The 57,671-nt window shown below is 47.8% G+C and carries 60 protein-coding genes and 3 pseudogenes (1 of these 63 running past the window's edge); 2 read left to right on the forward strand and 61 right to left on the reverse strand.

The window, feature by feature from the left end; translation table 11 throughout:
* Positions 1-109: 109 nt before the first annotated feature.
* The 13 genes and pseudogenes from B5G33_RS15840 to B5G33_RS15905 form a co-directional block, all read right to left on the reverse strand.
* A pseudogene (locus B5G33_RS15840) lies at positions 110-406 on the reverse strand (VirD4-like conjugal transfer protein, CD1115 family); the annotation flags it as partial.
* Positions 403-872: pseudogene (locus B5G33_RS15845) on the reverse strand (PcfB family protein). The pseudogenes B5G33_RS15845 and B5G33_RS15840, both read right to left, overlap by 4 nt.
* Positions 873-963: 91 nt before the next feature.
* Positions 964-2,013 carry a hypothetical protein gene (locus B5G33_RS15850; RefSeq protein ID WP_087418358.1) on the reverse strand — a complete coding sequence of 350 codons (1,050 nt, stop codon included), beginning with the start codon at positions 2,011-2,013 and terminating at the stop codon, positions 964-966.
* Between the two features lie 14 nt (positions 2,014-2,027).
* Entirely contained in the window at positions 2,028-2,741 is a 714-nt protein-coding gene (locus tag B5G33_RS15855; RefSeq protein WP_087418315.1) for an antirestriction protein ArdA, read from the reverse strand.
* A 4-nt stretch (positions 2,742-2,745) separates the two neighbouring features.
* Complete coding sequence (locus B5G33_RS15860; protein WP_087418316.1) at positions 2,746-3,831, reverse strand: DNA cytosine methyltransferase; 1,086 nt, start codon at positions 3,829-3,831, stop codon at positions 2,746-2,748.
* A complete protein-coding gene (locus B5G33_RS15865; protein ID WP_204247416.1) occupies positions 3,818-4,174 on the reverse strand; it encodes a DUF7768 domain-containing protein in 357 nt (118 codons plus the stop codon). Before B5G33_RS15865 ends, B5G33_RS15860 begins: the two co-directional genes overlap by 14 nt.
* A 307-nt stretch (positions 4,175-4,481) precedes the next feature.
* Positions 4,482-5,855, reverse strand: a complete 1,374-nt coding sequence (locus B5G33_RS15870; protein WP_330396715.1) for a ParB/RepB/Spo0J family partition protein — start codon at positions 5,853-5,855, stop codon at positions 4,482-4,484.
* Between the two features lie 164 nt (positions 5,856-6,019).
* Positions 6,020-7,012 (reverse strand): hypothetical protein, encoded by a 993-nt coding sequence (locus B5G33_RS15880; protein ID WP_087418318.1) that lies wholly within the window; start codon positions 7,010-7,012, stop codon positions 6,020-6,022.
* A gap of 153 nt (positions 7,013-7,165) precedes the next feature.
* Complete coding sequence (locus B5G33_RS15885) at positions 7,166-7,363, reverse strand: helix-turn-helix transcriptional regulator (RefSeq protein WP_087418319.1); 198 nt, start codon at positions 7,361-7,363, stop codon at positions 7,166-7,168.
* Entirely contained in the window at positions 7,350-7,721 is a 372-nt protein-coding gene (locus B5G33_RS15890; protein ID WP_087418320.1) for a DUF3796 domain-containing protein, read from the reverse strand. The genes B5G33_RS15885 and B5G33_RS15890 overlap by 14 nt, the downstream gene beginning before the upstream one ends.
* A gap of 143 nt (positions 7,722-7,864) precedes the next feature.
* Positions 7,865-9,073, reverse strand: a complete 1,209-nt coding sequence (locus B5G33_RS15895) for a sensor histidine kinase (protein ID WP_242974725.1) — start codon at positions 9,071-9,073, stop codon at positions 7,865-7,867.
* A 136-nt stretch (positions 9,074-9,209) separates the two neighbouring features.
* Positions 9,210-9,887, reverse strand: coding sequence for a response regulator transcription factor (locus B5G33_RS15900; RefSeq protein WP_087418322.1), 678 nt, complete (start codon positions 9,885-9,887; stop codon positions 9,210-9,212).
* Positions 9,888-10,411: 524 nt separating this feature from the next.
* Entirely contained in the window at positions 10,412-11,392 is a 981-nt protein-coding gene (locus B5G33_RS15905) for a serine hydrolase domain-containing protein (RefSeq protein ID WP_087418323.1), read from the reverse strand.
* Between the two features lie 512 nt (positions 11,393-11,904).
* Here B5G33_RS15905 and B5G33_RS15910 point away from each other — a divergent pair.
* Positions 11,905-12,117, forward strand: a pseudogene (locus tag B5G33_RS15910) (hypothetical protein); the annotation flags it as partial.
* 127 nt (positions 12,118-12,244) lie between these two features.
* On the opposite strand, the gene B5G33_RS15915 reads toward B5G33_RS15910, so the two are convergent.
* The 47 genes from B5G33_RS15915 to B5G33_RS22430 form a co-directional block, all read right to left on the reverse strand.
* The gene (locus tag B5G33_RS15915; protein WP_087418324.1) at positions 12,245-13,177 is read right to left on the reverse strand and encodes an AAA family ATPase; all 933 of its coding nucleotides are present in this window, start codon (positions 13,175-13,177) and stop codon (positions 12,245-12,247) included.
* A gap of 60 nt (positions 13,178-13,237) precedes the next feature.
* Positions 13,238-14,062 carry a class B sortase gene (locus tag B5G33_RS15920; protein WP_087418325.1) on the reverse strand — a complete coding sequence of 275 codons (825 nt, stop codon included), beginning with the start codon at positions 14,060-14,062 and terminating at the stop codon, positions 13,238-13,240.
* A gap of 67 nt (positions 14,063-14,129) precedes the next feature.
* Positions 14,130-20,744 carry a SpaA isopeptide-forming pilin-related protein gene (locus B5G33_RS15925; protein ID WP_330396716.1) on the reverse strand — a complete coding sequence of 2,205 codons (6,615 nt, stop codon included), beginning with the start codon at positions 20,742-20,744 and terminating at the stop codon, positions 14,130-14,132.
* A 44-nt stretch (positions 20,745-20,788) separates the two neighbouring features.
* Complete coding sequence (locus tag B5G33_RS21745; protein WP_204247411.1) at positions 20,789-20,962, reverse strand: hypothetical protein; 174 nt, start codon at positions 20,960-20,962, stop codon at positions 20,789-20,791.
* 269 nt (positions 20,963-21,231) lie between these two features.
* Positions 21,232-22,503 (reverse strand): hypothetical protein, encoded by a 1,272-nt coding sequence (locus B5G33_RS15930; RefSeq protein WP_087418326.1) that lies wholly within the window; start codon positions 22,501-22,503, stop codon positions 21,232-21,234.
* A 57-nt stretch (positions 22,504-22,560) separates the two neighbouring features.
* Positions 22,561-23,829: an ERF family protein gene (locus B5G33_RS15935; RefSeq protein ID WP_087418327.1), complete on the reverse strand. Its 1,269-nt coding sequence runs from the start codon at positions 23,827-23,829 to the stop codon at positions 22,561-22,563.
* Positions 23,830-23,884: 55 nt separating this feature from the next.
* Complete coding sequence (locus B5G33_RS15940; RefSeq protein ID WP_087418328.1) at positions 23,885-24,592, reverse strand: hypothetical protein; 708 nt, start codon at positions 24,590-24,592, stop codon at positions 23,885-23,887.
* Between the two features lie 12 nt (positions 24,593-24,604).
* Positions 24,605-25,141, reverse strand: coding sequence for a hypothetical protein (locus tag B5G33_RS15945; protein ID WP_242974726.1), 537 nt, complete (start codon positions 25,139-25,141; stop codon positions 24,605-24,607).
* Between the two features lie 33 nt (positions 25,142-25,174).
* Positions 25,175-26,293 carry a hypothetical protein gene (locus B5G33_RS15950; RefSeq protein ID WP_087418329.1) on the reverse strand — a complete coding sequence of 373 codons (1,119 nt, stop codon included), beginning with the start codon at positions 26,291-26,293 and terminating at the stop codon, positions 25,175-25,177.
* 12 nt (positions 26,294-26,305) lie between these two features.
* Complete coding sequence (locus B5G33_RS22235; protein ID WP_275532829.1) at positions 26,306-26,431, reverse strand: hypothetical protein; 126 nt, start codon at positions 26,429-26,431, stop codon at positions 26,306-26,308.
* 372 nt (positions 26,432-26,803) lie between these two features.
* On the reverse strand, positions 26,804-27,052 hold the full coding sequence (locus B5G33_RS15955) for a cold shock domain-containing protein (RefSeq protein WP_087418330.1): 249 nt from the start codon (positions 27,050-27,052) through the stop codon (positions 26,804-26,806).
* 74 nt (positions 27,053-27,126) lie between these two features.
* Complete coding sequence (locus B5G33_RS15960) at positions 27,127-27,633, reverse strand: hypothetical protein (protein ID WP_143276542.1); 507 nt, start codon at positions 27,631-27,633, stop codon at positions 27,127-27,129.
* Complete coding sequence (locus B5G33_RS15965; protein WP_087418332.1) at positions 27,590-28,297, reverse strand: hypothetical protein; 708 nt, start codon at positions 28,295-28,297, stop codon at positions 27,590-27,592. Before B5G33_RS15965 ends, B5G33_RS15960 begins: the two co-directional genes overlap by 44 nt.
* A gap of 12 nt (positions 28,298-28,309) precedes the next feature.
* Positions 28,310-28,981, reverse strand: a complete 672-nt coding sequence (locus tag B5G33_RS15970) for a hypothetical protein (protein WP_242974727.1) — start codon at positions 28,979-28,981, stop codon at positions 28,310-28,312.
* Between the two features lie 10 nt (positions 28,982-28,991).
* On the reverse strand, positions 28,992-29,453 hold the full coding sequence (locus B5G33_RS15975; RefSeq protein WP_087418333.1) for a zinc-finger-containing protein: 462 nt from the start codon (positions 29,451-29,453) through the stop codon (positions 28,992-28,994).
* 96 nt (positions 29,454-29,549) lie between these two features.
* The gene (locus B5G33_RS15980) at positions 29,550-30,512 is read right to left on the reverse strand and encodes an RNA-binding protein (RefSeq protein ID WP_204247412.1); all 963 of its coding nucleotides are present in this window, start codon (positions 30,510-30,512) and stop codon (positions 29,550-29,552) included.
* A gap of 120 nt (positions 30,513-30,632) precedes the next feature.
* The gene (locus tag B5G33_RS15985; RefSeq protein WP_087418334.1) at positions 30,633-30,992 is read right to left on the reverse strand and encodes a hypothetical protein; all 360 of its coding nucleotides are present in this window, start codon (positions 30,990-30,992) and stop codon (positions 30,633-30,635) included.
* Positions 30,985-32,823 (reverse strand): VirD4-like conjugal transfer protein, CD1115 family, encoded by a 1,839-nt coding sequence (locus B5G33_RS15990; RefSeq protein WP_334293394.1) that lies wholly within the window; start codon positions 32,821-32,823, stop codon positions 30,985-30,987. The genes B5G33_RS15985 and B5G33_RS15990 overlap by 8 nt, the downstream gene beginning before the upstream one ends.
* 43 nt (positions 32,824-32,866) lie before the next feature.
* Positions 32,867-33,904 (reverse strand): DUF6017 domain-containing protein, encoded by a 1,038-nt coding sequence (locus B5G33_RS15995; protein ID WP_242974728.1) that lies wholly within the window; start codon positions 33,902-33,904, stop codon positions 32,867-32,869.
* Positions 33,905-33,938: 34 nt separating this feature from the next.
* Positions 33,939-34,997: a hypothetical protein gene (locus B5G33_RS16000; protein WP_087418336.1), complete on the reverse strand. Its 1,059-nt coding sequence runs from the start codon at positions 34,995-34,997 to the stop codon at positions 33,939-33,941.
* 148 nt (positions 34,998-35,145) lie between these two features.
* A complete protein-coding gene (locus tag B5G33_RS16005) occupies positions 35,146-35,886 on the reverse strand; it encodes a DUF6100 family protein (protein WP_204247413.1) in 741 nt (246 codons plus the stop codon).
* Positions 35,852-36,394, reverse strand: coding sequence for a DUF5697 family protein (locus B5G33_RS16010; RefSeq protein ID WP_242974729.1), 543 nt, complete (start codon positions 36,392-36,394; stop codon positions 35,852-35,854). Before B5G33_RS16010 ends, B5G33_RS16005 begins: the two co-directional genes overlap by 35 nt.
* 162 nt (positions 36,395-36,556) lie before the next feature.
* Entirely contained in the window at positions 36,557-38,866 is a 2,310-nt protein-coding gene (locus B5G33_RS16015; RefSeq protein WP_242974733.1) for a TraG/VirB4 family ATPase, read from the reverse strand.
* 385 nt (positions 38,867-39,251) lie between these two features.
* Complete coding sequence (locus tag B5G33_RS21750) at positions 39,252-39,743, reverse strand: hypothetical protein (RefSeq protein WP_204247414.1); 492 nt, start codon at positions 39,741-39,743, stop codon at positions 39,252-39,254.
* 17 nt (positions 39,744-39,760) lie between these two features.
* Entirely contained in the window at positions 39,761-40,546 is a 786-nt protein-coding gene (locus tag B5G33_RS16020; protein ID WP_087418337.1) for a hypothetical protein, read from the reverse strand.
* Between the two features lie 9 nt (positions 40,547-40,555).
* A complete protein-coding gene (locus B5G33_RS16025; RefSeq protein ID WP_087418338.1) occupies positions 40,556-42,628 on the reverse strand; it encodes a transglycosylase SLT domain-containing protein in 2,073 nt (690 codons plus the stop codon).
* Positions 42,629-42,640: 12 nt separating this feature from the next.
* Positions 42,641-44,944 (reverse strand): hypothetical protein, encoded by a 2,304-nt coding sequence (locus tag B5G33_RS16030; protein ID WP_087418339.1) that lies wholly within the window; start codon positions 44,942-44,944, stop codon positions 42,641-42,643.
* Between the two features lie 69 nt (positions 44,945-45,013).
* Positions 45,014-45,415 (reverse strand): hypothetical protein, encoded by a 402-nt coding sequence (locus B5G33_RS16035; RefSeq protein ID WP_242974730.1) that lies wholly within the window; start codon positions 45,413-45,415, stop codon positions 45,014-45,016.
* A gap of 181 nt (positions 45,416-45,596) precedes the next feature.
* Positions 45,597-46,094 carry a YaiI/YqxD family protein gene (locus B5G33_RS16040; protein WP_087418340.1) on the reverse strand — a complete coding sequence of 166 codons (498 nt, stop codon included), beginning with the start codon at positions 46,092-46,094 and terminating at the stop codon, positions 45,597-45,599.
* On the reverse strand, positions 46,078-46,605 hold the full coding sequence (locus B5G33_RS16045) for an O-acetyl-ADP-ribose deacetylase (protein WP_087418341.1): 528 nt from the start codon (positions 46,603-46,605) through the stop codon (positions 46,078-46,080). The genes B5G33_RS16040 and B5G33_RS16045 overlap by 17 nt, the downstream gene beginning before the upstream one ends.
* Positions 46,606-46,649: 44 nt before the next feature.
* Complete coding sequence (locus B5G33_RS16050; protein WP_087418342.1) at positions 46,650-46,991, reverse strand: hypothetical protein; 342 nt, start codon at positions 46,989-46,991, stop codon at positions 46,650-46,652.
* 91 nt (positions 46,992-47,082) lie between these two features.
* On the reverse strand, positions 47,083-47,421 hold the full coding sequence (locus B5G33_RS16055; protein ID WP_087418343.1) for a hypothetical protein: 339 nt from the start codon (positions 47,419-47,421) through the stop codon (positions 47,083-47,085).
* An 11-nt stretch (positions 47,422-47,432) separates the two neighbouring features.
* Complete coding sequence (locus tag B5G33_RS16060; RefSeq protein ID WP_087418344.1) at positions 47,433-47,843, reverse strand: peptide deformylase; 411 nt, start codon at positions 47,841-47,843, stop codon at positions 47,433-47,435.
* Between the two features lie 123 nt (positions 47,844-47,966).
* Positions 47,967-48,101 carry a sigma-70 family RNA polymerase sigma factor gene (locus B5G33_RS21510; protein ID WP_143276543.1) on the reverse strand — a complete coding sequence of 45 codons (135 nt, stop codon included), beginning with the start codon at positions 48,099-48,101 and terminating at the stop codon, positions 47,967-47,969.
* 148 nt (positions 48,102-48,249) lie between these two features.
* A complete protein-coding gene (locus B5G33_RS16070; protein WP_204247415.1) occupies positions 48,250-48,429 on the reverse strand; it encodes a hypothetical protein in 180 nt (59 codons plus the stop codon).
* A gap of 73 nt (positions 48,430-48,502) precedes the next feature.
* Positions 48,503-49,477 (reverse strand): Rpn family recombination-promoting nuclease/putative transposase, encoded by a 975-nt coding sequence (locus tag B5G33_RS16075; protein WP_143276544.1) that lies wholly within the window; start codon positions 49,475-49,477, stop codon positions 48,503-48,505.
* A gap of 94 nt (positions 49,478-49,571) precedes the next feature.
* Complete coding sequence (locus tag B5G33_RS16080; protein ID WP_087418369.1) at positions 49,572-49,793, reverse strand: hypothetical protein; 222 nt, start codon at positions 49,791-49,793, stop codon at positions 49,572-49,574.
* A 273-nt stretch (positions 49,794-50,066) separates the two neighbouring features.
* Positions 50,067-50,261 carry a helix-turn-helix domain-containing protein gene (locus B5G33_RS16085; protein ID WP_087418347.1) on the reverse strand — a complete coding sequence of 65 codons (195 nt, stop codon included), beginning with the start codon at positions 50,259-50,261 and terminating at the stop codon, positions 50,067-50,069.
* Complete coding sequence (locus B5G33_RS16090) at positions 50,251-50,694, reverse strand: sigma-70 family RNA polymerase sigma factor (RefSeq protein ID WP_087418348.1); 444 nt, start codon at positions 50,692-50,694, stop codon at positions 50,251-50,253. The genes B5G33_RS16085 and B5G33_RS16090 overlap by 11 nt, the downstream gene beginning before the upstream one ends.
* Before the next feature lie 424 nt (positions 50,695-51,118).
* Positions 51,119-51,541, reverse strand: a complete 423-nt coding sequence (locus tag B5G33_RS16095; RefSeq protein ID WP_087418349.1) for a zinc-ribbon domain-containing protein — start codon at positions 51,539-51,541, stop codon at positions 51,119-51,121.
* Positions 51,538-51,858 (reverse strand): hypothetical protein, encoded by a 321-nt coding sequence (locus B5G33_RS16100; RefSeq protein ID WP_087418350.1) that lies wholly within the window; start codon positions 51,856-51,858, stop codon positions 51,538-51,540. Before B5G33_RS16100 ends, B5G33_RS16095 begins: the two co-directional genes overlap by 4 nt.
* The gene (locus B5G33_RS16105; RefSeq protein WP_087418351.1) at positions 51,855-52,805 is read right to left on the reverse strand and encodes a ParM/StbA family protein; all 951 of its coding nucleotides are present in this window, start codon (positions 52,803-52,805) and stop codon (positions 51,855-51,857) included. The genes B5G33_RS16100 and B5G33_RS16105 overlap by 4 nt, the downstream gene beginning before the upstream one ends.
* A 107-nt stretch (positions 52,806-52,912) precedes the next feature.
* The gene (locus B5G33_RS16110; RefSeq protein WP_087418352.1) at positions 52,913-53,470 is read right to left on the reverse strand and encodes a hypothetical protein; all 558 of its coding nucleotides are present in this window, start codon (positions 53,468-53,470) and stop codon (positions 52,913-52,915) included.
* Positions 53,449-53,625, reverse strand: a complete 177-nt coding sequence (locus B5G33_RS21420; RefSeq protein ID WP_158229637.1) for a hypothetical protein — start codon at positions 53,623-53,625, stop codon at positions 53,449-53,451. The genes B5G33_RS16110 and B5G33_RS21420 overlap by 22 nt, the downstream gene beginning before the upstream one ends.
* A gap of 140 nt (positions 53,626-53,765) precedes the next feature.
* Positions 53,766-54,653 (reverse strand): ATP-dependent DNA ligase, encoded by an 888-nt coding sequence (locus tag B5G33_RS16115; RefSeq protein WP_242974731.1) that lies wholly within the window; start codon positions 54,651-54,653, stop codon positions 53,766-53,768.
* Between the two features lie 32 nt (positions 54,654-54,685).
* Complete coding sequence (gene ku / locus B5G33_RS16120) at positions 54,686-55,387, reverse strand: non-homologous end joining protein Ku (protein ID WP_330396720.1); 702 nt, start codon at positions 55,385-55,387, stop codon at positions 54,686-54,688.
* Positions 55,388-55,519: a hypothetical protein gene (locus B5G33_RS22430; RefSeq protein WP_330396719.1), complete on the reverse strand. Its 132-nt coding sequence runs from the start codon at positions 55,517-55,519 to the stop codon at positions 55,388-55,390.
* A 172-nt stretch (positions 55,520-55,691) separates the two neighbouring features.
* Between B5G33_RS22430 and B5G33_RS16125 the strand changes: the two genes are divergently transcribed.
* Entirely contained in the window at positions 55,692-57,377 is a 1,686-nt protein-coding gene (locus tag B5G33_RS16125) for a hypothetical protein (protein ID WP_087418354.1), read from the forward strand.
* On the opposite strand, the gene B5G33_RS16130 is transcribed toward B5G33_RS16125, so the two are convergent.
* On the reverse strand, positions 57,356-57,671 hold the 3' end of the coding sequence (locus B5G33_RS16130; protein WP_087418355.1) for a hypothetical protein. The gene runs 698 nt beyond the window's last position; only the last 316 of its 1,014 coding nucleotides appear in the window; its start codon lies off the right edge, out of view; its stop codon occupies positions 57,356-57,358. The two genes, B5G33_RS16125 and B5G33_RS16130, sit on opposite strands and share 22 nt — an antisense overlap.

Genomic DNA, 57,671 nt, shown 5'->3' on the forward strand with positions numbered 1-57,671 from the left:
GTCGCCTACGGAAAGGCGGGAGTAAAGGGCTGTGATTTTGTTGTAATCATTCATGTGCATATCCTCCTGTGCGTCCATGTAGAGTTCTTTACACTTAAGATTATGCACTCCAGCGGGCGGTGCCGTACTCCGCATCCCGCCGGAATTTCTTTGCCTGCTTGATTTTGGACTGTATCAGCAGATACACCCCAGCCGCACCGGCGAGGCCCACCAGCAGGTCAATGCCGCCCAGTCCCGGCCAGTAGGTTTCAAAGGCTTTGGGGAAGGTGTCGAGCATCCCCATGAGCTTTGTCCCGAATTCTGCGCCGGGCGCGATACGGTAGGCCGTCCCGATTTTGGAGAAAAACCAGAACACAAAGAGGTACGGCAGGTTGGGGAGCACATATTTTCTGATCTTGTCACTCAACGTCCGTCCTTCACCGCCTCTCTGGTCCGCTGCTTCTCCTTCGGCTTCGTCCTGATCTGCTCCGTGAGCTTGCGGAGCTGGCCGAGGATAGAAGTCTTGTCCTGGTCTTTGTTCAGCACCTTTGTACTGTATTTCTGGAAGGCCGCCGTGATGGCGTCCGCCTGATTGGCTTTGAAGAACAGCAGGTAATGGCCGGGGCTCACTTTATGGAAAGCGTAGTCCACATGGAACTCCTTCGCTATCCGGTCAAAATCCTTCGGCGCACCCACATACTGCATGGCGTTTTTGCCGCCGTAGTGGTTCATCAGCTTCTTCACGCTCTGGCGGCCCTGCGGGGTCAGCGCCTTCCGGTGGTGCTTTTGCAGCGCCCGAACCACCTTATCAAGAGCGGCGGCCAGCACTTTTCCTGTCAGCTTTGCCGTCTTGATCGAAAGGGCAACTGTTTTTGGTTTACTTCTTCCTGCATAAAACCTCCTTTCCGTCAGGGCTCCCGGTAGACGGGAGGCCCCCGTACACTCCGGGGCAACAGAAAACCTCGGGCCAATGTGGCCCGAGGCTTACCGCTCGGCATCCCTGCCGGACGGAGCTTTCTTTTCCGGCTCCGTCTGGACTTTTTCGCCCTGTTCCCGCATGGTCTGCAAGATAGAGGGCTTCTTTTGAAGCTGGGAGGGCTTTTCGCCGGACAGCGGCTTGATACATTCCAGACGGTCAGCCGCCCGGATGGCGTTGTCCGTGAGCTGCCGCTGCCATGCGCCCACGCTGGGAGCCCAGCGAAAGCCGTTGCTTTTCAGCTCGGCCCGGGTGTCCGCGTCAGGCTTTCCATCAAAGAACACCTGCAAGCGGTTGTCCTCCCGGTTCATTTCCACACGGCCCCCGTCAAACTCCCAGCCGGAAAACTCCCGCTGCGCCTGTTTGGAAAGCTGTTCGATACGGGCCTTTACCCGGCGGATCTCCGCGTTGTTGTTGGTAAGCTGGTAGCTTTCAAAGGGCCTCGGGTGGCTCCGCCAGCTTGACGCCATGCTGGCTTTCAGCTTTTCGATCTGGTCAGGCGACAGCAGCGCACAGCCGTCCAGCTTGCCATGCTTGCGGTAATAAGCGTTGACCTCCTTCATAATGAGCTGGGAGCGTTCCAGTCCGTCCAGCTTTTTCTGGAGCTTTTCAATGGCCGCAGGGTCATCGGCGCTGATACCGCCCATGCCGGTACTGCGTATCTTATCCAGCAGCCCTTGAATATGCCGCCATTCCTCCATGTTGCTGTCCCGCGCCCGGTTCTGTTTTTCCTTTTTTCCAACCGGGAAATTGGAAGGCCCGGCGATCAGCACAGAGGGAACCCTCGCGTCAATGGCAAAGCCCTGGTTCATGTTTTCGGCCAACTTGCGGGCGTAGGTGTCTAACAGATGGTCGATCTTCTCATGGTACATGGGGTCCACCCGGGATTTTTGCTGTTCGGCTATGGCTGCGGCCTTGTCCACCATTGCCCGGTATTCCGCCGTTGCGCTCCCTTCCTTATAGTCGGAAAAGCTGTTCATTTCCTTTGCCCGGCGGGCGGCCCCTTCATTGATGGGGTAATAGTTGATGGTATGCACCTCCTTCATGCTTCGGGCCAACATGGCCCGAAGTCTTACCGTTCCTCATGGGAAGGCCCCGCCTTGTCCTTTTGCGGAGCGGGCGGAGCCTCTTGAAACCGTTTGAGCGCGCCGAGAATGGAGTAGACGGGCTCGGCCTTTTCGGGATAGGCAAATACCCGGTGTTCCGGCGGTATGTCCTGCGTCCCGTGGTAATGCTCCTTGAAGCCCACCGGGTCCGCCGCCACATAGCCACCGGGAGCGAATACGCCGCCCTCGTTGATACGCATATCCCGTCCGTATGCCTCATAATCGAAGTAGCCTTGAATGTGCTCCGGTATGTCGATGGTCCCCAGCTCGTCGGCGTACAGATGGCCCAGCCCTTCATCATCGGAAATATCCGGGTAAAAGCGGTAGAGGTCAAGGTTCTGCGTCAGGTTGATTAGGTCCTTCACGCTGCCCGTGTGTTTTCCCAAGACAAGAGCGGCCTCAAAGGTTTCCAATCCGCCCCTGTCCCGTACTTCCAGCAGGGCATGGCCCAGCTCGTTCAGCTCGTCGATGTTCTCGTACTCGTCCAGATAGTCGTACAGTCCCAGCACATCGCTGTCAAAGCTGGTAATAAACACTTCGCTGTACCGCTTTCCGTCTATCCCGATTTTGGCAAGGGCAGCCTGTACCTCCTGTGTGGTCGTGGGAAAATGTACCGTTGTTCCCACTTCAATCCCCATCATGGGGTACAGGGCCGTGTTGGTTATATAGGCTTCAAACATGGGCTCAATCCTCCTTTCCGGCCCTGTCTGCCAGCACTTCATAAATCCCGGCCATGATGTAATCGGCGCAAGGGAGAGCAATCGCATTTCCCAGCGCCTTGTAGCGTTGCAGAGGCCGGATTTCCTCGCCGTCCGCCCCGTACTTTGTCCAGCCCTCCGGCAGCCCCATCAGCCGCTCACTTTCCGTTTCCGTCAAGAAGCGGATACAGCCGCCGTCCGGGTCGCCCTCGTACCAAAAGGCGAAAGGCGTCACGTCGCTGGCTAAAAGAGTGGGAAAAGGGTCAGTTGGTAATCCGAAGCTGTTTCGGAAGGCGGTTTCTTCCTGCCTTTTTGCCGCTCCCCGCATACGGAAGCATTGAAAGGGGTGGATGACTGGTATTTGCCGCCCTGTTTCAAAAGAAGATGTTCGATCTCCTTCGGCGGCGGTCCGCCCGCCCTCTCGGCAAGGCGGAGGAAGTGGGAGCATTGGACGGGGCTTAAATAGTATGTCGGCGGCACGTTTGCCTCTAAAATCCGCCACGATGAAAATTCGCTGCCTTCGCGCCAGCCTTCGGGAGCCTGCCCAATACTGGGCGTCCATGAGCCGCCAGCACACATCAGGCGTTCCCCCTCGCACCATTCCGGCGTTTCCCCATCTTCCAGAAGGAGGCATTGGAACTTCGGTGTCCGAGAAGGCGGATAGGACGGCTCTAAAATCCATCCGGTCATTTGTAGAAAACGCTCCCATGACGTTTTCCCAAACAGCGATAGCTGGATATAGGTTATCAGTGGCATCCCTCATTTCCTGTATGATACGAAACGCCTGATAAAACAGGCTGGATTTTGCCCCGGCAAGGCCGGAGCGGTTGCCGATCAGAGAAAGGTTCTGACAGGGAGAGCCGAAGGTTATCACATGAACAGGCGGGATTTTCCCGCCGTCCACCTTCGTAATGTCCCCCAGGTGCGCCATATCGGGAAAGTGCCTTTTGGTTATGGAGATCGGCGCTTTTTCAATCTCGCTGGCCCACACCGGACGGATACCGCAGCGGGAGGCCGCCAGAGGGAAAACGCCTATCCCGTCAAAAAGGCTCCCCAGCTTAATGTCCGGCATGGCCCGGGCCGCCGTGTCCCTTCACGGCAAGAACCCCGTCCAGCGTAGTAGCCGCGATACCCAGCCGCCCGGCAACCGCAATATCGTTTTTCACATCCTCGTCCACCGCACCGCCGCAGACGATCAGGGTGTGGGAGCGCCGCAGCATATCCCGGCGCATATCAATCCCGGCCTTATGTTCCTCGGGAACGCAGTCATTCAAGAACAGCGGAAGATACAAAAGCGGGCAGATAGGGGAAAAGCCCGCCTCATAGGCAAGACGGCAGTAGTGGGCCGCCAGCTCCATATCAATATCCGGCTCACCGCTCCATGCGGCGGTCAGATAGGCCAAAGGTCGTTTCATTGGTTCAACCTCCATTTCTTTCTGATTTGCGGAAAGCAAGGTTTCGCCCAACCCCTCCGCCCCTTCCCCCGGGAAGGGGGACGGCTCTGGAGAATTTATATCCCCGTCGCTTGTCCGGGAAAAAGCATAACCGGGAGAAATCCGTCAAGGGTGCCTCTGGCACCGCCTGCGGCGGCGTTGCCCTTGACTGATTTTCCCGGCTATGCTACGGAATAACTGGCGACGGGGAATAATTTATATCTCCAGAGCTTCGGGGCGCGGGGCAGCGCCCCGCAATCCTCGGGCCATCTTGACCCGAAGTTTCGGCTTACTTTTCCGGCTCGGTTTTCTTCTCCGGCTTTTCGTGTTCCTTCTGCTGGCCCTTCCAGTCGTCCAGCAGCTTGATGATCTGGTCCTTCATTTCCCTCGGCGTGGTTTCCTTGCCGAAGTATTTGCTCAGTTCCGCACCCGTCAGAATCACTTTGTCTACCTCCTTTTTGTCCTCCATCATAATGCCGTCGATCACATCCCCGTTGAGCAGCTTTTTTTCGTCCAGCTCCCGCATACGCTTTGCCTGCGCCTGCGAAGGCGAGGACTGCTGGCTGTCGATGGCGACGGCGATATAGTTCTGGTTCTTCTTGCCGATGTAGGAAAGCTCCACCGCCGTAGTGAAGCCCAGCTTTTTCTCGTCCATCAGCTTCATCAGGTCAGGAACCAGCTCATTCAGCCGGATATACCGCTGTACCTGCTTGACGGCCATCTTGTTCCGCTCGGCCACAATCTCGTTGGAGCGTTTGCCTGCGTCCTTCGGGTCAATCTGGCCCGAAGTGCGGGAGCCCTGGTGCTTGATGGCCTCAAGCTGCATTTTCAGAGCTTTGGCCCGCTCGCTGGGGAGGATTTCTTCGCGCTGGTTCAGATTGTCCTCCACCATCTGCGTGATGGCTTCATCGTCCGTCAGGTTGCGGACGATACAGGGCATATCCGCATATCCGGCAAGCTCGCTGGCCTTCTGGCGGCGGTGGCCGGACACGATCTCATAGCCGCCATCCTCACGGGGACGGACGATAGCGGGCTGGGTAACGCCCTTGTCCTTGACGCTGGACACCATAGCCCGCATTTCTTCATCGTCCCGGACCTCAAAGGGATGGTTTTTGAAGGCGTGGAGCTCGTTCAGCTTGATATATACGATCTGTTCCTCGCCACGGCGGGGAGCCTCCTTCGGCCCCTCGGGTTCCTTCGGAGCGGGAGCGGCCTGCACCGTGGGAGCCGCTTTTTTCTCCGGTTTCTCTTTGGGGGCCTTTTCCTGCTTTTTCTGTGCGGGGGCTTTGGGCTTCGGAGCGGCGGCCTTGTCCTTATCCTCTTTCGGAGGACGGCCCCGGCGCTTCGGCTGCTCGGGCTCTTTGGGCTTTTCCTGTTTTCCTTCGGCCTTTTTCGGAGCCTCCGGCTGCTTTTCCGGTTTCTCCGTTTTTGCCGGGGCAGGCTTTTCCCCGCCGGAAGCTGCCGCCCGTTCCTCGGCTTTCTTTCCTTTCATAATTTCAGCGAAGTCATAGACGGACACCTGCGGGCTCTTTGCCTGCTGTTCCGTCTTTTTTTCGGCCTCCGGGGAAGTAGGCGTTTTCTCCGGCTCGGGCGGAGTTTCCTTGCCCGGCCCGGTATCCGTTACCGACTGCTCCGGCATTTTCGTGGTTTTATCATCTGCCATAAGCATTTACCTCCTGTTTTTGGGCGTAAAAAAAGGGGCTCAACTTTTCAGTCAAGCCCCCGTGGGAAGTTCCTCCTTTCTCCGCCAAGATACAAAAATACCGCCCGTAGTCTCGTTTGGGCGGTACTTTGTGTAAGATTGGCAGTCCATTATTAAGTTTTTTATTATGTTCCCTTTGTACACCGTTGCATTAGAATAACAATGCTCAAAGCAGAGGCAATGGCAATCAGCGCCACAGCCAGGTTTTGAAGATTTTGAAGCTGTCCGGCGATCTGCTCGTACTGAAAATCGTTCTCCCGGAGGATGTGGTTGTCCCAATCTATGGAGTCGATGGCCTCCACACGCTCCAGCAGTGTATCCAGCTCCAGAGGGTCGGCAATGTAAAAGGCGATCTCGCCCTCAAAAATACCCTCCTGCTGTTCCTGTAAATTTACCAGCAGATGGCTATCGGAATAAATATGATTTGCCGCTTTCCCGGCGGTGGGGGAATCCGCACTGTCGGCAGCTCCGTCACACTGGAAAATGCCCACAATCTCCACCTCGGCAAAGACCGTCTTTTCCGGGATGGTGTCAATATATTCTCCATCTTGCTGGTCTAAACCGGCGTGGGTAAGGGTGAGTACATCGCCAACTTCCAGGCTGTTTTCCGCTGCCAGTTCTGCGCTAATGAGGATTTTATTCTCATCCTCCGGCTGGATATGGCGGCCAGCAAGTAGCGTATATTCCTCATTCAGAAACACATCCGTAAGCCCAGAATCCCGCACAGCAGTTACCTGACCCATGTTGCTGGCTTCATTGTCCCCGGCACCCGGCAGGAAGTGAAGCTGTTCGCTCTTGGCATAGCCATAATGCTCTGTATTATAGGCTTTCACTTGCCCCTGGGCAGCGTCGATCACCTCGTCAATACTCTGCTGGGAGATCACGGGTGTTGTCCCCTCACTGAGGGCACCATCCTCCAAAGTCATCTGCGCATAGGGCCGGATATAAAAGGCAGCACCGATATTGGAACGCAGATCTCTGGCTGCCTGTCCTGTTCCATCCAAAACGGAAAAGCAGATCAGCAAAAGGGCAGATACCAAAAAGAAGATCAGGAAAAGAAGAAAAGCCTTTCCTTTTTTGCGGGCCAGGTAAAGGGCAGCCCGCCTGAAAACACCCATAAAAAGCACCGTCCTTTCGTTTGATGTGATTCCATCATACAAAAGGACGGTTTATTTTTCGCTTAGACTTGATTTAATTTTGATTTAGTTTTTGGAGAACTGGCAGTCAGAAATAAAAGTGAAACATCACGATTTACTCATTTCTATTATAACTTAATCCTCAACAGTAAAAATATCCTCGATTGAAACATTGAATACTTTTGCTATGTTCCACGCTAATACCAGTGATGGATTATATCTGCCTTTTTCTAAATTCCCTATGGTTTCTCTACGAACGCCCACTAACTTTGCCAAATCTTCTTGCTTCATGTCATACTTGGCCCGATACTCCTTAATTCTATTCTTTATCATTTTCCAGCCCCCACTTTTCTTTGAAACCGTAGTAAGCAGTAGATAAAGCATAGATTATAACGGATACCGCCCAGCCAAATGCAAGACCTGTTATCAGTGCTTCCTTTTCTTCTTTTATCCCAGCAAAGAAACAGACAAAAGAAACAAGTGCCACGGAAATCATTCCGCAATAAAATGCGCGTGAAGCAGACTTGTTCATGTATTCCTCCAGCATTTCATCTGATTTGATGAAGAAATATTCAAAATCAACTGCAAAGGCAAAAAAGGCAAGAAAAGACTTTGCTTCTGTGAAAATGCCAATAAAACCTAATAGAGAAAGCAAGCCCATAAGCCCATATAAATAGCGTTTTGATTTCATAAACCTATCCTCCTGTTATGCGGTATATTTCGCTCTTTATGATATAAATATACCGCATAAATGAGAGAAAGTCAACCGCTGGCAGTCAGCCACCGGCGGTTGATAGAATGATTTTCAATTTCAAATATACTATGAGGAATTCTTCACTGTAGGAATGCTGTAAACTTAACAGCATTTTCTGTATTGGCTATGTTACAGTTAATTTTATGGTAATCCAAAATAGTTTTAGTAATATACAGCCCCAGGCCGCTGCCGCCAGTGGCTTTATTCCGGGACTTTTCCACTCGGTAAAAAGGTGTGAACAGCACGGGCAAATCTTCCTCCGGGATAGAAGTGCCAGTATTGGTTACAGTCAGAACAGAGGGCGTAAGGTGGATAAAGACTTCCGCCCCTTCCGGCGAGTGACGGATGGCGTTGCTCAGGATATTATGGACGGCTTTTTCCAGAAGAGAGGCGTTACCAGATACCGTGACAGTCTCGGCAAGTTGAGAATGAACGGTGATCTGTCGCTCTTGGGCCAGCGGGAGCAGCGTTTCAGTGACTTTGGTAAGCATGTCAGACAGCGACACCGGCTCTGCTTTTCCGGCAAGGCCATCCATCTCGATTTTAGAAATCGTAAGGATTTCCTTTACCAGCCGCTCCATATTTTCTACTTCTTTGAGGGTTTCCGGCAGCACTTTTCCTGTGTCCTTATATTTTCCAATGCCCAGGATCATGCTTTCAATCTGGCCTTTTAAGATGGTGACGGGCGTTTTCAGCTCATGGGAGGCAGCCGCAAAGAAATCCCGGCGCTGGTGGGAAAGCTCGGTGATATGCTCCATATCCTTCCGCAGTTGTTCATTGGCGCTTTCCAGCTCTTTCATGGTAGTATCCAGCCGCTTCGCCATCGTGTTCAGGCTGTTTGCCAAAACACCCAGCTCATCGGTACGGTTTACCTTGCAGTCCCAGGTCATGTCTAAATCGGCCATCCGTTTTGAAATCCTACTGATCTCCAATACGGGTTTGACCATAATTTTGCTGCATAGAATCGCGCCGACAAAAGAAATCAAGAAAATCAGCAATAATATGATCGGAAAAATCTTTAGGAAAAGTGATGTTAGTTCCTGACCGGTGGGAGAAAATGAAGTAACCGTAAGAGGGTATTCCCCGGTTCGATCTTTGAAAGTTGTCGTGGCGGTATAAGTTAATGTTTTACCTTCTTCAATGCTCCCCTCAGGGACCGATCCGTAAGGAATGTTTTCACTCCCATCCGTCAGCATGACCAGTGCTTGATTATTCTGACAAAACTGTTCTATGACTTCGGGTGCATCCTCATAATTTGTCTCCGCAAGCGTTTCTACAAATCGTTCCATTTCATCGACAAATTGTGTTGATACTACCGTTGAATAACTCTTGGGGAGAATAATCATAACAATACCATAAATCAGCAAACTGCAAAGAACAAGCAGGCCGGCAATCCAAAAAAAGACCTTTGCACTTAAACTGTTCCTAATTTTCTTTACCAAGCCTATATCCCACCCCTCTGATTGTTTCAATCAAATCTGTGTCCAGCTTTCTCCGAAGATTCATAATATGGATATTGACGGTCTTTTCTTCTCCAATAAAATCATAGCCCCACACTTCATTGAGCAGATTGTCCCGTGTAAATACCCGGCCTGGGTGGAGCATAAACAATTCCAGAAGCCCGTATTCCGTATGGGTGAGGGAGACGGGCTTTCCACCAACAGAAACCAAGTGACTTTCCCGATCTAACCGGATATTTCCGTAAGAAAGTATGGCTGTGACTTCTTGACCCTCCCGTTCTTTTACCCGGCGCAGAACCGCCTCCACCCGCATGAGTACCAGCTTCACGGAGAAAGGCTTTGTGATGTAATCGTCCACCTTTAATTCAAATGCTTTGACCTGGGCTTCTTCCTCGTCCAGTGCTGTCAGCATGATAATCGGCACATTGGATTCCCGCCGGATCATCTCGCAGACCGTATATCCGTCAATTTTCGGCATCATAATGTCCAGCAGGACAAGGGAGAACGGCTTCTCCCGAAATTTTGTTATGCCCTCCAGTCCATCGCCTGCAACTTCTATATTGTATCCGGCATCCGTCAGCAGCTCCGAAAGGATAGACTGGATGGCGGTTTCATCTTCGATAACCAAAATTCGTTCAGTCAAAATATCACCTCAATCGCATTATACCATGACTTTATTTAGATTTGATTTAGAAGGTCAACTTTTTCCTTCCTAATTATACTTGAAGAAAAGTATACGAATTTGAATTTTGTATCTCCCTTTATCTTCCTCGAACATCCCATACGTCTTGGAGCTCTTAGAGTTATTATTGGGAGACGGTTAAAATACGTCAATGATCTGAGTCGGTTTGGTTAATGAGCGTCCTACAAATCCAAAGTTCCACCTGTGTTTTCAAATCTCAATCTTGTTGTGGTAGCCGGGTGTGGCCCAGTTGAAAATACCTCCTGTCTACGCATTTAAGCCGCTGAAAAGCCCGCTATTTCAGGGCTTTCCCGGCATGGTCGGCGGGCAGGCAGGACAGATTATCCAATCCCCGCCAGAGAGGACTTCAAAATGCGTAGCGGAAAACCCATAAGAAAGTGCCGGACACAACCTGCTGGCCCTGCAGTCGGCGTTTTCTTATGGGCTGTTCAGGATAGCCCAGATCAGTTTTAACTTTACAAGGCTTATAGTTTCTCCTCTATCTGTTCTTTGATAAAATCAATCCGGTCAAACACTGTCGGTTTGAAATAACTGGAAACTGCTACTATCAAATCCTTTCGGGGGTTGATATAGATAACATTTCCACTATTACCGATAGCTGCATAACTCCCCTCATTTTCATCAATAATCCACCACAAATATCCATACTTCATATCACGAAATTTTTTGCCGCAAGACAGTCTAACTATGATACTTTCTTCAAGCCATTTTTCAGAAACAATACGCTTGTTATTAAAAATTCCTTTTTTCAGACAGAGTAATCCTATCTTTGCCATTTCATCGGCAGACAAACAAAGACCATATCCAGCAGCTCCTACTCCTTTGTTATCTGAAAACCAAATTTTTCCTTTTGCTGTCTTTTCTATTGTAAACGCTTTGTGTGCCTCGGCATCTGGCGCAACATATATTTTTCTCGGTGCAATCAACAATGGCTCAAATAGAAATTTATTTGCAAAATCTACTGTTGTCATTTTGCTTACCGCTGTAATGATACCTGTGAGAATATGAATACCCAAGGTAGAATATTGAAATTCTCCGGTTATGCCGCGTCTACCGCCCAAAAAGTCCAAAGCGGCAATGCTCCAATCTTCCTGAACACATATTTTTGACCAAGGCTCCGAGTTATATTTGTAGGGTGCTGTCATGGTCAGAAGATTTTTCAATGTGACTTTTTGAATTGTCTTTTCTCCCCGCTTGATCTTGTATTCGGGGAAATAATCTAACACATAATCGTCTACGCTACCAATCAATCCTTGTTCAATGGCAATGCCAACCAATAAAGAAACAATGCTTTTTGTAACAGACATGGTATGTACTGTATCATCTACTTTGTAGCCGTTCCATGTATCGTTAAAAATCACCTTTCCATTTTGGATTATTGTCATTTGGCAGATATTTGATTGATTACAAGCAACATAATTATGAAATTCCGATAAATTTATCATTTTTACTCCTTATCTAATTTTTGTTATCACTTTAACTGTTTTTTCTGTTGATGACTTTCTACATAAAATCTTAACCTTATAAGAAATTGAAATCAACACCAATTAGTTGGAGTGTCGAATATTGGATAGTCGAATAATAGTTCGTACATGATATGCTCAATTTCTATCCATACTATCCTAAATGTATAGGAAACAGCCCATCTTAAAATGCCGGGCTCAGGGTCAGCAGGCCGCCGCATCCGGCATTTTAAGATGGAGCCGCTAATTTACTTAGTTTTCGCATTATTGGAAATATAGATATAAGCATCTTCCAATGTAATCTCACAAGGAATACTCAGAAACGATTTTTCACCGGAAGAAAGAGACTGAACGACAACGCATAGATACCTGTCTTTGGCCGCACAGAAATGAACACAAGATATTTGGGCATAAAAAAAGCAGCCCGCCGGTTGACCGGCGGGCCAAATATATCCGCTGTAATATACTGGCGTCTATTCTCGGATAGATCGCCCCATGAAATAACTCAAATGCGGCCTACCGTATTCTTTACAAACGGACAGTTGAACTCCTTGGGACAGATCATCATAGGAGGTCCTCTCGTTGGTCTTGTAGCACAACAAGTTTCTGTCTCATGGGGACTTGCCTGCACTGTATTACTATTACTGCCATCCTTATTCCTGCTCCCTATAACAGAAAGAGTAAAGAAAAATAAACATCGCAACTAACTGATTCTGTCAAAACGGATAAAAACTTTGTCATTCAGACAGGTCAGAGAAATCATAACCTTCTTCAAAAGTAGCCAGAGCACAAGGAGCCTGATGTTGTCCCTGGCTAAAAAACACAATCACCCTTCTACCGTCCAGAACTGCTGCCTAAAACCTCCTGAACCGTATCATAGTTCACCCCGAATACATAAACGGAAAAGTCTTCCTGCTGTTTTCGGTCATATTCCTCCAACGGGAAGCGCTTCAATTCTTCCCATACCTGCCGTTTTTTATCCCGCATATCGGACATGAACAGGCATCCGATTCTCTTTTGCATGTCCACAAATAGATCTTTCCCGTCCGGCTGTGTGCTCTCCTCCATTTTTTCTTTTCTCAATGAAAAAACAATCGGCTTCCCTTCTGCTGCCAGGATCGATTTTTCCTGCAGGAGCCTGCGTTTTCCTGTTCTTCCTTCCGGAAGGTCCAATGCAAGGACGCTGCTGATCTTTTCGGCAAACTCAGACTGCCAGACGGATGCCTTCTCCCCATTTGGCCCATCGGAATAAGCGGTTAAAAGTACCGCACATTCATGCTCTTTTGCCATTTTCTCCAACTTGCTGATAACCGGATACACCAATTCCGGATACCCGGAATATACATCATATTCCAGATATTCCTGGATCGGATCAATGATGAGCAGGCGAATCTTGTGGGTATCCAGCAGCTGCTCAATGCTGTTATCCCCCAATGTGATAGAGATCAGATCATGGATGGCATATACCCGGTCAAGATCCGCGCCGGCTTCCGTAAGCCTTGGATAGAGCAGATCAGACAGCGCATCGTCCGCCGTCAGGTACAGCACATTGCCCGGTTCCAGTTCTTCCATTCCTCCAAAGCATTTACGGTTTGTACAGGCTGCTGCAAGATAGGCCGCCAGCATGGATTTTCCTGAACCGGAAACGCCATGGAGGACGGTCACCCTCCCAAACGCAAGATAAGGATACCAGAACCACCGAATTGGCTGTACCCATATATTTCCCATATTTATCACTGCTCTTTCCTTCCCTTTTCCTTTAAACATTTCAAATCTCCTATTCTTTTCAATCTCACAAAAAAGCTCTCCATTTCCCGTCTTCCGCTTTTATTCCGAGGCTTCCATAACAGCTGGTGCCGTGCTCTCAGGCTCCGGGGCTGGTTCCGTAATTATCTCGATAGCGCTCTCTGCCCCTGCCGTTTCTGCCTGCTCTTGCGGCGCTGTCTTCCGGCACAAGATAATATGACGCTCCTGGTCATTTCCATTACAGGTAGACAGTGTCAAAAGTTTCTCTCCCTCGTGCATGGGAATCCCGGTATGAACAGAAACTGCGCTGCTTAATATCGCAAACTGTTCCTTCTCTAAACTGGTCCGGTAATACGGTTCTTCGGAAGCTCCAATGATCCGGTTATCCACGGCCTGGTACGTGTTAAGCCCCTGCGGCGTATACACCTGCACCGTTACTTCCCCTTCCAGAGACATCCCAAACGAGCCAAACATACTCCCATCCTTCCGGTTGTGCCCATAAAGGATGGTATTATCGTCAGAAAAATCCGGTGTATTGCGGCAGTCCATGAAAATGCAGCCGCCGCTGTGCTCTTCCCCTGTAAAGGTATGGTCCAGGTAATACTCATTATCCTCCCCCTGAACCACCGGGTAATCAAGCCCCAGTGCCTCGCACCGGATCCAGGCGACAACCTCCCCATTGATCTCTTGCAAAGCTTTAAAATCAATCGCTGCCAGCTTCTCCCCGTCTGCTGCCGGGGCATCGTTTTTTGTCTCCTCCTCTGCGTATTCCTGCAGGTCGTCATATTCCTCCACGCCTTCCTGGTACATGCACCAGATCCCTATGAGCACACAGGAACTGAAACCAAAAATCATCAGGCATACCGCCAGGATCAGGATTCCTTTGATATGTTTTATTGTAATCAATCCCCCTTACGCAACATCGGTACTGAAAAAGGGCCGCCATGTTCACGGCAGCCCTGGTTAAGCAATGTTATTTCTTCTTTTTCATATACCAGATCACGCCAGCAATTCCGCCTGCGGAAAGCAGAAGTAAAAGCACTGGGAGCCAGAGATTGGTAGAATCTCCGGTCTTTGGCGTATCCGGGATTTCTTCCTCCGGAACCTTCGTGTTTGTCAGCTCCTTGGTAATGACGATCTCTTCTGTTTTATCATCCACGTACTCAAACAGGATACTGATTTCCTCGCTGCTGCTTTTGTAACCCTCCAGCGCCTTTGTCTCCGTAAGGATGTATTCCGTGGTTTCTTTTAGCTTTCCATTTTTGTAAACGCCGATGGGAAGATCTTCACATACCGCGGTTCCATTGGAATCCGTCTTTAATTCTGCCACGGTTTTCCCGGTTTCCTTATCTTTTAAGATGAACTCAACGCCTTCCAAGGGAAGCTTCGTATCCGCGTCGGTCTTTTTGATCACCAGGGAGCCGGAGGGCCTGGCATCCTTCATTTCCACTTTCTGGATTTCGCCCATATCGGCTATTTCAAATTCCACATCTTCCGCAACCAGATATCCTTCCGGCGCCTGCTCTTCCCGCAGGGTATAAGTGCCAATCGGAAGTTTTTCAATGTAGTGCGGCTCTTTCCCGGAAGTCCACTGTTCTACCACATCCCCGTTCTGGTCTAAGATGCTGAGTTTCGCGCCCGGCACTTCTTTCGAGTCTGTGATATCCGTTTTGCTGATCTGCACTTTTGTGACGTCATCCTCCATCACATGCGTTTGGAGCTCGGCGGTATTTTCCACTGTAAAGGAAATGCTCTCTGCGGTTACATATCCATCTGCCGGTTTGCGTTCCACCATTTTGTAGGTTTTCCCTACGGTAAGCTCTGTGATGATATGGGGTTCTTCCGTGGAGATCCACTCGTCTACCACATTCCCTTCCTCATCCAATACCTGCAGGGAAGCACCCGGCAGCTCCTCTCCGCTTGTCAGATCCTTCTTGCTTAAAGCGATCGAAGTGGGTTCATCTTCAAACGTAAAGGAATACGCTCTTTTTGCCGCTTTCTCATCCTCATATTCGAAAGTAAATTCCTGGGTTTCTTCCAGGTTGACAAACCCATCCGGCGCATACAGCTCCTTCACATAGTAACTGCCGCCCACCGGCAGGTCCGCTACAAACTGGATCTTCCCGTCCTCACCCGTGGTTTTCAGCTCAATGATCGTATCTGCTTCCAGCAAAAGATCGCCGTCTGCGGCAAGGATGTCTTCCGCGGTAAAGAGTCCAAAGATTGCGCCGGCAAGAAGCCGCTCTGTCCCTTTTTCCTTTTTCACGACTTCCACCTGGACGCGCTGCCGGTTATTTTGCCAGCTTTCATCATAGGTGACCACAGGGGTATCCTGGTCGCGGTAGGTAAGGTCTACATATCTTGGTTCCTCGTCTAACACATACCCGTATTCCGTTGCCGCTTCCTTAATATAGTAGCGCCCCAGGGGAAGGTCTTCGATCTGCGCAATCCCGTTCTGGTCCGTTGTAATGGTTGCCACCAGCTCATCCGCCGCATAGTAATCCGGGCTGACGCCGTCCGCCGCTTTGATATCTTCCGCCGCGTATACCTCAAAGGTAACATTGGAAAGGCTGCCGCTAATGTATTCAAACAGATGCTCTACTACGCCCTTGGCGTTATCAAGAAGCGTTACTTTATCCAAAAATTCGCCTTTTTTATTGACGATCAGCTTTGCGGTCGGGACCTCGTCTTCCATCACAACCTTCTGTACCTCTCCGGTATCCAGGACCGTGAAGGAAACCTCTGTTGCTTTCAGATACCCATAGGGAGCAATTTCTTCCCGGAGGGTATAGGTCTCCCCTACGTGAAGACGCCTGATCACATGGGGCTGCCCTTTCTGGGATACCCAAGAATCCACGACCTCCCCGGCCGCATCCAGTACCGTCATAGAGGCGCCGGAAAGCTCCGTGCCGGTGGTAATGTCTGTTTTTGTAAACTCTACCAGCGTGGGCTCATTTTTCTTTACAGCGCTCAATGTAAGGACCGGGATTTCCTGGCCCTGGTAGGAGGCGTCAAATTCCAGGATTTCATCGGAGGAAACGTATCCGTCCGGGGCTGCTTCTTCCTTGACGTAATACTGGCCAAGGGGCAGATCCAGGGTAAAGGCCGCAAATCCGTCCTCCTGGCTTTCCGCTTTTTCAAGCAGGGTATCCGCAGGGACGACTACTTTGCCGTCTGCCTGGATATCTTCTTGATTGTACAGTCCAAACACGGCCCCAGAAAGAGGCGTTTCTGTTTCGGCATCCTGCTTTTGAACAGAGATCTCCACTTTCTGCCGCTCATTCTGGAACAGGACCTCCTGTTCCACCACCGGCGTATTTTGTCCCTCATACGTAAAAAGCACCTCCTGGCTTTCTGTATTTAATACATAGCCTTCCGGTGCCTTTGTCTCCGTAATGCGGTATTTTCCAAGCGGCAGGTTATCCACGGACGCTTCCCCGTTTTCATCCGTTACCACGGTTGCCACAAGGGTATCCTTCTCATACTCCACATGCCGATTGCCCTGTTCATCCACCTGATGGTCCGCCGTGTAGATGGTCTCGGCCGCATAGATTTCAAATTCTGCCCCGGCTAAGGATGCTTCCTTGTACTTGAAATCTTCTCCAAAGGATTCCAAAACCTCCCCGGCTTTTTTGATCACCAGTTTTCCCTTCACCGGATGGTTTTCATAAGATACCGTGATAATCGCGTCATTGCTGATGCTGTCCATTTCGTATGCGGTATTGCTGTCTACCTGGATCTCCACATACTGGGGATTTAGCACATAGCCATCGGGCGCGGTCACTTCCTCAATCCGGTAATTCCCGCAGGGCAGGGCATTTGGAAGGATTAAGTAGCCGCTTTCATCCGTGAAGTAGGATTTATGCACGATTGTGGATGGATAGGTAGTGACCTGTTCCACATATTTTCCCGCATCCAGGTCATATACCTTGAACTCCGTATTGGGAATCAGGACGCTTTGCTTTGTCTCATCATCCTTCTTGACAATCTTTAGCTTTGCCATAAACTCGTCATCCAGGAGCACCCTCCAGGTTTGGGGCTCCGTATTATTTTCCGAAATCGTGACGATAAAATCTCTTACCGGAGTAAAGTTGTGGGGTGTAGTCGTCTCCCTCACCACATAGGTCCCATAGGGGATGGGGATCGAGCAGGCGTATCCTTTCTCATCCGTAAACATCTCAGTCTGTCCATCCGCTGTTAAAACAATCGGCTTGGCTCCTGTGAAATCGTAACTTCCGTCCTCGTTTTTCTTCAGATCGCTCACCAGGTAGGCGGAGAATCCGGCTCCCTTTAAAAGCTCCGCATCCGTCTGTCCGTTATTCGCAGCTTTGATCAGCTGGAAGGGCTGTTTTTTTACTACTTCTGTAGAAGTTACCGTGCGCTCAATGGTTTTTACCAGATCCCCTTCATAGCTGCAGTCCAGATCATACTCCTTCGGGTCTGCCAGATAGCCCACCGGGGGCGTCAGCTCCTTCACATAGTATTTGCCCAGATAAAGTCCAGTGACTTCGGCGTTTCCCGCTTCATCCACCGTGAGGGTTGCCACCTGGGTTCCTTCCTTAAATAATACCCCGGTCTTCCCATCTGGATGCACAATATCTTCTCTGGCAAAAAGGCCGTAGACTGCTCCGGTAAAGACCGCGTCTCCCTGTGGCGTCCCGCCGGTTTCAGCGTCCTTTTTAATCAAGTGTATCGTCGCGTCTACCCGTTCATTAGAAAAAGTATGGGTAAAACTTACCGATGCTTCCTTATCATTTGTGTAAGCAAAAGAAAAGGTATAGATCTCCTCGCTGTTTCGCAGGTAGTTCGCCGGCGCCTGAAGCTCCTTGATGTAATAGTCAGATCCAATCGGCAGGTCAGCCGCGTAGGAAGCGCTTCCACCGGAACCTGTGGTCACCTTTTCGATTAAGGTATCTTTTTTTACCGCGACGGCTCCATCCGCTGTTTTAATGTCGCTTCCGGCATAGAGTCCGTAAATACCTCCGGCCAGTGGTACCTTCGTCTCCTGATCCTGTTTGGTAACGCTCACCGAGGCTTTCTGTCTGCTGTTCGTAAAAGTTACGCTTCCAGTCTGTACCGCTACGTTGGCGCCTGCGTATTCCAGCTTTACCGTCTTGCTCTCGCCCGTGCACACATAGTTCTCAGGCGCCTTTGTCTCCGTAATTGTGTAGCTTCCCAGGTACAGATTTTCCAGTACCGCGCTTCCATCTGCTCCGGTTGTCAGTGCTTCCTTCACAAGGGCCCCTTTGTTGTAAATCAGTTTTCCGCTGGCTGAGATAATATCTTCCGCAGCATACACGTTGTAGATTGCGCCTTTTAACCTCCTCTTTTCGTACCGGAACGTTACGCCGTTATCGGTCACATCCGCCCCGGTGAGAACCTCCCCCTCTTTATAAACCGTCAGGGCAGCTTTCTGCTCCTCATCAAACACCTCCTGTTTGACCGTTCCTCCTGCCACCAGCTCAATGTTATATGACTTGGTATCAAGCAGGTATCCGGCTGGAACATCGATTTCCTTTAAGTATACGGTTCCTGACGCCTGGTCAAGGGTTACGCTGGAAGCTCCTTTTTCATCCGTTGCCGGCATCTGGACAATCAGGTTTTTGCAGGCCTCATCGCTGTAGATCCCGTAAATTGCGCCAGCGATTGCCGTGTTGCTTCCTTTATCCTTCTTGATAATCTCTACTTTGGACTGTTCCACCCAGTTTACCTGGAATTCCACGTATTTCTCGGTCGTCACCCCTTCGCCAAATACCAGAGCCAGATCCTGCATGCCGCTTCCAGTGCTGATTTTATAGGCAGAATAATCTTTGGTGATGCTTCCTTTCATCCTGGTAGACCAGGAAGCTCCAACGTCTGAAGCCTGTGTAAGGGGCGCGGTTAAATAAAACACCGTGCCGCCGCTGATTTCCACGTCCGCTCCTGCCTTACTGGTTTCGCCGGTTGTCTGATTATGGAGTTTCACCCCGTCCGGCAGCTTCATGGTCACTTTTTGAAGTTCATCCGCCCGGAAGGTAATCTCCTTTGTCCTCTGGATCGTTCCGTCAATATAGGCAGTGGTGTTCGCGTCGGAAAACGACATATCCACATCAGGGATATCCGGCTGGGACATACAATAATTGTAAAGCTCCATAGCTAGGGACTGTCCGGTGGAATTCGCGCCGGAAAAAGCGTCCCCGCTTCCATTGGCATAGGCAACGGCAAGATGCGTAATGATAAACTGTTTGCCTGCGGAAAAATCCGGATGCTTTTCTGCAAAGAACCCGTTCTCCCCGGAAGCTTTCGTCCCATAATAGCAGACCTTTGCCAGCTGCCTTCCGTCGCTGAGGCGGGTGATCGTATAAGTGCCGTCCCCAGGGGAGCCTTTCGAGGGCTCCACACAATAGGCCGTAGCAGAAATATCGCCAAACTGTACCGTGTACTTATAGGTCACATAGGAACCAAGCCCATAATCCGCGTAATAGTATGCGCTTCCCCGTGTAACATTTACACTCTGGGTGGACCTTGCCGCCGTATTGACCGCCATAAAGGAGACGGTCTCCCCGGCATCCAGCGCAAGCAGATTGACTTCCTGCTCTACCGCCTGCTCCATGACCTCTCCCAAGGTAAGTCCGCTTTCCTCGTCATAAGTATCCTGCTCTGCTGCCGCTTCCAGCTCCTTATCCAGCTCTTCTTCTGAGAGGATCTCTGTTTCTGTTGCCGTCTCGCTCTCCGCTTCAGAATCTGGCATCCCTTCTGTTTCCGTCCTGGTCTCCTCCACAGGTGCCTGGGTCTCTTCGGTCTGGCCTTCCGTGATGCCCTCCGTACTCTCCGCTTCCGTTCCTGGTTCTGTTTCTGACTCTGCTTCAGATTCTGCTTCCGTGACAGGCGGCTCTGTCTGTGCTTCACTTTCCGCGGTTTCTTCCTGGGCTGGTTCTGTCGCTTCTGTCTGCCCTTCCGTCAGAATGTTTTCGCCGCCCTGTGCCTGATCCGCCTGGCCGGTTCCTTCTGTTTCAGCTGGTGTTTCCATTACAGGCTCTGTGCCTTCCGTAGGAAGCGCTTCTGTGTCAAAAATCCCGTTCGCATTTTCCGGGTCAGGCTCCGAGTCCGATTCCCCTTCTTCTGTTCCACCTGTATCCCCATCGTTTCCCATCTGGCCGCCGGCTCCTGATGTTTCAGACTCCCTGGGTGTTACGGTAATATTCCGCGCCACCAGATAGGCTTCTCCGCTTACGGGAGTTACTTGATAGACGCATTTATAAATGCCGGGAACCTGTACGTCAAACTTGGTGCCGTCTTCTGCTTCTGCCAATTTCAGCTCTGCTGTTTCCCCATCCTTCAGGTTCAGTCCTGTAAAATCCGTTCTGACGTCAAACGTTTCCCCCGCCGTAATCGTCAGAGCCAGATCCGGCGTTGCCTCTATCTCCGAAATAAGCTCCTCTTCGCTTTTCTGTGCCTCGGTTTCCGCCTGGGTCTCGATCCCGGCCTCCAGGTAGATTCCCTCTGTCTCGGCGGATGCTGCATAAGTTCCCGCTGGTAGGAGCGCAGAGCAGCACATAACAACAGCCAGCGCACCCGCAAGCCATCTTTTCCTTGATTTCTTCTCCAAATACGATTTCTCCTTTCATGACTTGATTTGTTACCGGCAGCTTTTTATGCCGGTCCATCCCGTATCCGCATTCCATCTCTCCTTTCCTCTGCCATACATGGGCAGACAAAAAGGACGCCTGCCAGAAGCGTCCCTTTTGTCCGTCCACGTTTTAAATTTTTATAGGTTAAAAAAAGAACTCCCCATTCAGCAACTATGCTTTCAAAGGGAGTTCCCATATCTATACCGTTCTTTTCTGCAGCAAATTATCCGTCTCTCTTCCGGAAATTCACTCTATCCATTCCATTCTTCTACTTTGCAGCGGTGTTTCTTTTTTTGTGGGGATATATGGCCCTGTCACGTTGAAAATTTTAGCCACCGTATCACTCCTTTCCCGCAGCCATTTCCTTTTTGTTATCACGAATACAGGAAATGGGCAAGCGGCTGACTCAGCACGCCAAAAGCATCGGCTCTTGGCATCCGGCTGGCACCTGCCCTTCCCCATCTGTCATGCGGCCTGTGTCCCGAAATGGGTTCGGTTCTGCTCCTCCCACATGATCCAGTCATCGATCCCTTTGTATACTCCGTTCCACATCCCATCGGCATTCGTATCCCAGACCACACGGCTGCACTTTAGATCCAGCTCCCTGCATATTTCGTAGAGCTTAAGGCAGCCCTTACGGATGCAGTCCCGTTTCTGCCGCTTTTTCGGGCACTCGCTCCTGGAAACCGCGAAGTGGTTCCAGGGACACGACCAGCAGGATGCATCATAATCCCTGCCGCATTCCAATGGCATCATCTTTTCCATGTCATAGCATTCATATACCAGTTCTAGGCCCTGACCTTTTAACTGCTCCAATACCTGATACAGCCCTTTGTAATTGGAAACGCCCGGAATTCCGATATACGCCAATCCTGTTTTTTGAGCGGCGATCTCGGCTTTTAAAATTCCTTCCGTCACCCGTACCGTGTTATCCCGGATGCTTCCGGATAAGCCTGCCGGGCTTTTACTGGAGGTTCCACCATCCATCCCGCTGCTGGTAAACCAAAGGTATTTCCGTTTTTTATAGGGATGATCCAATCGGATCTGGAAACCTTTGATTTTCCCATCTACGCTCTTTACCGGGCATAAGTACCCCCGGTTGGACGGATAGAAAGCAGCCTCCCAATCGCCCTGGTAATTCCGATAAAAACCCGGTACGCCTTTTAGGGAATACCCTTTGCCAAGAAGCGCCCTTGCGATCTGCTGGGATTTTCCCGCATCCGTGCTCCGATAGCCGTCCGCTTCCATCCGCATGGCTTCCTCCTGGGACAGTCCCCTCCGGAGTAAATCTTCCCGGTGCTCCGTTCTTAATTCCAGCATGGAGAGCATTTCCCGGTACACCTGATCCAAGTATCCCGCTTTCACACTTGCCGGCTGATCGTCTGGCCGTGCCGGCTTTTTGCGATATGTGCGTTTTTCGATCCGCATTCCCCCGCTTGCATGCCCTAAAAACAGGCGCTCTTTGATCTCATGATACGCCCTTTTGTAACGGTCATATCCGCACATACCGGTCAGGTCTGCGTACAGGGTAAGCATATTTCCTGCAGCGCCGCAATGATAGCAATGGTATACATTTTTCATTTCACCGTCCTTTTGTACGCATAGATTGCACTTTCCTCTTGTATCCCCGCAAAAAGGACACTCCACTCCAAACGCGTCTTCATTACCGCCGCGAAGCCGCCGGATAGACAAAAGAGCCGCCACATCCGCGATGGTAAATGGTATTTCGTATCCCATGCTGATTCCTTCCTTTCCAAAAAGCAAGGCCCCTTTTTTGGGGCCCGCTGATTGCAGTTATGCTGCGTCCTTCATATAAATGTCTGATTCCACTAAAACCTTGGCCGCTGCTTTCATCTTCTGGTTGGCTCCCGCATAAGATTCCGCAAGCCATTTCAGTGCTTTCCTTCCTTCCGGCGTTTCCAGCAATTCTTTCATAGGCCTGCCTCTGTGTACACCAAAATTGCAGATGACCGCTTTTGCTTTTTCCACCTCACTGTCTACCCTTTCCTCTTCCAAATGCAGGTCAAGTTCTGCCTGTCCGTCTTCTTCAAAAGGAATCTGGTCCTCTTCTGTCACGCTCCGGAAACCGTCTGCCAGATCTTCTTCCTCCGAGTTTTTCGTGATGTCTTCATCATCTTCCGCTTCAAAGAATACCATCTCCTCTTCCTCCTCTTCTGAAGCAGAGGGCCGCGTAACCGGTGGTGTGGGTGGTGTGATGGCCCTTGAGGAATGAACCGGCGTCTCTTCCCGCCTGCTTTCCTCTGGTACGGTCTTTCTTCCCTCGTCTGTCTCTTTTTGTTTCTTAGGGCCGTCCATCTTCTCTGCGGTCATCTTCCCCGCATTCTGGCTTTTCCTGTCCTGCTTTTCACTGACCGGCGCAGAAGGCTGTTTCTCCGCGTTTCTTCCTCCTGCGGATACCGCGTTTCCATTGCGGCCATGTGCATCTGGTTTCCCGGAAAAACGATCCTTTGCGTTTCCAAGGCCTTCTTCCAAGTCCGCTTCCACAGGAAAGGCTGTTTCCTTCGTTGTTTTTTGTTCACCAGGATTCTTCTTAGAAGGATTTGCTTTGCTTTTCGGTTCCTCTGCTTTCGCTTCCGGCGGTTCCGTCTGCTTCCCCTTCATATCCGGATCATCGTCTCCGTTCTGCGGGATATTGAACTTGTTTAAAAGGTAATATTTTAATCCATAAGTCATGGCCGTTCCCTTGGCTTTATCCGGCACATCATTCGTCCCTACCAAATGCAGGACGGAATAGCTGCGCTCTTCTGGGTGATCCGCGTTGGTCCAGCAGATTTCAAGGTCTGCCTCATACCTCCACAGGTTCCCTTCCTGCATGAGGAACTGGGCATGTCCGGACGCATCCTGCTGCGTGGGGATTTCCCGCAGGATGTCAAAATCCACGCCGTACTTGTTCAAAGCCGGTGTTAAAAACTGGTTGATGTCATCCAGCTTTACGAAATCGTAATCCACGTCCTCGCTGTAGCGTTTCCGGATAAGGGCAGGGATCTTCTTCCTGATTTTGATCATCTTCTGGTTCAAATTCATATAGCTGTATTTACTCATCGATTCGTTTCCTCCATTTCTTTCTTATTCGCGTTCCATCCTCTCAGGTCGGCCATTATGCAGCTCGCTTCTTGTGTGCGGCGGCTGCTTCCATCTCAGACAGCTCTTCCCGGATGCATCCATAGTAAATCTGTTTCTGGATGATAACGGCGATGCTTTTTTTCAGCCAGTTTTCCGCCGTCTTCCGGACCGTGTTGGTTTCATCGTCCAAATACTGAAGCATAAGAGCATCTGAAAACCCTCCGGGCTCCTCGAACCGGAACCTGGGCTCATAGGCAATATCCCCGGAATGCTTTCCCATCTGAACATACCGTTTTGCTGCCAGACGGATTTGCTGTTTGTCGATCCGTGGCAGGAACTGTTTTACCTGAAAACCGGATTCGGCCATCAGGCGTTCCCGCTCCTGCAAAAGCATCTGCCTTCCAAGGTACGTCACCTTCTCCTCCAGCTCATCCCGAAGGTATTCTTTATCCGGAAAGCAAAATTCCTCTGGTATCCCAAATACCTGATATAAGATCGGAGATACTTCGTAAAGGCATCTGTCCGTGATTCGGAAAATCCCGCAAAGCCTCAGGGTATGGTACTGGATGAAATCCGTTTCCGCGTCATTGCCGCTCCCATAAATCAGAAGCAGGCTGCCGATCATCGCTTTGGCAAATGGCTGGTTGGAAAACCAGCCAACCAGTTCGCCGCCGTAGTTCAGCCACTCATACAATTCCTTGGTCCTGATCCCTTCTAAAATCCAGTCCGGCAGGCTTGCCATCGCGCTCACCTCTCAAATAAAGGGCAGTACGCAGCCCCGTAAGTAAACCCCCGCGTTTTCCAGGAACGAAGACCGATCCAGCTTGGCGGCCCTGACAAACCATTCCAGAAAAAAGCGGGTCAGGTTCTGCTGCAGGGTACGGTGAGAATAAATGGCGTGGTCCAAAAAACTCTGATACTTGTTACCACTGTCTGCGCACAGGTAACATCGCAACAGCCAGGCTGCCTGCTCATCATCGCGGCAGTCCAGTTCGATTTCCGTAGTTCCATCATAGGAAAGCTGGTGCAGCTTGGGTTCCTGCCTTACCTGTCCTATAATGTCATCTGCCAGACGTTTCGACGCCTCATTGCGCGCGTCAAAATAGCAGATTTCGGACAATGCTTTTAACCATGCATAACCAAGATACGTCAGATTTTCACGCACATTGCTTGGCTGGGATGCCAACGCTTCCACCGCCTTATCGTGATGGAGCTGAAAGCTGTTCAGGTAATAGTCCATCCAAGCCACCGCTACCTCTCTTCCGCTGCTTACATTTACCGTTTTTTTCATTGGACTCCTCCCATTGGATGTCCCAGGTGTGGCTTAATACTGCACTTCCCCTGGAATATCAAAATCGATCCATCTTTTTGATACACATTTTGCGATCCGTTCTTCCATCTTCAGCAGGCTCCGCTCGTTTTCACCGTTCTGCCGCGCTATCGACAATGCCTCACAGATTCCGCAGTAAACTTCATAAGCAGTGCAGGCTTCCTCACCAACAGACGCTTTATAACTTTCCACGGTTTCTGCGATCAGTTTTTTACTGAACCCGGTTTTACGCATGACACCTGCCATTGTATTGGCCGGATGCTGGATATGGATATTGCAAAGCCTTAAAACTCCCCGGAGCACCTCCTTATAATAGGTGCAGATCGCTTCTGCGTTCTCCGCGAAATCTTCGATCCCTTTGCAGTTCTTATGGCGTACCTTCATCGCCTCCCCCAGGATAATGGAACGGTTTTCTCCCTGGAGGGAGTAAAAAATATTCGCCCCGGACGCTCCCACATCGGAGGTGGTAATACGCACTGCCGCTTTTAATTTTTCTTCCGTGTATCTCCCGTATTGTGCCAGCAGATCCCGGTAAACTTTCTCCATCCTCTCATCCTGCAGCTCCCATATGGCATTTGCCGTAGAATGATCCGCATACCCAAGCTGGAAATTTGTCTGCTCAAAATCACCATTCAGGTAAGCGGAGGAAACCATATAGACATCCGGCATGGAAAGGATCGAATAATCTCTTTCATCCCCGGATAAGACTGCCCGTACCTTGCCTTCAAATAACCGTAAAAGCGCCTTTCCTTTTGCGACTTTCAGGCATTGATTCAGGATTTGCGCCAAGGTTTTCCGATCTACATCCGCCAGGGCGGTACCGTCAATGCGGGCACGCCCTTTCAGGGTCTTTATGGCTGTAGAGCCAAGCTGGTAAACCCCTCCTGGAAATTTCAGAAGCAGGCCGGTGTGCTGTTTGGTATCCTCCATCATAGATTCCATATCTACCTGCTCCACTGGAGTGCAGCACTCCTCATTGCCGGACGCAACCAGGACTTTCAGGCTCCTGCTTGGCACCCGCACCCATTTTGCACGGGCGTCCACCTCTTCCAAATACTTGTGGAAATCCACTTCCTCACGGAATTCTTTTTCAAAATCATCTTTGTAATACATAAGCCTCCTCCTTTAGGATGGCAGGCTGATACTCTGGATTTTTCCATCTTCCACACAAAATGAATACCCATCCTCTGACATCTCCATCAAAAGCCCGATTTCTAATTCATTGATTTTTTCCCATTTAACCGTTACCATTCGTTTCCTCCTTTGCTTGTTCTTTTTTTCCATGCATACGGGGCTTTGATCCCCTGTCCCTTACCTCCCTTCCGGTTTTTGCGCACAAAAAAAGACACAAAAAGAAGCTTCTCTCTTTGTATCTTCCTATGGATTGCGCTATTCTTTGTTCTTTTAGGGCTTCCACCCAAAAGTATGCTTCCGGAATGCCCGGAACAAAATTAAAATCTCTGCCTGCTAATAGGCGGTAAAGTTTTAATTCAACTTAAGACTACCACAATATATTGTGGTTGTCAAACATATTATTCTATATATTGTGTTATTCTTCAAAAGGATGGGTAAATATGGTGTGGTCCTGCCACACCACATTCCCATCAAAATCGGGGAGGCTCCTTACCCTGGCATCTCTGCTCCGGCTTCCCCTTCTTGTGCAAGCGGTACAATATTCAGCGCCAGCGTCCGTCCGTTCCCATCTTCCCCAACTTCAAACATCACCGGCTGTCCAGAAGACAATTTCCGAAACCCGTCCTGTTTGATCTGGGAAAAATGCGCGAAGTAATCTACGCCTTCCGCATCACTGATGAAACCGTATCCCCTCCTGACACTGAACCATTTTACTGTCCCGTTTACTGTGTTTGCCATATTCACACGCTCCTTTTCTAAATATTTTCGTGCTGTGCGCACGATCAGGGCGGCATGGAGTCGGACCACGCCTCTTACTTCCCATCCCCGGCTTTTTCAAGTCCATAAAAGGAACCAAGGTTTAACGCTGCATCCAGGGTCTTGATCCCAGACAATGCCGTCTCCTGTCTGCTGAAATAGAATCGGTAGGCCATTCCTGCCTGGACTCTTATCTCTTTCCCCAGCAGCAGCTCCGTTTCGGTTCCGTCTGTTTTTGTAATTCTTATTTTTTGAAACCTGCCGGCTGCATTATTTCCCTTTGTCTCCTTGACTGTCCCTTCAATCATCTCATACTTTCCGCTGGATGCGATATGCACAAGCCAGATACTTTTTCCAAAAAACAGCAGGCTTAAAATCACCGTCCAAAAAAGAAATCTAGGGCTTTCCATGACCCTCCCCATGAAGATCCCTAACAGCAGGAAAAATAAAGACAGGATACTCAGTTTGAGTACCCCGTCTTTAAAAGCCACCGGTATATCACATTTTGGTGCACACTTTTTACAGATCCATTCCAGCAGCCGCTGCATATTGTTCCATTTCATCTTTTTCTCTCATCGCCTCCCCTTGAATGCTTTCTATAAACAACTGTTTCTTCCCATAAAGCCGGATCACCTCGGCAAGGAACTCTTTCTGCACGGATGCGCAAAAGGAAACATCCGGTTCTCCCACCAGGGAGGACACTTTCTCTGCCTTGTCCTCCAGCTTTCTTAAATGATAGGCAAGCCTTCCATTCTCCTCTAAAATTTCAACAAGGCGTTTTTCCTTTTCCGTAAACTCCTCCCTCCGAAAAGCTCTCATGGAAAATCGCAGTCCTCTTCCCATTCCAAGGCTGTTGCAGAAAAGCTTAAACCTTTCTGCCGTGGTGATCCTCACACGTACCATGGTTACGCGGCGCATCAGACTCAGGGCTGCTTCCTCTGCAGTTTTTCCTTCACAGGGGCAAATAAGCCCCCTGTTTTCCAGACGCCGGAAACAGTACCGGAATTCTTCCCTGTCAGCCTCTCTGCGTTCTTCTACACCAAAAGCAAGTTTCATAAGTCCCTGTACTCTCTCATAGATCTCGCTTTCTTCACAAATGGCCCATAACAGACTTGTCCAAATCTGTATTTCCATACCGCTTAAAATTTTTTCCTCCTGACCGGTTTTCACATAAAACCGTCCGTCTGCCCCTGAGCACTTTACCCCGATTGCTGTATACCACTTCATAGCAAACTCCTCCTAAAATAATTCCATGATCTCAATAATCTTAGGGATCGCGTAACCTAATACCATACCGGCAGCAATGCAGACCCCGGCATGGGATTTCCTCATGTTCCATACTTTCTGTTTCCTGGTACCGATAATCCTAACCTGGCCTGGTACCATCCACCGCAGTTTCCGGTAAAAATCGGTAAACGTAAGGTTGCCGTACCCAAAGGAACGGACACAGAATATATGCCGCTGCTGCTCCGCATCATCCAAAAGGATAAAGCTTTTCCGTTCGTTATCCTGCTCCCGGAGTACAATATAAAACTCCGGCACACCTCTCCTGCTTCCTTCCACAATCTTTTCGATCTCGTCATAGAAAATACGGCAGGCCTCATAATGTCCGTTTTTTTCCGGTTGACAAACCGCCAGGCTGCTTTCATCCAGCTCCAGGTAACAGTGCTCCGCCTCCATAATTCGTTTGCCGCACCTATGCACCTGCCAGATCAGAAGAACGATGGTTGCGCCAAGCACGCTGCACAGATACGCCAGATCCCAGCACCGCTTTTGGTAGATCAGCAGATACATGCAGACTCCTTCCGCAATACTGCATAATGCCACCGCCAGGCAGCAATGCTCCCGGCGGTCCATCAGCCGGTACACATCATCCTCGGATGCTTTCAGCCTTAAAATAGCCGCAATCAATCACTCCCTTCTATGCCGTATTTTTTCTGTTGCCTGAACCTGGAGCTGACCGCCCCTCAGACCTGCGTGCCAGCAGATACTCTGTACATTCCCGGATGCTTTCATCACATAAATAATCCGAAAACATTCCGATGTGCATATCCTTTTCCCGGAGATTGAGCCGGTTCTGCAGCCAGATATACGCACTGTGCCTTGTCATGTAGCCTTCCTTCCATATGGCATCCAGGGCCCGGTGGGCAAGGATCCTCTTATGGCGAAGGGCACCGTTTGCCAATGTCCCTTTGGGGCGCAGGCTTTCCTTGTGCGCTCCTACATAGGCATCGCACTGTGGATATCCGGAGCATACGTACAGGAAACCTTCCGGATTTAGATTATCGTTTCCGTAAACGTATGCGGTAGGACGGAGCACGGCTTTGCGCCTGCAGTATGGGCAATAAATCGTTTCCTGCCGGTTCTTTTTCTTCCTTGACATTGCACATCCCCCTTTTCGTTTTTGTTCTGGTACCCTGCATTCTAAAGAATCCGTTTTTTCTGTGACAACAGTATTTTCAAAAAAAATTACAAATTTTTATTGGGCCCGCTTGATCAGCCGGGTTATGATCCCCTCCGCGACCTCATAATTATCATTGATACGTGTTGCTACAAATCCGATCTTATCCCGTTTTCCCGGCAGGCTTGGCATATTGCAGGAATGCGCTACCGCATTTACACCGATATCCAGGCGTATAAAATAAGTCCCTTTATATACATCTGTGATCGTACCTGCATATTTTCCCTGCTTGTGACATTTTTTCAGGTTGTCTTTATTTGTGTTTGCCGTTGCGCTTTTCGCATCTACGGATATCGAAATATCCTCCACGGATTTCTGACGGATCTCATTGACGGTTACAAGGACCAGGTCGCCGATCTGGAACTTTTCCGATGCATCCACCATCCATTCCCAAGCCATGTCCCTTGCCCGAACGGAAACTTCAACGCCAAATACTTCCAGCCGGACCGCCTTTGCCGCAACTGCGATCACCCTTGCCTGTACCATACGTCCCGGATACAGCATGGGTTTCTCTCCTTCCTCCGCATAATAAAACGTCTGGCGTTTTTTCAGCATAGCGTCTTTTCTTGATGCCACGACACTTTTGGTCTCTGTGTCCAGATCCTTGATCATAAAGTCAATTTCACAGCCCAGCATATTATTGGCGATCCTGGTCTGGCGGTTCAAAGTATCCGAGTTTTCCCTCCCATCCCCATTCAAATTGATCATCATTTCACTCATTGGGATAATGATACGGAATCCATTGTAATAGGTAATCGCCACAACCCATCCGCTCTCTAATTTTTCCACGCCTCCCAATTCCCCTGTCAGGATTTTCCTGGTCCGGTGCGCGTTTAAAAGCTGGTGCCATCTGGCATCTTCCTGCTCTTCCAGGCTTTCAACCCTTGAATCCACTTCGATTGTCAGCACCCCGTCAAGGGCAGCTCTGGGAACTTCTTTTTCCAAAGCTAAAGTGGTTGCTTCTTTCCTTGCTTCTGCCATATTTCCCCTCCAATCTTTTAATGAAAAAAGGCACAAAAAAAGCCGCTTTTCAATAAGCCGCTTTCATTGGTGCCTTCTTTACGCATATCATTTTATAATAGCCCGAATCGGATGTCAATATCACCGCTGACGCAATCCTGTCGCAGATCCGTCGCAATTTGCTCGCGCCAGTTTTTCCTTCCCGTCTTCAAATTTCAGCTGTGAAAAATATAGATATTTTCCTGCAATCTGTCTGCATATATGATGCTCGGACAGATATGCAAAGTCCGTGCAATCCGGGTTATCCTTTTCCCATCCGCTAAGCTCCAGAAAGGACTGTAAAGAATCATAAACTTCGATGCAGTCCCACGCCAGCTCCAACAGGCCGATATCATCCCCTGGGATGATCATGCCAAATTCCGCAGCTAAAAGATAGCAAAAGCTGTACCGGATCAGGGGATTCTCCTTTAATCCAATCCTTTGAACTCCCAGCTCACTCACTCCTTTCCTGTTGCGAAAACAGGTCTTCGACTTTCAGGATGACCTTTTCGTTTTTCCGGTTCCTTGCTTTCTCTTTCTTTGGCATCTTCGTGTCCACTGCCAGGACGGTTTCCTCCGGCGTTGCCATCTCCTCTTCGGACATTTCTTTTCCTGCCTGCTGCATTGCCTCATTCATCTGCTGCTCTTCTTCCCATTTTTTATACCACCCTGGAATATGTTCCTCGACCTTTTCCATATGAAGTTTCTTTGCATCCGCATGCTCGGTATAGTCCATCTTCCGAAACCGCAGCACATTATGTCCACGTATGATCAGCATTCCCTGATCCAAAGGGTAACGCAGCACTTCGTCCGGAAGCAGGAGCTGGCGTTTTCCCACTGATGTAGATTCGGAATATTCCGGCACATAATCGGTTGCCCGGATGGTATGGTAATTTTTACGCACAGAGGATACGTTCACTGTAATCTCCCCGCTCCTGTCACTGAAATATGTGGCGGTAGTCATGTCATTGCATCCAAGAAAAATAGAAAAATCACATCCGCCAAGGATCTCTTCCCATTGATTGTCTGGATAGCGGTTCTGCAGCTGCGGGATATTCTGGTAAAGAATATTCATCCCAATCCCCCTTGATCTGGCTGTTGCCAGCTTTTTCTTAAAATCCGGGACAACGCCGATGTTGGGGAATTCATCTAAGATAAAGTTCATCGGGATAGGCAGCTTGCGATCCTCTGTTTTGTCCGCAAACCGGACAAGTTTAATACATAGGAAGCTGGTAAACAGCGTTGCTAGCATATCATACGTGGAATCCTGGTCAGATGTAATACAAAAATAGGCGCATTTTTCTTTTCCCGGAAGTGCCAGGTCAATGTCTGTATAGCTGGTAATCTGCTGGACAAGCCGGTTCTGCAGAATCTGGAGCCTTGTCCCCAGTCCCAATACAGCGTTACCCTTTACCTTTTCCGCCTTGGAAAACAGTTGATAAGGACCTTTCGCCGGATGGTTCCCGGGCAGCCTCTCAAAAATCGCGTCAAGAGCTTCCACACTTTTATTCAGCAAAAGCTTATACGCCTCCGGAAAGGTTTTCTGCCCCTCTGGATATTCCTCATACACATATAGACACAGGGCCTTTAGCAGGTCCATTTCCACGTTGTCGTAAAAATGGTCGAATTTATCCGTGGTATTGCGGATCACCACATCACAGAACACATCGATCAATTCCCCTTCATCAATTTCTGCCAGGCAATTCCAGGCGTCAGAATGAATAAGCTGGATCAGGTTCAGCTGCTTAACCGTGTACCCTTCCTCCTTCAAGTATGCGCAGAGATCCTCATACAGTTCTGATTTGGGATCTGTCAGATACATGCTTTCTCCTCGCCTGATACACTGCAGCGCCATAACACGGGCAAACGCCCTGGACTTCATAGACCCCTGTGAACCGCATACGGCAATATTCCTGTTTAACCTTGAGTCTACCGGAAGGCTGATGATTCGCCCAGTATCAAGCTCCTTTCCAAAAATGATCCCCGCCACCGGTTCCGTATCCCGGTCTGTCCTCAGGATTTGGGACAGCTCCTCCTGCTTCATAAAACCAGCTGTACCGTAGGTGCCCTGCTCCGAGATAAGGAAATTTCGTTCATCCTCTTCCCCCTTCCCTTTTCCCCGAAACACGATCAATACAGCAACAGCAAAGAACAGCACGGCGGATGCCGCGGATGCCTGCAGGCCGGACAGCGTCATCACGCCCCGTCTGATACACACAGCCGGATTTAAGATAACATCTGCCTCCGAAAACAGTGTGGATAAAAAGCCTCCAACATAAAAAGCCAAAATCACTCCTCCCACGATAAACAGGAGGAGCTTCCATGCCTTCCACGTTCTACTCTTCTTTACTTTGACTTCCCCCCTTTTTTTCTCCCATATCTTCCATTCCCCAACCGGACTGATGGTACAGATACAGGTTTTTATAATAACAGCCCATGGTGTTGACCGAATTATACAACGCGGTAACCAGTAACGCCCGGATATTCCTGGCTTTCGTTTTATTCCCATCCATACAGTGCAGAACATACTCCACGTGCATTTTGGTCAGCTTAGCATACTGTGCCTTTACCGCCGCCGCTGGTTTGTCCTCTTTGTTGACCCGTATATACTCCGCTGTGGATGTCATAATATCCGTCATGATCCCTAATATTTCATCAATCCGCTCGTCATACGGTTCATCATGCTTCAGCGCTACGTAGTCGATCTGCATTTTTACCAGTTCCCTGGCGCTTTCGATGGATAAGATATTGGATTCTCCGCTGTATTCTTTGTAGGTAATTTCTGTATTTGTCTCCCCGATTTTGGAGAGATCCCTCTCCGTTTTCAGGGAGAGGGGTTCCCCCATTTGGGTGGGATATCTCCCCGATTTCGGTGACACATCCCCCTGAAATCGGGGACACCCCCATCCTGGCTTCTCCGGAGCATGGTTTTCCTGTGTTTCTGGATACGTCAACCTTTCCAGTACGTCAACGTCCAGGCTTAAGAACAGGACATTAGGGATCAGGCGGCCCCCTTTTTCAATCGTTCGGAATACCCTCTGTATCACACCAAGCTTTTCCAGTTCTATCACCGCATTGGTGACATCCCGTTTGGTTAAGCCGAATTGTTCAGAAAACTGCTGGTAACTGCGCTGCAGCATATCCGCATGGAAACGCTTGCGGAACCCAATCAACTGGCCGCTTGCCTCGTCCCTTACCTCAATGGGGCGGTACCAGTAAACAATATCAGCCAAAATAATGATCGCATTTAGGTTCGGCTTGCCTGTCTCCTTGCGGATTGTCTGGTACCAGGCTACCGGGATGATGTTTCCGGTAATCTGCAGCTTTCCCATCCGGTCTACCGCGCTGCATCCGGTCTCAAATGCATTTTTCACAGCAGCACCTCCTGCCGTTGGTTGGACGCCTACGCTACGCGTCCTGACGCAGATACTCACATAGACGCTTCGTGAGTATTGCCTGTATTTTCATCCCCTCCCCAAAATAGTTTTGAAGTGTCTCTTCCTGATAGTCCAGGCAGAACACTGTCCCTTCCTGTTTCCATCCGGCGTCCTGTTTGATCCTGGATAGCTTATGCATTTCCAGTTCCAGACAAAAATAAACGGGATTCCCGTCTGCGTTATATCCGTCACAAACGGAGAATTCCTTATCCCTTTTGCGGGATAAGACGCCTTCCAGAAACCGGTAAAGGCGTCTTCTCTTATCCGTATCACATAAAAGAGCTATCTGTACGCTCGCTTCCTCGCACATGGGAACATAATAATACCGATCATATACATCATCCACCTGAAACAGGTTCTTTTTTACTCCTCCGTCACTTTCCAGTAAATCTATCAGGAATGATGGCGATTCCCCCAGGATAAGCGCATCTGCCCCTTTAAAGCTGCCGGACCGAAGCAACAGTTTCTCCGTCCAGACACGCATGGAGCGTTCCATTTTCTTGGCCCACTTCATTCTCTGCTCCCGCGTGTTATAAACCACATAGGCAGATATCCCGGACAGCAGCACACCACAGGCTCTGGAACCTTTAATCGCATCATTGCCGTTTTTGTATTCCAGACTTCCGTAGTACGCTTCCACCCCGCTGCTTCCAATGCCTCCACCCATTGCAGGCTTTTGGCTTTGGAAAACGCACACACCCGTCTTATAAAAAAAGACCCATACCTCGCTCATCCGATGAAGGCGCTCCCGTTTCCTCAGCTCGCTTTTTACATGGCTTGTTTCTGACGCCCCTTCAAGAAAAAACGCCGTATCCGCCTGATAGTTCTCCAGCAAATACCGTTTACCCTTAGTCCTTAATACATAGCCTCTGCATCCTCCTCCCTTCCGTACTGAAATATACTCCCGCTGCTTCAAGCTGGTAATCAATGCCGCCGCATAGGAATCGGAAGAAACGACCCTGCCTGCCAGCCTGACCGGCAGTTCTCCGGAAATTGCAATCATTATCAGCAGTAAGTCCTGCTTTTTCATAACCAAATCTCCCCTTTCGGTTGAATGCGCGCTTTTGTACCCTATACGTGGAATACCTGGGTAAGATCCCGCCTGCGTTTCTTCTCCGAAGCCGTGAAGTTACCAGCCTTTTTCTCTTCCATCCCCTATCGTATTTTCAGTCTTTGGTTTAAGGACTTTTTTCGATACCCTCCGGCTGATGAAACCTTGACAGCCACGCTGGAAAACAACACGAATCCATGACATAGATCCAAGTTCGGTCTTTCTCCGCCAATCTGGTCACATGGTAGGTATCCACATACAGGCCATTGTCTGACTGCATGAAAAAACCTGCCAATACATCCAGTACATGTTTCTCTTCCAGGTTATCATGATCCCTGACTCTTGCAAGCGGCAATGTCTTGTCATATCTATGCTCAAAACATACGGTACTCTTTTCAAATTCCGGTATGGTTCCCCCGGTTTCCGCTTGTTTCATACACCAGTGCCTGCATGCCGTATATAGGGGTTTGTACAGGTAATCGGTGTAGCTCTCTTTCCTGTGGGGAACCAAAACTGGCAGGGAAACTTTCAAAACGCCTGCGGTATACACAATTTCAATCCCATGGATCAGCACAAGATCCGATTTATAATCTTCATACTTTTCCTCATCCAATGTAACCTCCAAAGCCAGTCTCCTCAGCATTTCCGTCAGCTTTTCGCTACACTTTGAAACCTCCAGTACCATATCGCAATAATTGCTGTACTGCAGGTTCCGTTTCTGCCGGATATATGCATGAAGAAGGCCTCTGGCCTCTGCCAGCAGTTTTTCCGTCCGTCCCGTCATCTCCTGCGCCCGGTCCATCTGCGCTTTCAATTTGCCGAATACGTCCCCCTCACCCGTCAAAGCGGTAATACTCGATTTTCCCATCCTCCTTTACCGTGCAAAAACCAACCGCGTCCGGTATCTGAATGTCTGGGATATACGCAGGGTCATCCACCACAACGATATGCCCGCATCCATCAATCCGCTTTCTGGAAAACAGATGATTCACAAGGCTGACTTCCTCCTGCGAGATGTACAGGATATCGTAAATCTCACCATCCCCTACAAAAATAATACGGACCGGATATTCCTCCGCGGCAGCCAGAAAATGCTGTTCTACCTTTTTCTGCCCCATAATTCCGATCAATGCCCAGACGCTCTGCATCGTACCGTATTCCCGGACACTATAGTATTCTTCGCTGATCGCTGCCAGTTTTAATTCCTGGTTTATGCAGATCTCCCGTTCCTTTTCCAGTGCTTTTAGCGCCCGTCCGACAAACTGTTCCCTTCCGTCCTTTGCAAAATATTCATAGATCTGGCTTTTATAGAGCACGTTATATTTCTGGATTAAATCACGGAGTTCACGTTCCACGGCTCTTTGTTTGTTTTCCATCTGTTTTTGCATCCTTTCTTTCATGATTTTAAGTGTCATAAATGGCGTATTCTATACACCTTCCATGCGCCATTTATGACGGATAACAGGAAAAATACCCTGATTTTTCAATAATGCGTATTAAAAACGTCATTCTATACGTCATAAATGACGCCTCGCTTTTTACGTTTTCTCTTCCCGCCTCCTCCCATAAGCATCTGCCCCATATCTCTGCAGCCTGCTCTTTAACTCTTTAAGATCCCTCCGGTCTGTTGTGATAAGATCCTTTTCCAGTTGGCTTGCCCGAAATTCCACAATCAAATTATTGTTGGTGGTGGATATCAGGCCGCTTCCCCGTTCAAAATGGATGATCGAATTCATCTCGGTCTCAGAAAGATCCAATTCTTCCCGTATCAGCCCTGCCTCTGCATTTTCCATATTCAAAAGGATTTTCGTTTTCGAATTATTCAAAATCCCCCGTCCGAGTTTTCCTCCTTTCAGAGCAAAGAAATCAGCCAGATCCTGCGTAGCACAGACAGCGGCTCCCCCGTAAGCCCGGATGGTCTTAAAAATTTCCAGAAGGTACTCGCCTGCAAGTTCATTGGAAGCCAAAAGCTTCCATGCCTCATCCACAAAAATCGCTTTTTCCACGGTTCGATCCTCTTTTGCCTTCGACCAGACAAAGTCAAGCGCCACAAACATCCCAAGCAATAAATCCCCGGAAAGCTCTGAAATGTCCAGCACCACGTATTTGTTATTCAAGTCCACATTTGTCGTCTGATTGAAACTGGATGCAGATCCATGAACCAGTCGGTTTAAAATATTTGCCATGCGCCTGCATTCCTCTTTCCGCATCAGGACTTCCTGCAAGTCACCTAAAATCGGCATTTTCCGGTAAGCTCCTGGCTTTTCCGGATCTAACAAGCTCTGGTTGTCATGGGTAATCCCTTTTTCCTGGTAAGTGATAACCAATGCCTCATCCAGTAACTGCTTTTCTTCGTAATTCATGTCCGGAATCAACAAACTAAAGAAAATATGGAGGCTTTGAATTTTTAATGCCAGGGCAGAGCGTTCCGCTGCATGTCCGTCCAGGAGATCACTGGTTGCTGTATCCGCCGGGCGGATCTCCATAACATTGATACAGTTCGATGAGGCAGGAGAAATCTGCGCATATACGCCGCCGATATTCGTACATGCCCTGGCAAACTCATGCCCTTTATCCGGCGCGACAATAAACACCTGGATATTTTTCCGCCGCATTCTAAGCGCCATTAACTGCATGGTAAAGGTTTTCCCTGCGCCGGACGTTCCAAGGATTACCATATTCGCATTTTTATAAATCTGTGTGTTAAAGATATCCAAGATCACCAGAGAGCTGTTCGCCTTATTGACGCCCATCATAATGCCATCCTTGTCTGACATTTCATAGGAAGTAAACGGATAACAGGCTGCCACGCCGGAAGTCAGCACATTTCTCTTTGCCTTGGCATATATTTTTTTATCAAGCCCAAGTAACGGAAGGGCTGATAGGAAAGCCTGTTCTTCCCTGAAAAGGCAGCCGGCCGTTCCAATATCCTGGGAGTTTAAAAGCTTCGCCATCTCCTTTGAGCGCCATTCCACTTCCTTTTCGCTATACCCGGTTATGGTAATCAGCGTTGCCATGTAATAAATGTCTTCATTCCCAGTAAGCCCACGCCTCAGATAATATCCGGCACGGATGGATTCATTTAGGTTGTCAAAATCTCTGTTCGTGTCATAAGCGTCTTTGATCTTGGAACGGTTCAGACGGATTCTCCTGCCGATCCTCTCCAAACTCTTCGCCTTGTCCTGCCGGAAGAAAAACACATCCACATCAATCCCTTCGCCCGCATTGATCAAAAGGGAGAGCCAGCCGGCCGGTACCCTTGTCCGGTATTTCTGAGATGGGATAAACAGGTAGGTATGGTATACCCCGTCAATCACTACCGAGTTCCACTTTTTGAAATTTATCGTTTCCGGAGCAAACAGCTCAGTCACCGGAATTTTGGCGATGCTTTCCTTCCCGTTTTCTCTTAGATAGTAGTCTCTTACCTTCCGGATCCGGTCCTCAAGGCTCTCTTTTGTACTGGTTTTCCGGTTCAAGATCTGGTAAAACGTCTCAACCAGGAACCTGGTCTCATTTTCATGTTCCAATACAACGTTCCCGCACAAAGCAAGGTATTTTTTTGCCGTCTGGACAGTGGATTTCATATACAGGTATACATCCCGCTCCTCTGGGTTTTTCCTGCCGTTCTGAGATTGATATTCAAAAACCAGGAAAAACCGCCTGGTAATCGCTTCTTTTGTACCAAGCGTCCGGAGCAGCTCTATATAATCCTCCTGGAGCATTCTGCACCGCTCATCCTTTTCCTGACTGGCTTCTTCCCGGATTTTTTGGATATAGTCCTCGATTTCCGCTTTTTTCGATACGACCTTGATCTGGAACTTTTGGGGTGCAATTTTCAGGTAACTCATATAGGAAAAGATGATATTCCGCTGGTCTGAGGACCTTAACAGAAAGTTGATCGGAAGGACTTCGATCAATTTAACGTAACGGTTGTCTGTCGTTAAAATGATCCCATTTTTCACCTGCTTGACTGGAAGATATGAGGCTGCCCAGGTAACCGGAAGATAATCCTGGTTTCCTTCACTTCTTTCTTTTTCTTCTTTTGTCCTCTCCGCCGGCCTTTGTACCTGCATTTTCTGTTCTTCTATATGGCTGCCAGAGCTTTGAAGCAACTCCTTTTTCAGAATCCGTTCCTCGTTCTCCTGCTCCCGCAATTTCCTGGCTTCTTTTCTCTCATCCTCCCTGCGGTTCCTGGCTTCTTCCTTCCTCCTTTCCCCATACTGCCTGCGTTCTTCACGGCGTTTCTCCTTTGCCTCCCTCTGTGCTGCCTTTTCCGCCTTTTTCGCCTCTTTCAGCTTCTGTTTGAGTTCCTGTACCTCGTTTCCTACGTCCGCCGCCTCCTTTCCTCTTTTTCTGTTCCTCCTTCTGCTGTTTTTTCTGGCGCTTTAGGATCCTTCTGTTTCGTTTCAGCCGGTACTGGCTATTCGGCACAGTAATCACCCTGCGCCTTACAACATAGGAAAAACACTGAAAAACAAAGGATGTAAGGCTTTCCCCCTGCACGCCGACCACCGCCAAGATCGTAACGGGCAGGATCACAATAATCCCGGCATAAATTTTTCCTTTTGCACTGATATCCACCGCCATCAGAATCTGCAGCAGCAAAAGAGCCAGGACTGCTGCCTCCACAGCATTCCTGGCTTCCAGCCTTCCGGAAAGGATTGTCCCTTCCTTAGCAAAATTTGGCGGTATGGTGTAGACATCTACATGCTCTTTCTGTGCCATGTCATACCTCCAGACTCTCAGCTATATTTTTTCCTTTTTTTCCTTAGCAGCAAAATCCCGGCCAGACATAAGCCTCCAATGCTGCCGCATATTGCCGCCATCCTTTTTGCCCCCATCTTTCTCCTGACACCTCCCTTCTCTTCTTCCATTTGCTCTGTCTTTAAAGCATGGTTTCCTTTTTCAGGAACCTCCTCCGACGCTTGTTCTATCTGTTCGCCCGTTGTCTCTGCTTCTTTTGTCACCTGGTCCATCACCTGGATTTTTAATACCTGCGCTCCCTTTTCCGAAAGATGCACAATAGAATCCGGAAACTGTGTCACATAGGAATGTATCTCATCCCTGGCCTCAGCTTTTATAACTCTGTAGTCCCCACTGTTAACAGGGATGTTCAATCCATAAAAATTATCTCGCCGCAATTCCACGGTTCGTTGGATTCCACCGCTTCCTTCTACCAAGACTGTAACGGTACCGGAAAATCCGTCAAACAGTTCTGCCCGTATTGCCAGGGTCGCCGGCACAAGTTCGGTCCCGGTATAGTTCTCTCCCATATCCATGGTGTCCGGGTTTTCTGTCTTTTGGATCACGCTTCCATCTTCTCCAAACTGGACATATCTGCCGGCTGGATTTACCATGTCATAAGCCCATCCTCCCGTAATCTGTGTCCCATCCTCCTGGTAGCCAAACCCATTCTGCCAAGAGGCGATCTCCGGTAGTTTGCCTTGATTCTCAGCACACACCGGATCTGCTTTTAAAATCCCTATTGCAAGCGTCATCCCGAACACCATTCCTCTTGCAAAACGCATACGCTCCTCCTATTTTCCAATAATCCAGAAAGCACCCTCACTTAAATCGCGCCCATACGATGTGATCGTCTCCAGGCTGTATACTTGCCCACTCCGCTCACGGCTTGCGCAGTCGGCTATGGTGATGCCGCCATCCTCAGTTACCCCGGTCAGAACAATGAAATGTCCGCTGCCGCTGCCAGTAATGGTATATGCTTCACAAATTTCGACTACCATTTTCCCTTCTTTCAATGATTGGACTACATACCCCATCCGGTCTTTCCCTACCCGTTCGCAGGTAAGGCCCCAATGATAAGCCGCATTTGTCGGAAAAGAATGTGCTGTTCCTACTCCGCTCACATATTCCCCATTTGCAATCGAATACTCACAAGTCATCTGGGGAGTTACGTTTTGCCCGGTTAAGGTCGATATGACAATCGCCATGGAAGTGGGACCGCAGCCGGCACCCCCGATGGTGCTTGTCCCATAAGGCATATTAGCCCATGGCTCCTCACCCTGATTATAGTACACAACCCGTTTCTGGCAGTTTTCTACCGTATCATAGGTAATAATGTCTCCGGAGGCATCAATGTTGTCCATATAGATGCCTCCCGAACTTGTCCCTCCCGTTACAAAATCTGTCCAGTGAAACAATGAGAAAAACGCGTTTTTCAGCGCGTCCACTCCATTTTGCAGCACTTCCAATACATCCAGCACCAGGTTAAAAAGCCCCTCATTGGTGACAAACTTATACTCATATCCGCCTCCCACATTTGTAAGCTGGGCATTCAGTATAAGGGCAAGGGTATATTCTACTTTCTGCGCTTTTTCTGTCCTGGTTTCTTCCCATACATCGGCGCCTTCTGCGAGCAGCTGATCGTAGAGGGTTTTCTCTATCTCTTGCCTGCCTTCTTCTGTCTGCCTGCAGTAGACGGTCTTTGTCACCTCAGCTTCCCTTTCATCGGTCACGGACCAACTAAAAAAACTGCCAATCTCATTTTCCACTGTATCTTTCAAAATGGTGTAGGATTCTTGAAGTTTGGGGTCTGCCGCGTTGGTTTCATCCGATGTTTCCGGAACCGTCTGTCTCTCCTGGATCTGCACATATCCCAGTACATTTTTCACATACGCCTGCGTTTCCGGGTAGGGAGGGATCTGATATCCATACTCCACCACTGCATTTGGACCAGCATTATAAGCAGCGATTGCAAGTTCAAGACCATTTGGATATGATTTAAACTGTTCAATGTTCTGCGCAATATATTTCGCTCCGCCCATAATATTCTGGTACGGATCATACGGGTCGGATACTCCAAGCCCTGCCGCCGTTGCAGGCATCAGCTGCATAAGCCCTATAGCCCCGGCCCCGGATACTACATTCGGCTGGAAGCTGGATTCCACGAATGCCATGGCTTTTAAAAGCGCAACCGGGACATTATAAGTCCTTCCTGCCTCCTCAAAGTACGCATCATAGGGGCTACTAAGGTCCGTGGACATAACAAGACCCAGGCTGTTTTCATACCCAAGGAAGGAATAGATCGTGCCGTTGTCGCTTTTTTCTGCCATCAGCACCGCCAGATAATATCCCATGTTTCCTTTCAGCTTTGTTTCATATTCGTCTATCACCACAAGCTCATACCCGCCATAATGTTCTGCATGGTCTGCCTGAATCTCCTGCAGCTTCCTGTCCCGTTCCTGCTCAATCACCTCTTTGATCCCTGCCGCATACTGTTCATTCCCAAGGATTTCTTCTACCCGTGTCCTAAGATTAGAAAGCTGCGCAGATTGCGCCTCATTCGCATAGGAGTCCGCGTTCGCAAAACCAAGGTAGCTCAAAATAATCCCGATCATATTGGCAATAATGAACATCCACATCCACAGAAACAGAAAAATTGCCGCGATTACCTTCCAAAATGTTTTACTGGTGACAATCGTACCTATAACTGCTCCCAGTGGTCCTGCCAATGCCGTTCCGGTTGCCGCCCCCGCTGCGGCTGCCCCGCTTTTTGCAGCCGCCGCTGCCGCATAGGCTGCCTGGGATGTGTGCGCTATATGATCGGTTCCTTCCTCCAGCGGTGAAGCATCCCTTTGTTCATCCTGCATCTGCTCACCTCCTTAATAGGGAGGCCTGCCGTCCACAGGACGATTTCCCTTTCTGCCCTGCTGCCTGCGTTTTAGTTCTTCTCTTGATCTCGGTACTTCCCATGAGGAGCGGGAGGTTGTATGATCCGCTTGCCCCTCATCTCTGCCTGAAGGAATCGGCGCGGCAGGTTCCAGATGATCCATCTGGCCTTCTGCATCAGCATGTGACATCTCCTCATTATCAAAATCTTCTAAGGACGTGTCGAAATCTTCCATCTCTTCCTTTATCGTAGGATCATACTCACCTGCATGTCCCATTGAGTTTGAATGATTCTGGAGATTTCCGATACCAGCCTCCCATCCTTCCTGCCCGTCAGTATGGAGAGCTGATCGATCCTGGGTATCTCCCATATGGTTTTCCTGTCCCTGGGTCTCATCCGCCTCACCCTCAGCATATGCGCCACCTTCTGTCATCCCTAGTCCAGCCAGGGTAGTTGCATCGGCCTGTCCCGGCATCCTGTCTGGTTCGTTAAATGTTCCGCTTCCTGCCTCTTGTTTTTCATCGCTGTAATTACCTATCCCGTCGGTGTCAAAATCGCCTCCTATTTCATCAATGATCCCTCCTGTCCCGTCAAATGTTCCTGCCGAAGCCATATGGCTCCCCGGCGTTTTCTGCCCCTGACTTTCAAGGCCTACATTTCCGAAAGAATCTCCAGCACTTCCATGAGATACCTCCTCTGCTTTCAAGCCGTTTTCCATCTCAATACTACTGCCTTCCAGTTCCATGATGCTATCCTCTTCAGTATCTGAAAAGTCCTCTTCCACCGGATAATCGCCCAGTTCGCCAATTACGCCGCTCTCACTGCTTCCAGCATCAGTGCCCCATACTCCTGTCTGTCCTTCTCCCAAAATCCGAATATCATTTTGTGAAGTTCCCTCTCCATCCAGACTGGCTCCTGCTCCATTCGCGCCCTCTGGATAACCGGAGATTCCGGCCACATCCATTGACATGAATGCCTGCGCGCCTTCCATCGTCTGGTTTCCAGCCGTTTCCTGTCCTGTTTCTGGAACATACCCATTTTCGAATCCGGCATTCCTCGATGCTTCCGTTTCTCCATTGTCGGTCCGGCTAAGCGGATTGCTCCCAGCATCACTGGTCACTCCCGAAGACATAATTCCAAGTTCTTCAAATACACCCCCGGTTCCATTTTTCTCTCCATCCGTCGAATAACCTGTATTCAGACTGTCTGTGCTGGCATGATCCTGGCTGAAATCTTCATTCTCTGGCATATCTGACAAATCCATAGAAGCAGAAGTTTCCTCCCTCATAGGAATCGGCCCGGCAAAGCTCTCCGGCATACTGCTCCCACCTGCCGGACCAGAGGGATCTCTTCCCCCGTCCCCGGAGGTTGCGTTTCCGCTTCCTTCTCCTCCGTTACCCGAACTAAAACGTGAAAAGATACGGCTGGCTGCCATCACCAGTCCCATAGCCCCTAAGCCCGCAGAAGGACGCCCAAGATTCACGCCCAGGGAAGCCAAATAACTGTCCAGCTTAAAGGTAATTTTACAAAAGCCAACAAGGCAGAGGGTGGCTGCAAAAAACTTTGAAAATCCGTAACTGCTTGCCATCATATTTCCATAACCGGAAAGAAACATTTTCATACACCACGCATTTAAAATTATCAGCACCACCTGCCCTCCAAACATTTTTGCCCAGGAGGCCAGAATATTATTGGTTGCCTTTGATCCTCCGGTAGAAAAGGCTAAAGGGGCTGTATAAGAGAATACTCCCAATAAAACATACCTCTCTGCAATCACGAACAGCATTTTAAAGTAGTTCCAAGCCACAACGAACTGCATAATCAACATCAGTATAGCAATGCTCAGGCTTCCGATCCCCAATGTTTCAGTAACCCCCTCCAAAGCCGATACATAGCCTGAAAAGCTCTCCACCTTGATTTCAGTGCCCGCCACCCATTGGTAGGGTGTTCCAGCGATTCTCAAAATATAATCCACGACTGGTTTGGCCGCAACAAGAAAAAACAGGGAGATTGCCGACCGTATCACCAGTTCTATCGGCTCCTCACCATTTACGCTTTTCCCAAACATGGATTTGAACAACTGCCAGACCAGGATCAACAGCAGCAGGGCAATTCCCATTGGCACAATAACATTGTTATAAAGGACAGTAACAATAGAAAACAGCTCCTCAAACAGTGACAGGTCACAGGACAGTAACTCCGTAAACATATCGGTTACCAGTTCCATCATATCCACAATGAATTGCGAACAGATTTCCCTGATCCCGTCAATCAGTAGCTCTAATAGCCAACCCATGTGCTACCCTTACAGGATCCCCTCCTTTCCAATGCCGGGAGAGCGCCGGCATTTGATTCTTCTTGTGGATTACGTCGCAGTAAACATGCTCTTTGGAATGAGTTTCTCTAAATACGCTACGATAGCGCCCAAGGTCATCAGGGCTGCCCAGCAAATCACGATTCGTTTGAGCCAGGCCCGGGACTCATCTACCGTTCTGCCTGATTTAGAGAAATTCATCAGAAACAAGCATACCGCTGCACATACTACTGCTGCCACTGTAGCAATTCCGGCAACATCCGTGTAGACAGTTTGCATAGCATTTTTAGCAGTTCCAAAAATATCCGTTGCAAAGACCGGCATCCCTGTCATGGCAAACGCAGTAACCGATAAAAAGGCGACAAACGCAATTCGGGGAGCCAGAACAAGCCTCTGGTTCCCCGACATAGGATTTTTCTTTCCTGACTGTTTTGGTTTGACCTTTCCCGCCAATCACATCCCTCCTTTCAAACTTAAAATTTGCCATAAAAAAAGACAACCGCCTCGGTTGCCTCACCCGTAAAATCCTGTGGCTCTCCACATGCGTCTTGCACATGCACAAAACTTTACTTTATCATTGTATAAAGTTTAAAATCATCTGTCAATATCAGAACAATCGCAATGCAGACGCATTTTAATCGCATTTTGTTCCCTGACTCGAAAATCCTACTGCATGTTGAACCATTTTTACAAAAGAATGTTCGAAATTTGCGTCTTCCTCTTTCTTCCGCTTTTTGGGTCCTTTCAAATGGTTTTTCCCGGAAGCCTGCCTTGCTTTCCTGGCAAAATGACGCTCCATTAGCATTCTTTCGATATTTTCATTGGTATACCATTTCCCTGACTGATGGATCGCATATGCCTTTTTCCCCAGGGCCATTGCAGCCACGCCATAATCCTGTGTTACCACAATATCCCCCTCCCGGCACAGGTTAATCAAGGCATAATCCACTGCATCAGCTCCAGCCCCCACCACTTTTACGGTACTATAGGCAGATTCCAATACATGGTTTGTGTCACAAAGAAGCGTAACCGGAAGGCGATATTTTTCTGCGACGCTCTCCACGATTTTTATAACCGGACAGGCATCGGCATCTACAAAGATCCGTGCATGACGCTCATTTTCCAACTCCATATTTTTTCACTTCCAACTGATAGATATTCTCTGTGCGTTCATCAAACAGCACCCACATCACAATGTCCAGCTGATCCGGATGCTCCTTTAAAAAATCCGTTACCGTCCTTACCGCGATCTGTGCGGCAAGCTGGACAGGGAAATGGTAAACTCCAGTGGAAATAGATGGGAAAGCAATCGACCGTATCCCATGCTCTACAGCAACTGACAGGGAATTCCGATAGCAGTCTGCTAAAAGTTTTTCCTCTCCATGATCTCCACCGCGCCATACCGGGCCTACTGTGTGGATCACGTATTTGCATGGAAGCTTATAAGCACCTGTTATTTTCGCTTCCCCCGTTTTACATCCATTCAGCGTCCTGCATTCCTCCAGCAGCTGTTTCCCTGCAGCGCGGTGAATGGCTCCGTCAACGCCTCCCCCTCCAAGCAGGCTGGTGTTCGCCGCATTTACAATCGCAGTCACGGTATCAATTTTGGTTATGTCCCCTCTCACTGCCAGTAACATCAACATCCTCCTTTTCCATATCCTAGACGATCTCCGGATTCTTACCCAGCTTAGTGGAGCCTTTCCTCTACTAATTCATAGCTCCTGTCCAAAAAATCCAGAACCGTTGCTTCGCTGACCGATCCATCAAGCGGAATGGAAACCCAATTTCCGTCTTCCGCGTTCCGATCAGGCAGCAATCCCTGGATTTTTACCAAAGAACCCATAACAGCCGGATCATACTGCACTTCCAGGATTTCGTTTTCCCCGTAATCTTCCCTTTTAAGCACCGCATAACACTCTTTTGATGTGCTCATCCGCAGCGCCACATAGGCCGGATGGTGTTCCCACAGATATTCCGGAACCGTCCCATATACTTTTTTTACATATTGAAATATATCTTGCCGTTCCAACGCCGTTCCTCCTATCGTACCTTACAGTCAGAGCTAAAATACATATCACAGGAATCACAGGAAAAGATATCTTTCCCATCCTCCGATGCCGTCATGGACACAACCCCCCCCCGCAAAATGGGCAGACTGTGGTTTCTCCGGCCCGCAGCCGATCCATCAGCTTAATGAACCCCTGGGCGTCCCTCTTTTGATTGCACTGTTCCACCCAGTCACTCCCCAGGGCTCTTTTTAGCTTACCGTCAATGAGAAACACTTCTGTCCCCTCTGTGATCTCCTCTCGGTACAAAGCTGCGTCCTCTGTCTCAATGACACGCTCTTTTCCACTTTCCGAGCATAGCCTTACCTGAACCATATCCGTCTGTCCTTCCGCCCGTTCTTCGCATCCATAGTCCCTTTCGAAGATCTCAATAACCTTATATTTTTCCTGCATAGTCCCTCTCCTTAAATCAGAATCCCCTGCAGATGGTCGCATTCATGCTGGATGATCTGAGCGATCCAGCCACTGTAATCCTGCCGCTGCTTTTTCAAGTGAATATCCTGATATTCTACTGTAATCTGCCGGTATCTTTTGCATTTCCTTGTCCCCTCCAGGGAAAGGCAGCCTTCCTCTGTCTCATAGGGGCCTGCATGTTTTACGATCCTCGGATTATACATCAGTACTTCCGCAAATCCCATCTGGACTGCGATTATATTTTTCCGGACACCGATCATATTAGCTGCCATGCCAACGCAATCCTCTTTATGTGCTCTTAATGTGTCCAGCAAATCCAATGCTGTCTGCTGGTCCGCTTCTGTCGCCGGCTCTGATTTCTGTCCGAGGAACCAGACGTCATTTACAATCTGCCTTACCATATCCCTATCATCCTTCACATATCACAGGCAATAGGTCAACCTGCATCATCTTGTCGTTCCTACCTTCTTCTCCCAAATACAAAATAGCGATGGGGCAGCTATGCCGCCCTTCATAAAGTATTCTTAATGTTGTACCATTTCCAATACATTGTTTTCTTCCAAGATCTTCTCTACCTGCTTCACGGATAGACCCATTTTCCCGGCAATTTCTTCCGGCGTCATTCCGTCCTCATAGCGAGCCAGAATTTTCCCATTCACTATGCCTTCTTTTATTCCTTCTTTTATTCCTTTTTTATGCCTTCTTTTTCTAATTCTTCCAACGCTCTGCACATATTCATCCTGCCTCCTAAACGCAGAATAAAGAAAACATTGGGGCAGCTGCGCCGCCCATTAAAATTTAGATGATTTACACCATTGCCAATACTTTGTTTTCTTCCAATACCTTTTCCACCTGCTCCACAGACAGACCCATTTTTTCTGCAATTTTCTCCGGCTTCATTCCATCCTCATAGCGAGCCAGAATTTTCCCATTCACTATGCCTTTTTTTATACCTTCTTTCTCTAATTCTTCCAACGCTCTGCACATATTCATCCTGCCTCCTAAACGCAGAATAAAGAAAACATTGGGGCAGCAATGCCGCCCCAATAAATTAGATAATTTACACCATTGCCAATACTTTGTTTTCTTCCAATACCTTTTCTACCTGCTCCACAGGCAGACCCATTTTTTCTGCAATTTCTTCCGGCGTCATTCCGTCCTCATAGCGGGCCAGAATTTTCCCATTCACTATGCCTTCTTTTATTCCTTCTTTTATTCCTTTTTTTATGCCTTCTTTTTCTAATTCTTCCAACGCTCTGCACATATTCATCCTGCCTCCTTTTCTTTCCAAGGCTTGATCAACAAGTTTCGGCGAGTCGGTGATCGCCCCGATTACAAGTCCAAGCTCCGAATCAATTTCCTTGCTCTGATATACGTTTGCAATCTCTTCGTAATTCTTCTTATAGATATTCCGGCATATTTCAAAAACGGTTTGTACATCCGTATTATGGAACTGGAGCTGTTCGCTGTCCCTTACCTGGATGAGATTCATTTTGTAATCGTTGACCACTGGCTTCAGCTCTTCTGGAATCTTCAGCATATCCATCAAGGAGAATGGGCCATCCCACTCACGCTCCCCATAGTATACGCAAAGCGTCACCATAGGATGCAGGCGGTCCTCCCTGCGGAACCCGGAAAGGAATTCCTCCGAACCGTCCCAGTGCCCTTCCTCTTTATTCCGTTTCGCAACTTCCTGGTACTCCTTCAGATACCCAAAGGCATCTCCCACCATAAGCCGCAAAGGCATTCCAAAATGCACATGCTGCTGGTTCTCCAAGCCAAGTATTACAAATTCAACACCGTTTGAGCTCTTCTTGATCACATCCAATATTTTCTGGACGGTTTCCATATGGCTGCCCAATTTCAGAATAGAGGAAATGTCGGTATCGGATTCCTCTAATTCTTCCGGACGGATTATATTTTTGCCCTGAAACAAGGCTGCGTTAAATAAATCAGCAAACCGCGCATTATCCCGCCAGAACTCTTTCAATACCGTATCTGCTTTTATTTTATTTTTTGCGGCCGTAGTTATCACCTCTACCTTCTCTGGTATACATCAACTATAACATATTTTTTGTTCATGTTCCAGCATATTCTTGTTTCCGCTGTTCCTCCCTTTTCCAGAAAATCTATGCTGCCAGTACCATTTCTGCTTCTTCCACATCGTTATAGGCAATACAGTAACACAATTCCTTCGTCTCAAATTTAATATATTTCTCAGTTTGTTCCAGGACACGCAGCACTCTCCCGGTGACTTTTAATACACCGTTCTGAAAATAGCGAGCCCTCTCCCCTACATCTAAAGGAAGTATTACATTACCATACGTCCAAATGACCCGTTTCTTCTTCAATTCGCTTCCTCCTTTCATTTTTCGTCTCTACGATATCCTCTTGCCTTCCCTCCTTTCCCAAAAGATGCTCGGACACAAAAAAAGCACTGACTATTCCTTCAAATAATCAGTGCCTTTCTGCAAATAGGATATAACGGCAGACTCCTGCCCAAAGTCAGCTTCCGGACTATACCGGAACTAAAATTTTCTGCTCTGCAGCAGAAGAATACCTGTTATATTTTAATAATAGCTCTATATTTTGTGTCTGTCAATCTTATCTGTACAATATATAGATTATCTCTTTTCTTTGTAAGGAAATTTCTTTACACAAAGAATCAGAACGCACACAAACTCCTGATAGAGATCCTCATCCAAAACATTGTCTATCTTGGCATACTTAATCATCAGAGGGCGGTACATCTCGATAAGCGCCAGCATTGCTTTTTGGTCAGAGTTTCTCGCTTTTAAAAACAGTTCTTCAAATTCCATTCTTCCTGCCTCCTGCTATCATATTTCTGATTTTTTTGATTGCGTTATAATATGTATTCTCTGCCTTCTTCGGTTCGAGTCCCAGCATCTTCCCAATCTCCTCAAAGGATTTCATATAAAAAATGCGCAGAACCATAATCTCCTTTTGCTGCCGTTTCAAACTTGCAAACGCATGGTACAGAGAAGAATTTTCAATCTGATCCAGCAATAAGCGGATCTCCACAATCCCCTGCTCCAAACGGTCCGATAACTCAACAGCATGTCTTAGGACATCCTGAGCCTCCTCATCTTCCGCATCTTCTCCTTCAAACACCGGGAATTCGTTGCTTTTGATTTTCGATCTTTTTACCAGGTACTCCTGGCGTGCATGTTTAATTGATACTTTCAAGTAAGCGCTGAACTGCGCTACCAAATCTTTATCGTCACTATACATTCCGTATACTCCTTTTTCAGAATTTTTTGCTCTATTGGGTTGCAAAAAATCCAAAAAAGGAGGCGGCCTCGGTCTGTATGTTCTGCACTTATTTTGTCGATACGCACTCGGCATTTTCTGACCGGATACGCAGAAATACTGCATAATCCGACAGGCAAAAAAATAGACTGTCGGGATTAAATCCTGACAGTCTACATAAAACGATTTTTTTCTCTTCTTGCCTGCAATACGAATGCTTTATCAGCCCCTAAACTCCCGGAATGAGCTACCCTGGAGCAGGCTAGATATACTTATTCAGTCACAAACCGGGAATTATTTATTCCGGTTTTCAAAAAATAAAACCAGCTTTTTTATCTTACCACCTCCAAATCTCCAAAATCTTACTTTTCTCATGTATTTTTAACATAAATCGGAAAAAATCTCTTTAAATTTCTTCTTCCTTTCCCCTTCTTTTTAGGAAATTCTCAATATCTCCATCAAAAGACAGCATCTCTTCAACCGCAAGTGTTTCAATCTTCTCAAAATCACAATCGATTTGTTCTGAAGACCTCTCCTTCTCTTTTTCCTTCTCAATAAACTCTGTCAGTTTTTCTTCCGGGATGCCTTCTCGGTATCGGTATCCACATACCGCGCAGATTCTGTCGCTCTTAGGAATCCGAGTACCGCATTCTGGGCAAACCTTCTCTTTCAACCGCTGAAATAAATTTGCCGTGGCATATACCAAGATCCCCACTGTTCCTACCGCAACAACAGCAGTGCCGGCCATTGTATTTACAGACAGACCTATGATTCCAATAAGTTGTACCGTGCTAATTCCATATAAAAATGGTATCTGCTTATTCTTCAAAGTGCTTCCTCCTCCCCAAGCGCAGCAAACATCTGGTAGTTTTTCCTCATTAAAGAAATTTCCGCCTCATCTGCCGAATAATTTTCTGCTCCAACTGTCACAAGATGTTCCTCCACCTCCTTCCCCTGTACCGCTTTTCCTTCCTCCTGCTTCTCCGGTTCTTCTTTTTCCTGCATTCCCCAATAAGCCAGAAATGCCTTAACGATGTATCTTGTTTTTTTCCTTCCGCATGTATTCAGAAAATCGCAGACTTTACGATGGTCTTTATCCGTGTCGTCAAATCTCAGATTAAATCGGTACGGGTCCTGCTTACTCATTTAGACTCCTCCCATTCCTGTTTTTCTGCCAGATACTGCAATCTGTACCCCTTCGCATTTGCCCTGACATCATTGATAATAAAATACGCTCCCTGGTATTTTTTCCAAACTTCCTGTATGGTTTTGTTCAGCAGGATGGCCCCGCCTCCGGCAAATACAGTCTGCGTTGTTCCAAAATCAATGCCGATTTCACGGAAGATCCCAAGCAGCTCTGATACATACCGCATTGTAATTTCTTTGACCCGCTCAACCACTTGTACCTCAAATCTCACATCCTCGCCGGAAAGGATATCATCCACATCTGCCTCTTCCAGCAAAAGTCCAAACCTTTGCCGGATGCCAGCCCGAACGCTCCGGTATAGTTTGATAACCCCTTCTTCCATGGAATCCACATAAGTTCTTTCCAGCTGACCGAACCGGAGGATCATGTAGTCCACCGTAAAACCGCCAATGTCAATTACCAAAACTTTCGGATATCTGGATAACTGCTGCCGGCCCGCTACCAGACAGTAAGCCGCATATGCCTGTATATACACTCTGACTTCTGTGAACGTAATTTTATAAGGTGTATTCATGTACATATAGTCGATAATCCTGCCTTGCTGAAAATATTCCTTGAAAGCCCTGCGGTGTTTCCCATAATGAGCAGGCGGGAGCCCAACCAGAAGCTCTACCTCAATCAGCCCATTGGCAATCCTTTCTTCCTGCCCTTTCGTGCGCTCCAATTCCTTTGCAACTGCAAAAAGTGTCAGAATAAAATACCGTTCATCTTCTGTTTTATCTTCCAGGTAAGAAGGACGTCTACTGGTAATCCTGTAATAATTTTCTTTGTACAGAATCACCTCTTCCCGCTCCCCTGGCATCTGGTCCAAGATCTCCACTCCCGCATCAAATTCCAGATTTTCCGTCTTTATCATCTTGTTCCCCGTGTCTACCGAAATAATCATTGTCAAGTCCCCTTTCCGGCTTACGCCCTGATTTATGCGCCATGTATGCGCCTTTACAAATTCACTATAGTTTTTTTGAAAAATCTGTGTCAACAGTATCAAAAAAATTATTCTGGTTTATATGTATCCTGAAACTGCTTTAAAAGCTCCCTGCTCTCCCCTTCATACCCCCATAAGATACCGCTTACCGCCTCAAATGCCTGTTCCCTCCAACGGAAATAGGTGGCCCTGTGTATCCGCGAAAGCTTTGGAAAATGCGGCTCCAGCTTGTCTAAAATTTCTTCAACATTTTCCGCTTTATATGCGGACATATAGGTGTAATACAAAACCCAGTAGTAACGCTCCCCATTGGGATGGAATTTCCGCATAAGCTCTACCGCTTCGTCAATCATCTTCAGAAACTTATTTGAACGGTTGATTGCTTCGATCCGTTCTCGTTCTCCTGCCAAGTCCTGGTTAATATCCATTCCTGACTGATAAATGCTGTCCAGGAAAGAATCCACATCCATACCGTACTCTATTTCGAAGCGGTGTCTTACCTGGTTAATTTTGATCTGCATCCGCCAATTTACAGAACGGTAGATCTTAAACAATGCAACAATATCATGGTAGGATGCGTTTTCTTCCCCTCTGAATTCTTCTGTTATGACTCCTGATTTTCCCATTCACATCCTACTTCCTTTCCATCATTGCAATTTGATTCGCCCTTTTCACGGAATAACCGTTCCATAAGTTCATCTTCCCGCTTTCCCTGAACGATACAGCAGTACAGTACAAACTGAATTCCAAAAACAATGACCAGAATCCCTATTTTTACCATGTGACATGCCTCCTACGGTATTTTATTGAGATAGGACAGAAATATCCTTCACAAAGATGAAGGATATTTTGTCAAGTCTCTGTAAAAGACATGGAAAAAGCAGCCTCTGATTTTCAGAAGCTGCGAGCTGTTGATCATTTTTATATCTGTACTTCCCTTGGCAGGACGTCATCCCGGAATCCCCTGAAAACCGGCTGCCTCAAAACATCTTTTGTGTTTGGCATATATTCAATTCTGCAGACATGGGTTGGAGCCACCCATACCGCTTCCTCATTTCCCATCGGCAGTATGTGAAAGGGCCGGATCCCCGTAACGGTAAGCTGCCTGATCACTTCTTTCGTTACGCCTGAAGTAACATGCCCTTTATATACCAGCGTATGCTCCCTGCATTTCGCGAGAATCAGACTGTATGTGCGCCGTCCTTTCTGGATATACCCAGCGACCACAAACTCCTCATCGGCCATCCTCTTAAATTTCACCCAGTCTTTTGTCCGTCTCCCCATGTAGTATAGGCTCTCTTTTCTCTTTGCCACTATGCCTTCCAGCTTACGAGCCGCAGCAGCCTGATAGAATGCTTTACCCTTCCCTTCGACAAAACGTGAAACCGCAATTCGACTGTTTTCTTTCACGTTATCCAGAAGCTGGTTCTTTCGCTCCATCAAAGGCATCCAATTAAGCTCCTGCCGATCCAGATACAGGCAGTCAAAAGCCACGAAGGAAGCCGGGCAACGGGACGCTTCCATGTGGATCTTAAAGCGGTCCGTAAGCAGGGTCCTTTTCTGAAGCCTGTAAAAATCAGGCACCCCGTTTACTAAAACCACGACTTCCCCATCCAGGATGCAGGTTGCTGAAACCGCCTGATGCAGCTCCCCCAGCTCCGGGAATTTATCCAGCATCTTCATATTCCGCTTATTCCGCAAATCTACTTTTCCAGGCTCTATATAAGCAAGACAGCGAAACCCGTCCATTTTCAGCTCATAAATATAGTCTGGATCATCAAATGCCTGGCACTGGCTGGCAATCAGCATGGGGCTAGCGCCTCGCGAAGAAAACAGATCCATTATGCAGTCCCTGTCAGCCGTTTCTGGCTGCGCTGATCCTTTTTTTCTGACAGTTCAAGGCTCTTTTTCAGCGCCTCCATCAAGTCAATAACATTGGAAGAGGCGGCAGTGTCTACTGCTACAATATCCTGTCCCTGGATTTTTTTCATAATGGCTTCCCTCAGCCTTGCCTGGTATTCATCCTGGTATTCCTCTGCCACAAATGGCTTTGTCATATTTTCTATCAGCATTTTCGCCATATTCAGTTCATTTTCATCCAGCTTCATCTTTGGCACGGTCTTAGGCATTGCCGCAATCTCATCATAATAAAATAGCGTCTTAACAATAATCCCTTCTCTCGTCGGATACAGAACAAGCAATTTTTCATTGGTTCCCATAACCGTTTTCGCAATCGCCACTTTCTTTTGGGACAGAAGCGCCTGACGTAGCAGTTCATATGCTTTTTCTGCCCCGGTATCCGGAACCGCATAATAATCCTTTTCATAATAGATCATATTAACTTCTGCCATCCTGGCAAACTGGATAATGTGGATTGTCTTGTCTTTCTTTGTTTTGATCTTTTCCAAATCTTCATCTGTCATTACCACATATTTCCCTTTTTCATACTCGTATCCCTTGATAATATCAGCGTTGGTCACTTCTTTCCCGCAATGGCTGCAGTACTTCTTATATTTGATCCGGGCTTTGCTCTCCTTATCCAGCTAGTTAAAATGGATGTCATTATCAACTGTCGCCTTATACATTCCTATGGGAATCAGCACCAGGCCCATAGAGATACTCCCTTTGTGAGCAACTGCCATAACCGTCACCTCAATCCTTTTTGAAAATAGCATTTGCTCTATCGGAAGTTTTATGCATGGTGATAATAATTTCTTTTTGTTCTATGTAAGTATCGCCCTTGCAAAGCCTGTCCGGATAAATGGTATGAGTTCGACGGCGCTGAAGTATGTTGGATAATACTTAATTATCCTTCTTATTACACATTTGCAAATGGAGGAATAGATATTGGATGCTATTGATTTCTTTAAGGAAACAGGTGAAGTGTTTACTGTATATGTTGTGGATCGTCAGTTTTCCATTGGCAGAGGCCTGGAATACTTCAAATCATTTAAAGGTAAACCAAATTATATAGATACGAATGAAATAGCCCATAAAAGGATTTCTTCGGTTATGCAATGGATTCAGAAAAAAATTCCTCCGATCGCTCAGTTAATTGATATATGTTTTGGTAGTCTTCTTCCAGTAAACGTAGTTGATACGGTTACTGCACTAAATAAATTATTTGGCACGGAACAGCATCAAGCCGCTGGCCCAGATGTAATTGATCCGATAATTATTCAAGAAGGAAAAGTTTTAACAAAATATTTGAATGAAATAATTTCACTATATAAGGATTGCAACTTTAGACCAGCCATTATTATTATTTTAAAAGATAATGACTTTGATCGAGCTAAAAGCCTATTAGCGAATTGTCCAGATGGAATACAAATCAAATTTATTAAAAATAGTGGTGAAACGCAATTTTATAAGGTAGTAAATACTGGCGCAGATAATATTGAAGGATTTATTTCGGCTTTTTCTCATCAGTGTTTTAGTACATGTTCAAAGACGAAGAGAGATGTTTTGTTGAATGAAGAGTGGGCCAATAATTCTGTTATAAGGAAATATGGTCCACAAATATTAAAAATAAGAACTCATTTACTTTTTGATGAGAAAAATGAAGTGCATAATTACATAAATGATTTGTTAAATCAAGTAACTGATACAACCAATTATACTTCTTATGAAAAAACAGTTCTTGAAAGCTTTAAATGCAATTTGCTTCTGTTTAAAGTTTTTTGCAATGATCGTGCAGGAAATGACTTAAAAGCAGCATATAGTCTTGCAGTCGATCTAAATAACGATATATTAAAGGCACATACTTTTCGATTTGCTTATTTTTGGGATGCTTGTTCATTAACGCAACAGCTAGATATGTTAAATGAGGCTCATACAATCTTTCTAAACAATGATATAGCTGACCATGCAATATATTGCAAGAATAATGCTAACGTAACACAATTTGATACAGGACGGGTTTATGTAAGAGATTTTGATAATTTATTGGAAGAAGCTATTTCAAATGTTCCCGGGTTGGTTGGTATGTCACATATTTTCAATAATACAGGAGTAGCCTATTTAGTTACAGGACAACCTGAAGAAGCAATGGAATATTTCTCAAAAGGCGTAGATTATGCTCATGGACAGGAGAGAACTGTTCAAAGATTAGCACTACATATTAATAAATTTTTAGCTGATTTTTATTGTGGAGAGATTATAAAAGAACAACACTTAAGGAAAGTTTTAAATGAAATATTTGATGGGATGGTGAGAAACAATTTTCTACCATTTATCTCGTCAAGATATGTTCTTAATATTTTGTCTATATCATTACAGCAAAATTTAGATTTAGGAATGGACTTGCTGTCCTCTTTCCCAATAAGAGATTTATTAAATCAAGGAATAACTTCGAATCCTATAGGTGGCGGACAGATTTTGCTCCAGACGAAATATCTGGAGCAAAAATATAAAAATCTGGTTTTGTTGGATAATCCGCCTGCTTATAATACAGTGGAAGCAATAACAGGAGTGCGAAAAGACTTTATTGTAAAATATGGGATTAATCCGTTTTATTTTTGTACATGGCTATAAAAGGAGAGAATAGAACTCCATAGAACAAAAGCATGAACACTGTCCCCTCCGATTATGTTTCTAAACTTATTTATACTCTCATAGATTTGGTCTTGTTCATTTATTGCCGAATAAGAATGAAAAAATGCGTTTTCAGTCGATACTGTTGGCATTGGATTTATTTCTAAAAAGTAAGTATTTTCTTCTGTTAATTCTAAATCTAAGTCGTAGTGCTCTTTTTTCAGTCGTGCATCAATCCTGCAGAATGTATTGAGATTTATATCTGCTGCAAGTTTTCTGCAGGATTGAATTAGA

The organism is Blautia sp. An81, assembly GCF_002161285.1.
Classification (GTDB): Bacteria; Bacillota; Clostridia; order Lachnospirales; family Lachnospiraceae; genus Blautia; species Blautia ornithocaccae.

Coding starts and splice junctions, on each gene's coding strand:
- B5G33_RS15855 (WP_087418315.1), bottom strand. CDS start 2,741: ATGTTTGAAGCCTATATAACCAACACGGCCCTGTACCCCATGATGGGG.
- B5G33_RS15860 (WP_087418316.1), bottom strand. CDS start 3,831: ATGCCGGACATTAAGCTGGGGAGCCTTTTTGACGGGATAGGCGTTTTC.
- B5G33_RS15865 (WP_204247416.1), bottom strand. CDS start 4,174: ATGAAACGACCTTTGGCCTATCTGACCGCCGCATGGAGCGGTGAGCCG.
- B5G33_RS15870 (WP_330396715.1), bottom strand. CDS start 5,855: ATGGCAGATGATAAAACCACGAAAATGCCGGAGCAGTCGGTAACGGAT.
- B5G33_RS15880 (WP_087418318.1), bottom strand. CDS start 7,012: ATGGGTGTTTTCAGGCGGGCTGCCCTTTACCTGGCCCGCAAAAAAGGA.
- B5G33_RS15885 (WP_087418319.1), bottom strand. CDS start 7,363: ATGATAAAGAATAGAATTAAGGAGTATCGGGCCAAGTATGACATGAAG.
- B5G33_RS15890 (WP_087418320.1), bottom strand. CDS start 7,721: ATGAAATCAAAACGCTATTTATATGGGCTTATGGGCTTGCTTTCTCTA.
- B5G33_RS15895 (WP_242974725.1), bottom strand. CDS start 9,073: ATGGAACGATTTGTAGAAACGCTTGCGGAGACAAATTATGAGGATGCA.
- B5G33_RS15905 (WP_087418323.1), bottom strand. CDS start 11,392: ATGATAAATTTATCGGAATTTCATAATTATGTTGCTTGTAATCAATCA.
- B5G33_RS15915 (WP_087418324.1), bottom strand. CDS start 13,177: ATGTTTAAAGGAAAAGGGAAGGAAAGAGCAGTGATAAATATGGGAAAT.
- B5G33_RS21745 (WP_204247411.1), bottom strand. CDS start 20,962: ATGGGAACTCCCTTTGAAAGCATAGTTGCTGAATGGGGAGTTCTTTTT.
- B5G33_RS15930 (WP_087418326.1), bottom strand. CDS start 22,503: ATGGGATACGAAATACCATTTACCATCGCGGATGTGGCGGCTCTTTTG.
- B5G33_RS15935 (WP_087418327.1), bottom strand. CDS start 23,829: ATGAGTAAATACAGCTATATGAATTTGAACCAGAAGATGATCAAAATC.
- B5G33_RS15940 (WP_087418328.1), bottom strand. CDS start 24,592: ATGGCAAGCCTGCCGGACTGGATTTTAGAAGGGATCAGGACCAAGGAA.
- B5G33_RS15945 (WP_242974726.1), bottom strand. CDS start 25,141: ATGAAAAAAACGGTAAATGTAAGCAGCGGAAGAGAGGTAGCGGTGGCT.
- B5G33_RS15950 (WP_087418329.1), bottom strand. CDS start 26,293: ATGTATTACAAAGATGATTTTGAAAAAGAATTCCGTGAGGAAGTGGAT.
- B5G33_RS22235 (WP_275532829.1), bottom strand. CDS start 26,431: ATGGTAACGGTTAAATGGGAAAAAATCAATGAATTAGAAATCGGGCTT.
- B5G33_RS15955 (WP_087418330.1), bottom strand. CDS start 27,052: ATGGCAAACACAGTAAACGGGACAGTAAAATGGTTCAGTGTCAGGAGG.
- B5G33_RS15960 (WP_143276542.1), bottom strand. CDS start 27,633: ATGAAATGGAACAATATGCAGCGGCTGCTGGAATGGATCTGTAAAAAG.
- B5G33_RS15965 (WP_087418332.1), bottom strand. CDS start 28,297: ATGAAGTGGTATACAGCAATCGGGGTAAAGTGCTCAGGGGCAGACGGA.
- B5G33_RS15975 (WP_087418333.1), bottom strand. CDS start 29,453: ATGTCAAGGAAGAAAAAGAACCGGCAGGAAACGATTTATTGCCCATAC.
- B5G33_RS15980 (WP_204247412.1), bottom strand. CDS start 30,512: ATGGCAGAAGCAAGGAAAGAAGCAACCACTTTAGCTTTGGAAAAAGAA.
- B5G33_RS16000 (WP_087418336.1), bottom strand. CDS start 34,997: ATGAAAAAGCAGGACTTACTGCTGATAATGATTGCAATTTCCGGAGAA.
- B5G33_RS16005 (WP_204247413.1), bottom strand. CDS start 35,886: ATGGGAAAATCGAGTATTACCGCTTTGACGGGTGAGGGGGACGTATTC.
- B5G33_RS16010 (WP_242974729.1), bottom strand. CDS start 36,394: ATGGAAAACAAACAAAGAGCCGTGGAACGTGAACTCCGTGATTTAATC.
- B5G33_RS16015 (WP_242974733.1), bottom strand. CDS start 38,866: ATGAGTTACCTGAAAATTGCACCCCAAAAGTTCCAGATCAAGGTCGTA.
- B5G33_RS21750 (WP_204247414.1), bottom strand. CDS start 39,743: ATGGCACAGAAAGAGCATGTAGATGTCTACACCATACCGCCAAATTTT.
- B5G33_RS16020 (WP_087418337.1), bottom strand. CDS start 40,546: ATGCGTTTTGCAAGAGGAATGGTGTTCGGGATGACGCTTGCAATAGGG.
- B5G33_RS16025 (WP_087418338.1), bottom strand. CDS start 42,628: ATGCAGGATGAACAAAGGGATGCTTCACCGCTGGAGGAAGGAACCGAT.
- B5G33_RS16030 (WP_087418339.1), bottom strand. CDS start 44,944: ATGGGTTGGCTATTAGAGCTACTGATTGACGGGATCAGGGAAATCTGT.
- B5G33_RS16040 (WP_087418340.1), bottom strand. CDS start 46,094: ATGGAGTTGGAAAATGAGCGTCATGCACGGATCTTTGTAGATGCCGAT.
- B5G33_RS16045 (WP_087418341.1), bottom strand. CDS start 46,605: ATGTTGATGTTACTGGCAGTGAGAGGGGACATAACCAAAATTGATACC.
- B5G33_RS16055 (WP_087418343.1), bottom strand. CDS start 47,421: ATGCAGGAAAAATATAAGGTTATTGAGATCTTCGAAAGGGACTATGGA.
- B5G33_RS16060 (WP_087418344.1), bottom strand. CDS start 47,843: ATGGTAAGGCAGATTGTAAATGACGTCTGGTTCCTCGGACAGAAATCA.
- B5G33_RS16070 (WP_204247415.1), bottom strand. CDS start 48,429: ATGTGCAGAGCGTTGGAAGAATTAGAGAAAGAAGGTATAAAAAAAGGC.
- B5G33_RS16085 (WP_087418347.1), bottom strand. CDS start 50,261: ATGGAATTTGAAGAACTGTTTTTAAAAGCGAGAAACTCTGACCAAAAA.
- B5G33_RS16090 (WP_087418348.1), bottom strand. CDS start 50,694: ATGTATAGTGACGATAAAGATTTGGTAGCGCAGTTCAGCGCTTACTTG.
- B5G33_RS16100 (WP_087418350.1), bottom strand. CDS start 51,858: ATGAGTAAGCAGGACCCGTACCGATTTAATCTGAGATTTGACGACACG.
- B5G33_RS16105 (WP_087418351.1), bottom strand. CDS start 52,805: ATGATTATTTCGGTAGACACGGGGAACAAGATGATAAAGACGGAAAAT.
- B5G33_RS16110 (WP_087418352.1), bottom strand. CDS start 53,470: ATGGGAAAATCAGGAGTCATAACAGAAGAATTCAGAGGGGAAGAAAAC.
- B5G33_RS21420 (WP_158229637.1), bottom strand. CDS start 53,625: ATGGTAAAAATAGGGATTCTGGTCATTGTTTTTGGAATTCAGTTTGTA.
- B5G33_RS16115 (WP_242974731.1), bottom strand. CDS start 54,653: ATGCTGATTGCCAGCCAGTGCCAGGCATTTGATGATCCAGACTATATT.
- B5G33_RS22430 (WP_330396719.1), bottom strand. CDS start 55,519: ATGCTATTTTCAAAAAGGATTGAGGTGACGGTTATGGCAGTTGCTCAC.